This window comes from Paraburkholderia sp. CI2 (assembly GCF_014201055.1).
Lineage (GTDB): Bacteria > Pseudomonadota > Gammaproteobacteria > Burkholderiales > Burkholderiaceae > Paraburkholderia > Paraburkholderia tuberum.
In genome coordinates, this window is sequence record NZ_JACHDL010000018.1 from 115,344 (window position 1) to 162,174 (window position 46,831).

Annotated in this window: 44 protein-coding genes, 2 tRNA genes and 1 pseudogene (1 of these 47 running past the window's edge); 20 read left to right on the plus strand and 27 right to left on the minus strand. The window is 64.1% G+C overall.

The window, feature by feature from the left end; translation table 11 throughout:
- From HDG32_RS23540 to HDG32_RS23560, 5 genes are all read left to right on the plus strand, one after another.
- Window positions 1-426, plus strand: the 3' end of a protein-coding gene (locus HDG32_RS23540; RefSeq protein WP_184071098.1) for a 3-hydroxyacyl-CoA dehydrogenase NAD-binding domain-containing protein. The gene continues 1,695 nt to the left of window position 1, outside the view; 426 of the gene's 2,121 nt are visible here — the last part of the coding sequence; its start codon lies beyond the left edge, outside the window; its stop codon occupies window positions 424-426.
- 30 nt (window positions 427-456) lie between these two features.
- Window positions 457-1,665 (plus strand): acyl-CoA dehydrogenase family protein, encoded by a 1,209-nt coding sequence (locus HDG32_RS23545; protein WP_184071099.1) that lies wholly within the window; start codon window positions 457-459, stop codon window positions 1,663-1,665.
- A 12-nt stretch (window positions 1,666-1,677) separates the two neighbouring features.
- Entirely contained in the window at window positions 1,678-2,829 is a 1,152-nt protein-coding gene (locus HDG32_RS23550; protein ID WP_184071101.1) for an acyl-CoA dehydrogenase family protein, read from the plus strand.
- Between the two features lie 101 nt (window positions 2,830-2,930).
- Window positions 2,931-3,407 (plus strand): glycoside hydrolase family protein, encoded by a 477-nt coding sequence (locus HDG32_RS23555; protein WP_260336570.1) that lies wholly within the window; start codon window positions 2,931-2,933, stop codon window positions 3,405-3,407.
- Window positions 3,408-3,478: 71 nt separating this feature from the next.
- Window positions 3,479-3,820: a DUF1311 domain-containing protein gene (locus HDG32_RS23560; RefSeq protein ID WP_260336571.1), complete on the plus strand. Its 342-nt coding sequence runs from the start codon at window positions 3,479-3,481 to the stop codon at window positions 3,818-3,820.
- 96 nt (window positions 3,821-3,916) lie between these two features.
- Here HDG32_RS23560 and HDG32_RS23565 read toward each other — a convergent pair.
- From HDG32_RS23565 to HDG32_RS23635, 15 genes are all read right to left on the minus strand, one after another.
- Window positions 3,917-3,993, minus strand: a tRNA-Pro gene (locus tag HDG32_RS23565).
- Window positions 3,994-4,069: 76 nt separating this feature from the next.
- Entirely contained in the window at window positions 4,070-4,486 is a 417-nt protein-coding gene (locus HDG32_RS23570) for a MerR family transcriptional regulator (protein WP_184071104.1), read from the minus strand.
- Window positions 4,487-4,525: 39 nt separating this feature from the next.
- Complete coding sequence (locus HDG32_RS23575; protein ID WP_090800976.1) at window positions 4,526-4,942, minus strand: integration host factor subunit alpha; 417 nt, start codon at window positions 4,940-4,942, stop codon at window positions 4,526-4,528.
- A gap of 69 nt (window positions 4,943-5,011) precedes the next feature.
- Window positions 5,012-7,447: a phenylalanine--tRNA ligase subunit beta gene (pheT, locus tag HDG32_RS23580; RefSeq protein WP_184071106.1), complete on the minus strand. Its 2,436-nt coding sequence runs from the start codon at window positions 7,445-7,447 to the stop codon at window positions 5,012-5,014.
- A gap of 160 nt (window positions 7,448-7,607) precedes the next feature.
- Complete coding sequence (gene pheS / locus HDG32_RS23585) at window positions 7,608-8,621, minus strand: phenylalanine--tRNA ligase subunit alpha (RefSeq protein WP_008918800.1); 1,014 nt, start codon at window positions 8,619-8,621, stop codon at window positions 7,608-7,610.
- Window positions 8,622-8,779: 158 nt separating this feature from the next.
- Window positions 8,780-9,139: a 50S ribosomal protein L20 gene (rplT, locus tag HDG32_RS23590; RefSeq protein ID WP_006052502.1), complete on the minus strand. Its 360-nt coding sequence runs from the start codon at window positions 9,137-9,139 to the stop codon at window positions 8,780-8,782.
- 29 nt (window positions 9,140-9,168) lie between these two features.
- Window positions 9,169-9,366 carry a 50S ribosomal protein L35 gene (gene rpmI, locus HDG32_RS23595; RefSeq protein WP_006052501.1) on the minus strand — a complete coding sequence of 66 codons (198 nt, stop codon included), beginning with the start codon at window positions 9,364-9,366 and terminating at the stop codon, window positions 9,169-9,171.
- Window positions 9,367-9,624: 258 nt separating this feature from the next.
- Window positions 9,625-10,149, minus strand: coding sequence for a translation initiation factor IF-3 (gene infC, locus HDG32_RS23600; RefSeq protein WP_075643713.1), 525 nt, complete (start codon window positions 10,147-10,149; stop codon window positions 9,625-9,627).
- 49 nt (window positions 10,150-10,198) lie between these two features.
- Window positions 10,199-12,106: a threonine--tRNA ligase gene (thrS, locus tag HDG32_RS23605; protein ID WP_184071108.1), complete on the minus strand. Its 1,908-nt coding sequence runs from the start codon at window positions 12,104-12,106 to the stop codon at window positions 10,199-10,201.
- A 254-nt stretch (window positions 12,107-12,360) separates the two neighbouring features.
- Window positions 12,361-12,437 (minus strand) — tRNA-Val (locus HDG32_RS23610).
- Window positions 12,438-12,542: 105 nt separating this feature from the next.
- Window positions 12,543-14,786, minus strand: a complete 2,244-nt coding sequence (locus HDG32_RS23615; RefSeq protein ID WP_184071110.1) for a bifunctional (p)ppGpp synthetase/guanosine-3',5'-bis(diphosphate) 3'-pyrophosphohydrolase — start codon at window positions 14,784-14,786, stop codon at window positions 12,543-12,545.
- Window positions 14,787-14,855: 69 nt separating this feature from the next.
- Entirely contained in the window at window positions 14,856-15,209 is a 354-nt protein-coding gene (locus HDG32_RS23620; RefSeq protein ID WP_184071112.1) for a RidA family protein, read from the minus strand.
- Between the two features lie 97 nt (window positions 15,210-15,306).
- Entirely contained in the window at window positions 15,307-16,203 is an 897-nt protein-coding gene (locus HDG32_RS23625) for an alpha/beta fold hydrolase (protein ID WP_184071114.1), read from the minus strand.
- 227 nt (window positions 16,204-16,430) lie between these two features.
- Window positions 16,431-17,072, minus strand: coding sequence for a CoA transferase subunit B (locus HDG32_RS23630; protein WP_184021841.1), 642 nt, complete (start codon window positions 17,070-17,072; stop codon window positions 16,431-16,433).
- Between the two features lie 2 nt (window positions 17,073-17,074).
- The gene (locus HDG32_RS23635; protein WP_090800989.1) at window positions 17,075-17,779 is read right to left on the minus strand and encodes a CoA transferase subunit A; all 705 of its coding nucleotides are present in this window, start codon (window positions 17,777-17,779) and stop codon (window positions 17,075-17,077) included.
- A gap of 218 nt (window positions 17,780-17,997) precedes the next feature.
- Here HDG32_RS23635 and HDG32_RS23640 point away from each other — a divergent pair, with 218 nt between their 5' ends.
- The gene (locus HDG32_RS23640; RefSeq protein WP_018421157.1) at window positions 17,998-18,543 is read left to right on the plus strand and encodes a LuxR C-terminal-related transcriptional regulator; all 546 of its coding nucleotides are present in this window, start codon (window positions 17,998-18,000) and stop codon (window positions 18,541-18,543) included.
- A gap of 44 nt (window positions 18,544-18,587) precedes the next feature.
- Here the strand turns inward: HDG32_RS23640 and HDG32_RS23645 are convergent, their stop codons facing one another.
- A complete protein-coding gene (locus HDG32_RS23645) occupies window positions 18,588-19,019 on the minus strand; it encodes a thioesterase family protein (RefSeq protein ID WP_090800991.1) in 432 nt (143 codons plus the stop codon).
- Between the two features lie 56 nt (window positions 19,020-19,075).
- Window positions 19,076-19,852, minus strand: coding sequence for an SDR family oxidoreductase (locus tag HDG32_RS23650; protein WP_018421159.1), 777 nt, complete (start codon window positions 19,850-19,852; stop codon window positions 19,076-19,078).
- Window positions 19,853-20,038: 186 nt separating this feature from the next.
- Between HDG32_RS23650 and HDG32_RS23655 the strand changes: the two genes are divergently transcribed.
- Window positions 20,039-21,712: an electron transfer flavoprotein-ubiquinone oxidoreductase gene (locus tag HDG32_RS23655; RefSeq protein ID WP_184071116.1), complete on the plus strand. Its 1,674-nt coding sequence runs from the start codon at window positions 20,039-20,041 to the stop codon at window positions 21,710-21,712.
- 173 nt (window positions 21,713-21,885) lie between these two features.
- Here HDG32_RS23655 and aroC read toward each other — a convergent pair whose 3' ends face one another.
- The 3 genes from aroC to HDG32_RS23670 form a co-directional block, all read right to left on the minus strand.
- Window positions 21,886-22,986, minus strand: coding sequence for a chorismate synthase (gene aroC, locus HDG32_RS23660; protein ID WP_184063673.1), 1,101 nt, complete (start codon window positions 22,984-22,986; stop codon window positions 21,886-21,888).
- Window positions 22,987-23,149: 163 nt separating this feature from the next.
- Complete coding sequence (locus tag HDG32_RS23665) at window positions 23,150-25,087, minus strand: MFS transporter (RefSeq protein WP_184071119.1); 1,938 nt, start codon at window positions 25,085-25,087, stop codon at window positions 23,150-23,152.
- Window positions 25,088-25,289: 202 nt separating this feature from the next.
- The gene (locus HDG32_RS23670) at window positions 25,290-25,757 is read right to left on the minus strand and encodes a CBS domain-containing protein (RefSeq protein ID WP_018421164.1); all 468 of its coding nucleotides are present in this window, start codon (window positions 25,755-25,757) and stop codon (window positions 25,290-25,292) included.
- Window positions 25,758-26,029: 272 nt separating this feature from the next.
- Between HDG32_RS23670 and HDG32_RS23675 the strand changes: the two genes are divergently transcribed.
- The 3 genes from HDG32_RS23675 to HDG32_RS23685 all read left to right on the plus strand — a co-directional run bounded on the left by HDG32_RS23675 (window position 26,030) and on the right by HDG32_RS23685 (window position 28,795).
- A complete protein-coding gene (locus HDG32_RS23675) occupies window positions 26,030-27,424 on the plus strand; it encodes an O-acetylhomoserine aminocarboxypropyltransferase (protein WP_184071121.1) in 1,395 nt (464 codons plus the stop codon).
- Window positions 27,421-28,254, plus strand: a complete 834-nt coding sequence (locus tag HDG32_RS23680; RefSeq protein WP_184071123.1) for an alpha/beta fold hydrolase — start codon at window positions 27,421-27,423, stop codon at window positions 28,252-28,254. Before HDG32_RS23675 ends, HDG32_RS23680 begins: the two co-directional genes overlap by 4 nt.
- Window positions 28,255-28,474: 220 nt before the next feature.
- Window positions 28,475-28,795, plus strand: a complete 321-nt coding sequence (locus HDG32_RS23685) for an Mpo1-like protein (RefSeq protein WP_184006183.1) — start codon at window positions 28,475-28,477, stop codon at window positions 28,793-28,795.
- Window positions 28,796-28,829: 34 nt separating this feature from the next.
- Here the strand turns inward: HDG32_RS23685 and HDG32_RS23690 are convergent, their stop codons facing one another.
- A complete protein-coding gene (locus HDG32_RS23690; protein WP_260336572.1) occupies window positions 28,830-30,143 on the minus strand; it encodes a YihY family inner membrane protein in 1,314 nt (437 codons plus the stop codon).
- Between the two features lie 142 nt (window positions 30,144-30,285).
- Here HDG32_RS23690 and wrbA point away from each other — a divergent pair, with 142 nt between their 5' ends.
- From wrbA to HDG32_RS23710, 4 genes are read left to right on the plus strand one after another with little or no spacing between them, the layout of a single operon-like run.
- Entirely contained in the window at window positions 30,286-30,888 is a 603-nt protein-coding gene (gene wrbA, locus HDG32_RS23695) for an NAD(P)H:quinone oxidoreductase (protein ID WP_090801006.1), read from the plus strand.
- Between the two features lie 10 nt (window positions 30,889-30,898).
- Window positions 30,899-31,468: a DUF2069 domain-containing protein gene (locus HDG32_RS23700; protein ID WP_184071125.1), complete on the plus strand. Its 570-nt coding sequence runs from the start codon at window positions 30,899-30,901 to the stop codon at window positions 31,466-31,468.
- 32 nt (window positions 31,469-31,500) lie between these two features.
- Window positions 31,501-32,919, plus strand: a complete 1,419-nt coding sequence (locus HDG32_RS23705) for an FAD-binding oxidoreductase (RefSeq protein WP_184071127.1) — start codon at window positions 31,501-31,503, stop codon at window positions 32,917-32,919.
- A 52-nt stretch (window positions 32,920-32,971) separates the two neighbouring features.
- The gene (locus HDG32_RS23710) at window positions 32,972-33,778 is read left to right on the plus strand and encodes a metallophosphoesterase (protein ID WP_184071129.1); all 807 of its coding nucleotides are present in this window, start codon (window positions 32,972-32,974) and stop codon (window positions 33,776-33,778) included.
- Between the two features lie 44 nt (window positions 33,779-33,822).
- On the opposite strand, the gene HDG32_RS23715 is transcribed toward HDG32_RS23710, so the two are convergent.
- On the minus strand, window positions 33,823-33,975 hold the full coding sequence (locus tag HDG32_RS23715; protein WP_167544144.1) for a hypothetical protein: 153 nt from the start codon (window positions 33,973-33,975) through the stop codon (window positions 33,823-33,825).
- Window positions 33,976-34,200: 225 nt separating this feature from the next.
- Window positions 34,201-35,139 carry a LysR family transcriptional regulator gene (locus HDG32_RS23720; RefSeq protein WP_184071131.1) on the minus strand — a complete coding sequence of 313 codons (939 nt, stop codon included), beginning with the start codon at window positions 35,137-35,139 and terminating at the stop codon, window positions 34,201-34,203.
- 155 nt (window positions 35,140-35,294) lie between these two features.
- On the opposite strand from HDG32_RS23720, the gene HDG32_RS23725 reads away from it, so the two are divergent.
- The 4 genes from HDG32_RS23725 to HDG32_RS23740 are packed head-to-tail and all read left to right on the plus strand — an operon-like array spanning window position 35,295 to window position 40,239.
- Entirely contained in the window at window positions 35,295-36,914 is a 1,620-nt protein-coding gene (locus HDG32_RS23725; RefSeq protein WP_184071133.1) for an efflux transporter outer membrane subunit, read from the plus strand.
- 8 nt (window positions 36,915-36,922) lie between these two features.
- Window positions 36,923-39,142, plus strand: a complete 2,220-nt coding sequence (locus tag HDG32_RS23730) for an FUSC family protein (protein ID WP_184071135.1) — start codon at window positions 36,923-36,925, stop codon at window positions 39,140-39,142.
- Window positions 39,132-39,332 carry a DUF1656 domain-containing protein gene (locus HDG32_RS23735; protein ID WP_018421177.1) on the plus strand — a complete coding sequence of 67 codons (201 nt, stop codon included), beginning with the start codon at window positions 39,132-39,134 and terminating at the stop codon, window positions 39,330-39,332. The genes HDG32_RS23730 and HDG32_RS23735 overlap by 11 nt, the downstream gene beginning before the upstream one ends.
- Before the next feature lie 13 nt (window positions 39,333-39,345).
- Complete coding sequence (locus tag HDG32_RS23740) at window positions 39,346-40,239, plus strand: HlyD family secretion protein (protein ID WP_184063625.1); 894 nt, start codon at window positions 39,346-39,348, stop codon at window positions 40,237-40,239.
- 261 nt (window positions 40,240-40,500) lie between these two features.
- Here HDG32_RS23740 and HDG32_RS23745 read toward each other — a convergent pair whose 3' ends face one another.
- The 3 genes from HDG32_RS23745 to HDG32_RS36635 are packed head-to-tail and all read right to left on the minus strand — an operon-like array spanning window position 40,501 to window position 42,651.
- Window positions 40,501-41,319, minus strand: coding sequence for an ankyrin repeat domain-containing protein (locus tag HDG32_RS23745; RefSeq protein ID WP_184063622.1), 819 nt, complete (start codon window positions 41,317-41,319; stop codon window positions 40,501-40,503).
- 14 nt (window positions 41,320-41,333) lie between these two features.
- Window positions 41,334-42,071 (minus strand): hypothetical protein, encoded by a 738-nt coding sequence (locus HDG32_RS36630; protein ID WP_260336573.1) that lies wholly within the window; start codon window positions 42,069-42,071, stop codon window positions 41,334-41,336.
- Window positions 42,034-42,651, minus strand: a complete 618-nt coding sequence (locus tag HDG32_RS36635; protein WP_260336574.1) for a hypothetical protein — start codon at window positions 42,649-42,651, stop codon at window positions 42,034-42,036. The genes HDG32_RS36630 and HDG32_RS36635 overlap by 38 nt, the downstream gene beginning before the upstream one ends.
- Before the next feature lie 115 nt (window positions 42,652-42,766).
- Here HDG32_RS36635 and HDG32_RS23755 point away from each other — a divergent pair.
- A pseudogene (locus tag HDG32_RS23755) lies at window positions 42,767-43,168 on the plus strand (HlyD family efflux transporter periplasmic adaptor subunit); the annotation flags it as partial.
- Between the two features lie 15 nt (window positions 43,169-43,183).
- Here the strand turns inward: HDG32_RS23755 and HDG32_RS23760 are convergent.
- Window positions 43,184-44,785: a methyl-accepting chemotaxis protein gene (locus HDG32_RS23760; RefSeq protein ID WP_184071156.1), complete on the minus strand. Its 1,602-nt coding sequence runs from the start codon at window positions 44,783-44,785 to the stop codon at window positions 43,184-43,186.
- Window positions 44,786-45,268: 483 nt separating this feature from the next.
- On the opposite strand from HDG32_RS23760, the gene HDG32_RS23765 reads away from it, so the two are divergent.
- The gene (locus tag HDG32_RS23765) at window positions 45,269-46,534 is read left to right on the plus strand and encodes an MFS transporter (RefSeq protein ID WP_184071138.1); all 1,266 of its coding nucleotides are present in this window, start codon (window positions 45,269-45,271) and stop codon (window positions 46,532-46,534) included.
- Window positions 46,535-46,831 lie beyond the last annotated feature (297 nt).

Genomic DNA, 46,831 nt, shown 5'->3' on the forward strand with positions numbered 1-46,831 from the left:
GGCCACAAGACCGGCCGCGGATTCTATCTGTACCCCGAAGGGTCGCGCGGCGGCATGCCCGATCCCGAAGTCGAGGCGATCATCGACGCCGAGCGTGCGCGCGCAGGCATCACGCCGCGCAGCTTCACCGACGAGCAGATCATGCGCCGCTATCTGGCCGCGATGATCAACGAAGGCGCGAACGTCGTCCACGAAAGTATCGCGCTGCGCCCGCTCGACGTCGACGTGACCCTGCTGTACGGCTACGGCTTTCCGCGCTACCGCGGCGGTCCGATGAAATACGCGGATAGCGTCGGCCTGCCGACGATTCTCGCCGACATCCGCGAGTTCGCGAAGGAAGACCCGCTGTTCTGGCGGCCGTCGCCGCTGCTCGTCGATCTGGTCGAGCGCGGCGCGGATTTCGCGAGCCTGAACACGACAGCCTGAACCACCACGAACACTAACGGAACGACTGCGATGGATCTGAACTTCACCTCCGACGAAGAAGCGTTTCGTACCAGCGTGCTGGCGTTTCTGCGCGACAAGCTCCCGCGACGTCTCGCCGGCAAGGTGCACGGCGGGCGGCGTCTGACGCGCGACGACATGGCCGAGTGGCACGCGATTCTGAACGCGCAAGGCTGGCTCGCGAATCACTGGCCGAAAGAGTACGGCGGCCCGGGTTGGAGCGCAGTGCAGAAATTCATCTTCGAAAACGAATGCGCACTCGCCGGCGCGCCACGCGTCGTGCCGTTCGGCGTCAACATGCTCGGGCCGGTGCTGATCAAGTACGGCAGCGAGGCGCAGAAGCGTCACTGGCTGCCGCGCATTCTCGATGGTTCCGACTGGTGGTGCCAGGGCTATTCGGAGCCGGGCGCGGGCTCCGATCTCGCGTCGGTCAAGACGACGGCAGTGCGCGGCAAGGACGCGCAGGGCGAGCACTACCTCGTCAATGGCCAGAAGACGTGGACCACACTCGGTCATTACGCGAACATGATCTTCTGCCTCGTGCGCACCGCGACCGACGTGCGCAAACAGGAAGGCATCAGCTTTCTGCTGATCGACATGAACACGCCGGGCGTCGAAGTCCGGCCGATCATCACGCTCGACGGCGAGCACGAGGTCAATGAAGTGTTCTTCACCGACGTGCGCGTGCCGGTCGGAAATCTCGTCGGCGAAGAAAACAAGGGCTGGACCTACGCGAAATATCTGCTTACGTACGAGCGCACCAATATCGCCGGCGTCGGCTTTTCCGTCGCCGCCTTCAACCGTCTGCGCAAGATCGCCGCGACACAGCTGCGCAACGGCCGGCCGCTCGCCGAGGATCCGGCGTTCGCGGCACGCATGGCGCGCGTCGAGATCGATCTCGAGAACATGAAGACGACCAATCTTCGGGTGATCGCGGCCGTGGCGGGCGGCGGCGTGCCCGGTGCCGAGAGTTCGATGCTGAAGATTCGCGGCACCGAGATCCGTCAGGAGATCTCGTCGCTGACGCGGCGCGCGATGGGCGCTTATGCGCAGCCATTCGTCGAGCAAGCGCTGCACGAAGGCTTCGACGGCGTGCCGGTCGGCCCCGACGAAGCCGCGAGTGCCGCGTCGCAGTACTTCAATAATCGCAAGCTGTCGATCTTCGGCGGCTCGAACGAAATCCAGAAGAACATCATTTCCAAAATGATCCTCGGACTGTAAGAGGCGCACGTCATGAATTTCCAGCACACCGAAGACCGCCGCATGCTGGCGGATACGCTGAATCGGTTTATCAGCGAGCAGTACGGCTTCGCGACGCGCGATGAAATCGCACGCTCGACGCAAGGCTTCAGCACCGAATTGTGGGCACGCTTCGCGGAACTTGGCGTGATCGGCGCACTGTTCGACGAAGCGAGCGGCGGTTTCGGCGGCGGCGGGTTCGATATTTCCGTGGTGTTCGAGAGCATCGGCCGCGGGCTCGTCGTCGAACCGTTTCTCGATACGCTGGTCGTCGGCCGGGCGATCGCTCGCAGCGGCGACGACGTGCAGAATGCGGCGCTGGGTTCGTTGATCGACGGCTCGCGGATCGTTGCGCTCGCGCATGGTGAACCGGACAGTCATTACGAGCTTGCCCGGGTCGCGACGACGCGCGCGCGCCGCAGTGTAAATGGCAACAGCGGCGTGTGGACGTTGCACGGCGCAAAGGCCGTCGTTCAGCACGGCGAGCATGCTCAGGTGTTCCTCGTCTCGGCACGCACCAGCGGCGAGGACGATGCCGAAGCCGGCATCACGCTGTTTCTGGTGCCGAGGGACGCGGCGGGTGTGAGCGTGCGCGGCTACCGCAAGATCGACGGAGGGCGCGCGGCCGAAGTGACGTTCGACGACGTCACGCTCCGCGACGACACCGTGCTCGGCTCAGTGGATCACGGCTTTGCGACGCTCGAATATGCGGTGAGTTGCGGCGTGCTCGCGCTGTGCGCGGAAGCGGTCGGCGCAATGGACGTCGCGAAAGACTACACGCTCGACTATCTGCGCACGCGCAAGCAGTTCGGCGTGCCGATCGGCAGCTTCCAGGCGTTGCAGCATCGCATGGCCGATTTGCTGCTCGAAATCGAGCAGGCGCGCTCGGCGGTGATCAACGCGGCGGCGGCGCTCGACGGCGAACGAAACGCGCGCGAGCGCGCGGTGTCGGCGGCGAAGTACAGCATCGGCCGGATCGGCACGCGAGTCGCGGAGGAATGCATCCAGTTGCACGGCGGGATCGGTATGACGTGGGAACTGCCGCTCGCGCATTACGCGAAGCGGCTCGTGATGATCGATCATCAGCTTGGGGATGAGGATCATCATCTGGAGCGGTTTGTGGCGTTGGGGGCTCAAGGGCGGTGATTCGTGTGCGCTTGCGAATGCGAACGCGTGCCGGTGACAAGTCTGCCAGATTGCACTCGCCTATTCTTGAGGAGCTGAGCCTGCCAAACGAATCAAAAAAGTTGACCGATGCCGGACGGACTGCATTGCGGATGCACGAGGGCGCTGTCCTTCGCTACGACAACGACGTAGCGAACAATTGCACCTTCGGGATAGGCACGCCTGCGTACTTTGGCCGATGCATCAATGACGAAATGCGGCGGCCGGTGACCTTGGCAGATGTCAACGCTCAACTCGCAACAAGGGTTCGTGCCGCGGAAGGTTCGGTCAAAAGCCGAGTTACGGATCATGAGCTAACGCAGCGGCGGTTCGACGCTCTCGTGAGCTATACCTATAACACGGGCGCAACCGGCGCCCGACAGGCGTTAGCTGTAGCAAATCGTGGGCAGAACGATGAAGTCGCAATCGAAATGGCACGCAACGTCTATGTACATCCTCGCGATGCCCACGGGCGACGGCTACCGGCAGTGCGAGTGCCAGGCCTGGTAAATCGCTGCCGCGAAGAAGCGGCGCCGTTCCTGATGCAGGGCCGGCAATGAGACGGCTGTGTGTCGCGCTTGCGCTTGTTAGCAGTTCGGCACTGGCCGCCGCATCCAATCCAGCCGACGTCATGGCAACCCGCAGTGGACTGCCCGCCAGTGAGGTCGACGCGGCCCTGTCGCATTGCGACGCGAATCAGATGAGCATGAATCTGTGCGCGTGGCGCGAGCAGATCGTCGCGGAGCAGAAGCTGGAGCAGGTCGTCGAGGGCAAGGCCGCGGTGTCGGCGAGTTGCAAAGCGGCGATCGAGAAGAGGCTCACCGCGTGGAAAACGCGCCGTGACGCCAATTGCAAAAAATCGGCTTCGCGAGAATGGGGCGGCGGGTCGATGCTGCCCACGGCGGTCGCGATGTGCAAGACAGCCGAAACCGAGCGCATGAGCAAAGCAATCGAGGCTTCGGGATGCAGATGAGCGTGGGCGAAGCGTTGACAGCGGGAAACGCTGCGCCCGCGCGACGGGCAAGAAAAAAGGACTTACGGCTTTCACCGTAAGTCCTTTTGATCTTTTTGGTCGGGGCGAGAGGATTTGAACCTCCGACCACCTGCACCCCATGCAGGTACGCTACCAGGCTGCGCTACGCCCCGAACAGAAGAAAAATTATAACAGACACTTCATTCGATTAGAACCGCTCGACACGAACAAAGCGAACAAGTCCATGAACTAGTGGCCCAGCAGATCGATTACGTTCTGCAGTTCCTTGCGTAACTTCTCGACATCGATCGCAACCGTTGCCGCCGATGCCTGCACCTGACCCGCGACTCCGGCGGTAGCCTCACCCTCTTCGACCACCGCATCCGGCCCACCGCCGCCATGCGAATCGAGCCGGTTGCGCGCCCCGTTGATCGTAAAACCCTGCTCGTACAGCAACTCTCGAATCCGCCGGATCAGCAGCACCTCGTGATGCTGATAATACCGACGATTGCCGCGCCGCTTGACCGGCCTCAACTGGGTGAACTCCTGCTCCCAGTAACGCAGCACGTGAGGCTTTACCCCACAAAGTTCGCTGACCTCACCAATCGTGAAGTACCGCTTCGCCGGAATCGGAGGCAAGACGACTTTTTCGATCGTCGCTGTCATCGTCAGTTAGCCGTGATGGGTTGCCCGAAAGCGCGCCAGTCAATCAGCGCGCGAGAAGCTCGCTTCGGCGCCGTTTTCGACGAGCGCCTTCAGTTTTTGACTTGCATGAAACGTCACCACGCGACGTGCCGCAATCGGAATCGCCTCGCCCGTCTTCGGATTTCTGCCGGGACGCTGCGGCTTGTCGCGCAACTGGAAGTTGCCGAAGCCCGACAGCTTCACGCTGTCGCCGCTCTCGAGCGCATCGCGGATCACCTCGAAGAAAGCCTCGACCATGTCCTTCGCTTCCCGCTTGTTGAGCCCGACATTGTCGAACAGCAACTCGGCAAGTTCCGCCTTGGTGAGTGTCGGCGTTTCATTGGAAACGACGGCGGATGATGTCGGAATATCTCGAATCATGGCGCTGCGTTGCGCCGTAAGAAGGGCTTCGAAATCACTCGAGTTCATTTCATTCATATCTATCAAATGGCGCGCCAAGCGTAAAACAATGGATGCGGAAACAGCCGTGCAATTGTTAAATGCGGGTTATCCGCGCAACCGTGCGCCATATACTCGAGCTAGACGTTCCACCAGAGTTTGAATAGCCAGATCGACCGTTTCATCCTGAAGGGTTCCGCCAGTATCTTGCAAGGTCACCCGGAACGCAAGGCTTTTCTCGTGCGCGGCCAGACCACCGGAAGTGTTTGATTTTGGACGAAATTCGTCGAAAAGTGCAACCTTCTGGACAGCCTTGCAGGCCGGTTCGGACTGGGCCTTCTGAAGCTCGTCGAGCAGCGCCTGAACCTCGATTTTCTGATCGACGACCACTGCGATATCACGTCGTACCGGCGGGAATTTTGAAACTTCCGACGGAATCGGCAATACCCGTTGCATTAATGCTTCCGCTTCGATTTCAAACAGAATCGGCGCATGCGGCAAATCATATTTTTGCATCCAGCGCGGATGCAATTCGCCAATCCAGCCCACTGCGCGACCATTCAATTCGATCCGCGCGCTGCGTCCCGGATGCAGCGCCGGATGCTCGGCCTGTACGAACCGCGCGACCGCCGGTGCGACCAGCGCTTCGAGGTCGCCCTTCACGTCGAAGAAGTCGACGGCACGCGTCGGTGCGCCCCACTGCTCGTCGAGCGCGGGCCCATAGGCGAGCGCGCCGATCATCTTCGGCTGCGCGAAACCTTCGACGGTCAGCTCGCCGGCCTTGATCGACGGATCGTGCAGGAATACACGACCTGCTTCAAACACGCGCACGCGGTCCGCCGCGCGACGGTTCAGATTCGTGCGCAACACATGAATCAGGCTGCCGAACAACGTCGTGCGCATCACCGACAGCTGGCTCGCGATCGGGTTGATCAGACGCACGGGGTTGCTGTTGCCTGCGAAGTCCCGCTCCCACTCGACGTCGACGAAGCTGAAGTTCACCGTTTCCGCGTAGTCGCGCGCGGCGAGCGCATGACGGATCGCGTGGATGGAGCGTTGCGTCTCGTTGGTCGCGCGCATTTCGCTGGTCGCGACCGGCGGGCGCGCCGGAATCTTTTCGAAGCCGTGGATACGCGCGACCTCTTCGATCAGGTCCTCTTCGATTTCGATATCGAAGCGGTACGACGGCGGCATCACCGAGAACGTATCGCCGTCACGCTCGAACGAGAGGCCGAGGCGCGTGAAGATCTGCGCGATTTCATCGACACCGATCGCGACGCCGATGATGCGGTTCGCGCGCGAAACGCGCATCTTCACGGGCGCGCGCTTCGGCACGTTGACGATCTGATCGTCGACCGGACCCGCTTCGCCGCCGCAGATGTCGAGGATCAGCTGCGTGATGCGCTCGATATGATCGACGGTCGTCGCGTAGTCGACGCCGCGCTCGAAGCGATGGCCTGCATCGGTCGAAAAGTTGTACTTGCGCGAGCGACCACGAATGCTGTCGGGCCACCAGAACGCGGCCTCGAGATAGATGTTGGTGGTGTCGAGCGTGACCGCGGTGCTGTCGCCGCCCATGATGCCCGCGAGGCTTTCGATATGCTGCTCGTCGGCGATCACACCGACCGTTTCGTCGAGCTCGACCGTGTTCCCGTTCAGCAGCTTCAGCGTTTCGCCCTTGCGGCCCCAGCGTACGTCCATGCCGCCGTGGATCTTGTCGAGATCGAACACGTGCGACGGACGCCCCAGCTCGAGCATCACATAGTTCGAGATGTCGACGAGCGCGGAAATGCTGCGCTGGCCGGAGCGCTCGAGACGCTCGACCATCCATTGCGGCGACTTCGCGCGCGCATTGACGCCGCGGATCACGCGGCCCGAGAAACGGCCGCACAGATCGGGCGCGGAGATTTTCACGGGCAGCGTTTCGTTGAGCGCGACCGGAGCCGGCTTGATTTCGAGCGGACGCAGCGGCGCTCCGGTAATCGCCGACGTTTCTCGCGCGACGCCGAATACCGACAGACAGTCGGCCTTGTTCGGCGTCAGCTTGATTTCAAAAACGGTGTCGTCGAGATTGAGCGTGTCGCGGATGTCCTGGCCGATCGGCGTGTCTTCCGGCAGGATCATCAGACCGCTGTGATCTTCGGAGAGCTTCAGCTCGCGCGCCGAGCACAGCATGCCCTGGCTTTCCACGCCGCGCAGCTTCGACAGCTTGATCGCGAACGGTGCGCCGCCCTCTTCGGCCGGCGGCAGTTGCGCGCCGACCAGCGCGACCGGCACCTTGATGCCGGGCGCAACATTCGGCGCGCCGCACACGATGTTGAGCGTCGCACCGGTGCCAGCGTCGACCTGACACACGTTGAGCTTGTCCGCATCCGGGTGCTTGACGACTTCCAGCACCTGGCCGACGACGATCTTCGAGGTCGGCGGCGCGGCCGTCCGCAGGTCTTCGACTTCGAGACCCGCCATCGTCAACGCGTGCGACAGCTCGTCGGTGGTCAGTTGCGGATCGACAAAAGTTCTGAGCCAGGATTCCGGAAATTGCATGGTTCTGTGTACGTTGTGATCAGGTTAGGTCCACGTCCGGCAGATGCTTCGTAAAGCCCGGTGATCTTGCGCCGGTTCAGCGAGCTCTGCCGGGGACGCTCGCGGCGCGCACCAGGTGCGCTGCCGCGATTTATGTTTCGTCGCGCTCGCGCGCGCCGGGTCACGCGAATTGACGCAGGAAACGCAGGTCGTTTTCGAAAAACAGGCGCAGGTCCTGCACGCCGTAACGCAGCATCGTGAGACGCTCGAGGCCACTGCCGAAAGCGAAGCCGATGTAGCGCTCCGGGTCGAGACCCATGTTGCGGATCACAGTCGGATGCACCTGGCCGGAGCCCGAAATTTCGAGCCACTTGCCCGCGTTCTTGCCCGTTTCGAACTGCATGTCGATCTCGGCCGACGGTTCGGTGAACGGGAAATACGACGGACGGAAGCGCACGAGAATGTCGTCGCGCTCGAAGAATTTCTTCAGGAAGTCGGTATAGACTCCCTTCAGGTCCGCGAAGCTGATGTTCTCGTCAATCCACAGGCCTTCGACCTGGTTGAACATCGGCGAATGCGTCGCGTCGCTATCCACGCGATACGTGCGGCCCGGCACGATCACCTTGATCGGCGGCGTGTTGGTGCGCGCGTAGCGCACCTGCATCGGGCTCGTATGCGTGCGCAGCAGCAGCGGGCGGCCGTCGGCATCCTTGCCGTCGACGTAGAAGGTGTCCTGCATCGAACGCGCCGGATGGTTTTCCGGGCTGTTCAGCGAGGTGAAGTTGTACCAGTCGGTTTCGATCTCGGGGCCGTCGGCCACGTCGAATCCGATCGTACGGAAAATCTGTTCGACGCGCTCCCAAGTGCGCATCACCGGGTGCAGGCTACCCGCATTGGCGCCGCGGCCCGGCAGCGTGACGTCGATCGCTTCAGCAGCGAGACGCTGGTTCAGAAGTGCGTCGGCGAGCGCCTGACGACGTGCCGTCAGCGCGGCCTCGACCTGTTGCTTGACGAGGTTGATCCGTGCGCCTTCGGTCTTGCGCGTTTCGGGATCGAGTTTGCCAAGGCCCTTCAACAGCTCGGTCAGCGCACCCGCCTTACCGAGAAAGCGCGCTTTCTCGTTCTCGAGGGTGGTGACGTCGGGGGCTTCTGCGAAGGCTTTTTGCGCGTCGGCGACAATCTGGTCCAGATCCATTGATCCCATCATTTCAACGTCAGTGTTCTATCGAAACAAAACTGGTTCTACCAACAAAAACGGGGCTCGGTGAGGAGCCCCGTTTTTGTTGCAGCGTCACCGAGACTACCGGATGTTCGCTGCAACGAACCACGCAGTTTTAATTGCCAGAAGCGCAATCAGGCTGCAACGGCGGCTTTCACCTGCTGAACGATCGCAGCAAAAGCAGCCTTGTCGAACACAGCCATGTCGGCCAGCACCTTACGGTCCAGTTCGATCGACGCCTTCTTCAGGCCGTTGATGAACACGCTGTACGTCATGTCGTGCTGACGCACCGCCGCGTTGATACGCGTGATCCACAGTGCGCGGAACACACGCTTCTTGTTGCGGCGGTCGCGGTAGGCGTATTGGCCTGCGCGCATGACCGCCTGCTTGGCGATGCGATAGACGTTATTGCGACGGCCGCGGTAACCCTTGGCCAGCTTGATGATCTTCTTGTGACGGGCCCGTGCGGTAACCCCACGTTTTACTCGAGGCATGTTTCGCTCCTATGAGTGTCGGTTAAGGGTTAAGCGAACGGCAGCATTGCGCGAACGGAGTTCAGATCGGAATCATGAACTGCCGTGGAGCCGCGCAGATGGCGTTTGTTCTTGGTGGTCTTCTTGGTAAGAATGTGACGCTTGAAGGCCTGACCGCGCTTGACGGTACCGCCCGGACGCACCACGAAGCGCTTTGCAGCGCTCTTCTTGGTCTTCATCTTCGGCATGACAACTCCATTATTAGATGGACATGGGTGTGCGGTCGGCCAGATGGCCATTTCCCGCCCTTCGAAACCCATTCCACTTGGTATGCAGACCGCCGATACCGCCAGCGGCCGCTTTTCGGGAACCACTGCGCACTTGCATGCGCGACGTTCCGAAACCTTCCGACACCAAGCCGGACACCCAGCACAGCATCAAACAACCTTGCGCCGCCGGAGCGCGCGCCACATGGCACGCCGTCGCTCCGGCCAACTGCTTCGCGCTTACTTCTTTTTCTTCGGAGCGAGCACCATGATCATCTGGCGCCCTTCCATTTTCGGCATCTGCTCGACCTGACCGACTTCGTCGAGGTCGGTGCGCAGGCGTTCGAGCATGCGCATGCCGATTTCCTGGTGAGCCATTTCGCGCCCACGGAAACGCAACGTGATTTTCGTCTTGTCGCCGTCTTCGAGGAAGCGGACGAGGTTGCGCAGCTTGACGTTGTAATCACCGTCGTCGGTACCTGGGCGGAATTTGACTTCCTTGACCTGGATGACCTTCTGCTTGAGCTTGGCCTCGTGTTGCTTCTTCGCTTCCTGGTACTTGAACTTGCCGTAGTCCATCAAGCGGCAAACTGGCGGAACCGCTTGCGGAGCGATTTCGACCAGATCTACGTCCTGCTGTTCCGACATGCGGAACGCATCAGCGAGTTTCACGATGCCGAGCGGTTCGTTCTCGACGCCGACCAGTCGCACCTCGGGTGCTGTAATTTCACCGTTGATGCGGTGCGCAGACTTATCAGTAGCGATGTTACGTTTCCTCTAAAAATTAAAAAAAACGAGCCGGGTACCAAGTGGCTCAGTTGAACGACTGCACGTCCTGGCGCAGACGCTCAATGAAGGCGTCAACAGGCATTACACCCATATCGACACCACCACGGGCACGCACGGCTACCGTTTGCGCTTCACGCTCCTTGTCGCCGACCACCAACAGGTAGGGGACCTTTTCCAGCGTGTGCTCGCGTATTTTATAGCTAATCTTCTCGTTGCGCAAATCGGCCTCGACTCTAACCCCTTGTTTTTGCAACGATTGGGCTAGCGCCTGCGCGTATTCGGCCTGACTTTCCGCAATATTCATCACAACGACCTGCATCGGCGCGAGCCAAGCTGGCATTGCACCAGCATGGTGCTCGATCAGAATCCCGAGGAAACGCTCCATCGATCCGACGATCGCCCGGTGCAGCATGATCGGGCGACGGCGACTGTTGTCTTCGGCAACGTATTCGGCACCCAGCCGCTCCGGCAACACCATGTCGAGCTGCAGCGTACCGCACTGCCACGAGCGGCCGAGCGCGTCCTTGATGTGATACTCGACCTTCGGGCCGTAGAATGCACCCTCGCCGGGCAACTCTTCCCACGTGACGCCGCAGGCCGTCAGCGCCTCGCGCAGTCCCTGCTCCGCGCGATCCCAAGTTTCGTCGGTGCCGGCGCGCGCATCCGGGCGCAGTGACAGCTTGATCTCGACGTTATCAAAGCCGAAGTCGCGGTAGACGCTCATTGCCAGCGTGTTGAACGCGATCGATTCGCTGATGAACTGATCTTCGGTACAGAAAATATGCGCGTCGTCCTGCACGAAGCCGCGCACACGCATCAGTCCATGCAGCGCGCCCGACGATTCGTTGCGATGGCACGAACCGAACTCCGCGTAACGCAGCGGCAGATCGCGATACGAGCGCAGACCGTGATTGAACACCTGCACGTGACCGGGGCAGTTCATCGGCTTGATCGCGTAGTCGCGCTTTTCCGATTCCGTCGTGAACATGTTTTCACGATAGTTCTGCCAGTGGCCCGACGCTTCCCACAGCGAGCGGTCCATGATCAATGGCGTCTTGATTTCCAGGTAGCCGGCGTCGTTCACGCGACGGCGCATGTACTGCTCGACTTGCTGCCACAGCGTCCAGCCGCGCGGATGCCAGAACACCATGCCCGGCGACTCGTCCTGCATGTGGAACAGGTCGAGCTGCTTACCAAGCTTGCGATGGTCGCGCTTCTCGGCTTCTTCGAGCATGTGGAGATACGCTTCCTGGTCTTCCTTCTTCGTCCAGGCCGTGCCGTAAATGCGCTGCAGTTGCTCGTTCTTCGAGTCGCCACGCCAGTACGCGCCCGCGACTTTCATCAGCTTGAAGACCTTCAGCTTGCCGGTGGACGGCACGTGGGGGCCGCGGCACAGGTCCGTGAAGGCGCCATGCGAGTACAGTTTGATTTCGTCGCTAGCGGGGATCGATTCGATGATCTCGGCCTTGTACTTTTCACCGATGCTCTTGAAGTACTCGACCGCTTCGTCGCGGGACACCACGCGACGCGACACCGGCTCGTCCCTCTTCGAGAGTTCCTGCATGCGCTTTTCGATCTTTTCGAGATCTTCCGGCGTGAAAGGACGGTTATAGGAGAAGTCGTAATAGAAACCGTTGTCGATGACCGGGCCGATCGTGACCTGCGCTTCCGGGTACAGATCCTTCACCGCGTACGCGAGCAGGTGCGCCGTCGAGTGGCGGATGATATCGAGACCGTCTGCGTCTTTCTCCGTGACGATGGCGAGCGCCACGTCGTGATCGATCAGCATGGACGTATCGACCAGCTCCCCGTCGATCTTGCCGCCGAGCGCGGCTTTCGCGAGACCGGGGCCGATCGAGGCGGCCACTTCGGCGACGGTCACCGGATGCTCGTACTGTCGAACAGAACCGTCAGGCAAACGTATCGAAACCATTGCGTTCTCCGTGGTGCCGACCGGCGGCGGCACATACAACCAGGGTCAAAAAGATAAAAAAAATGCGGCCCCGCTTTCGAGGGGCCGCATTCACATTTTATGCAAACTTCACTGGCGAAAGTGGTCCTCGACTAGCGTCGTTCCGAAGTGGTTTCGGTCAACGTTCGCGGTGTCATAACCGTATTCGCCTTTTTGCGCTCAAAGCGCTTACTGCAGTTTGCGAAACCCCAGCGAGGCCGGAATTTCATTTTCGTTGGTAGGCTCGATTGGACTCGAACCAACGACCCCCACCATGTCAAGGTGGTGCTCTAACCAGCTGAGCTACGAGCCTGAAGAAACGAGATTATATGGGGTATAGCGCAGCTTGGCAAGTACTTTTATGCGGCGACTTTAATCCGTCGCGCCACTAGCGGGGCTTTTTCCAACCGCCCGCGCCTCAGTTCTTGCGCGTCGCGCGCACGACACCCGTGATCTCGCCCAGCAGCGTGCACGCGCGCTGAATCTGCGCGGAGCTCGACACCTCGACGGTAAATTGCATGAACGCGGCATTGCGGCGCGATTGCGTCTTTACGCCGATCACGTTCATCTTTTCCCGCGCGAATACTTCGGAGATATCGCGCAGCAGACCTTGCCGGTCCGTCGCCTCGATGCTGAGGTCGACCGGGTAGACGGAATGGCCGCGGCCGCTCATCACGTCCGCCGACCACGCCGTCTGAAGCACGCGCTCCGGCGCGCGCTCCGCCATCCGGCGGAACGTCGCGCAATCGCTGCGATGAACCGACATGCCCTTGCCTCGCGTAACGAATCCGCAGATGTCGTCGGGCGGCGCCGGCCGGCAGCAGCGCGCGAGCTGGGTGAGCAACGCATCGACGCCGACCACCAGCACCCCCGTGGATGCGCCGCGCGCGACGCTCGCGCCGCTGCTGCGTTTCTCGAACTTCTCCGGCGCATCGACCTCGGGCTCGGGCGGCGGCGCATCCTGCAACGCCTGCTCGACGAGCCTCAGACTGAACTCCTCCTTGCCGACCACGGAGAACAGGTCGTCGGTGGTCTTGAAACCGAGCCGCGCGGCCAGTTGATCGAGATTGACCGAGGTCTTGCCTTCGCGCTGCAGGGTTTTTTCAACCATCGCGCGACCGTTCGCGATGTGCTCCTGTAACTCCACCGCGTTGAACCATGCGCGCACCTTCTGCCGCGCGCGCGGGCTTTGCAGATAGCCAAGTTGCGGATTAAGCCAGTCGCGCGACGGACCGCCCTCCTTCACCGCCACGATCTCGACCGTCTGGCCGTTCTGCAGCGGCGTGTTGAGCGGCACCATCGCGCCGTCGACGCGCGCGCCGCGGCAACGATGCCCAAGCTCGCTGTGCAGGTGAAACGCGAAGTCGATCGGCGTCGCGCCGTGCGGCAACGGAATCACGCGCGCCTGCGGCGTCAGCACGTAGATGTGATCGTCGTCGAGCGTGGCCTGGCGCAACTGCTCCCACGGCTGTGCCGAGCCCGCTTCGCCATGCTCGCCCTCGGAGACTTCGTCCTTCCACGCGAGCAGCTGTCGCAGCCAGGCGATCTTCTCGTCGTATTTCTCGCTCGCGGTGAACGTGCCGCCATAGCCGCGCGCACCCGCTTCCTTGTAGCGCCAGTGCGCGGCCACGCCGTATTCGGCGAAGCGATGCATTTCCTGCGTGCGGATCTGCACTTCGAACGCGCGGCCGTCGTCGCCGATCACGACGGTGTGCAGCGACTTGTAGCCGTTCGGCTTCGGCCGGGAGATGTAATCGTCGAACTCCTTCGGCACCGGCTGCCACAGGTTGTGCACGATGCCGAGCACGGTGTAGCAGTCCTTGATGTCCGGCACGATCACGCGAAACGCGCGCACGTCGTACAACTCGGCGAAGTCCAGCTCCTTGCCGCGCATCTTGCGCCAGATGCTGTAGATATGCTTCGGCCGACCGCTCACTTCCGCGCGGATATGCGCGGCGGCCAGCTCCTGCTGCAGGCGTTCGATCGCCTGCGCGACATAGCTCTCGCGCTCGACGCGCTTCTCGTCGAGCAGTTTCGCGATGCGCTTGTAGGTGTCCGGCTCCTCGAAACGGAACGCGAGGTCCTCGAGCTCCCACTTCAATTGCCAGATACCGAGGCGGTTCGCGAGCGGCGCGTAGATATCGAGCGTTTCGCGTGCGACGTCGGGCGACGGCGTGAGCTTCGCGGCCGCGTAGTAACGCAGCGTTTGCAGCCGCGACGCGAGGCGGATCAGCACGACGCGAATGTCCTGCGCGAACGCGAGCAGCATTTTGCGCAGCGCCTCGACCTGCACGCGGCGCGCAGCCTGCGCGTCACGCCCGGCCTCGGGCATCGCGTTTTGCGCCGCGCGCAAACTGACCGTGCCGAGCCGCAGCAGCTTGCGTACGTCGCCGACCAGTTGGGCGACTTCTTCGCCGAAGTCGTCGGCGATCACGCGCTCCGGATCGCGCAGATGCGGTGTCAGCGCAAACAGCGCAGCGGCCAGCACCGCCGGCGGATCGACGTTGAGCTTGCGCATGATCGACGCGGTGCCCGCCGCGTGATCCGCGAGCAATTCGCCCGACGACAGCCGCGCCTCGCCCGCATGTTCGCGCACGAACGCCATCGCTTCGTCGAAGGAACGATGGGGATGAGGCGCGCTCGGAGCGGTATCGGTGTTCATGGTGCGACGGCCCGCCGGGCCAGACGATTCAACGGAAAATCAACCACGGTGCTGCCGGACGGACGCGACTCAGTTGCGCTGCGCCGCGATCACGACGATTTCGACGAGGCACTTCGGATTCGCAAGCTTTGCCTCGACGGTCGCGCGCGGCGGCGTGTCGCCCTGCGCGACCCACTCGTCCCACACGGCGTTCATGCCGGCGAAATGCGCCATGTCCGAGAGATAGATCTGCACCGACAGCAACAGCGACTTGTCGCTGTTCGCTTCGGCGAGCAGACGGTCGATGTGGCCGAGCACTTCGCGCGTCTGGCCGGCGATGTCCTGATCGTCGTCTTCGGCGATCTGACCCGCGAGGTACACGGTGCCGTTGTGCACGGCCATTTCCGAGAGACGCTTGCCGACGTGATAACGAATGACTGCCATGAAAAGTCCTGAGCTGAGGGGTTAATCGAACTACGTCCCACACGACACTGCCGATGAAATCGTCATGCGGAACTCAATATTATGACGCGTTCGCGGCCTAACCGATGAAGAACGCCCTCGCGAGCGCGATCTGGTCCGCCGCCAGGAACGCCGGCGCATGCCCGACGCCGGCGATCTCCACGCTCGATGCGGCACGCGCGGTCGACACCATCTTCGCGACCGTTTCACGCGACAGCAAATCCGACTGCTCGCCGCGCACCACCAGCACCGGCCCCTGGAACGACGCGAGCGAATGCCACAGCGCCGCCTCGCCGAGCTTCGCCGCTTCCTCGGTGACCGCCGCGAACGGCTGCGCGATGCGCGGGTCATAGCGCAGCACCCATGCGCCGTCCTCTTCGCGCAGCAACGGCGTATTGATTTCGCGCCATTCGTCCGGAGTCAGCGGTCCGAAGCTCTGCGCGAGCTGCGCGGCATAGTCAACGCCCTGCTGCAGCGTTTCGAAGCGTGCGGGCTTGCCAAGGTAATCGCCGATGCGCTTGACCGCGACCGGCTCCAGATGCGGCCCGACGTCGTTCAGCAGCAGCTTGCGGATTGGCGTGTCCGGCAGGCCGGCGAGCCCCATGCCGATCAGGCCGCCCATCGAGGTGCCGAACCAGTCGACGGTGTCGACGTCGAGCCGCGCGATCAGTGTGACCATGTCGGCGACGTACTGCGGCACCGCGTATAAGTTGGGGTTCGCGAGCCACGACGACAAGCCCCGGCCAACCACGTCCGGGCACACCACGCGATAGGTGTCCGCGAAGTTGGCGGCGAGGCGGTCGAAATCGCGCCCCGATCGCGTGAGTCCGTGCACGCACAGCGACACTCGGGGATTGTCCGGGTCGCCCCACTCGGTATAGGCGACGCGATGCAGGCCGGCAGCGCTCGCGCACCGCACGTAACGTTGACGCGGCGCGGGCCGCCCGGTGGTGGAAGCGGAATTCGTTGCGGTCATCTGGTGTCCTTGCAAAGACGCTGCGGATTGGGCTGCAAACGATTGTAAACCGCTTCGTCGCGCGGCAAGCATCGGCCAGAAGGCTTAGGAAGGTCGATCCAACCGTCCGGCGCATCCGCCGCCGTGCGCCAAAAACAGAACGGGCGAGACTCACGTCTCGCCCGTCCGGAACACACCGTTGCCGCAGCGCGGTCGCGCCGACGCGCGCAGCGGCGTTTCAACCCGCGTCAGCTCACCGCGCTCACATCGAGCGGCGCGCCGGTTTTCGCCTTGATTTCGTCGACGCTCACACCCGGCGCGAGTTCGGTCACTTTCAAGCCGTTTTCGGTCACTTCGATCACGCCGAGATCGGTGATGATCTCGTCGACCACACCCACGCCGGTCAGCGGTAGCGTGCATTCTTCGAGGATCTTGTGCTGGTCGCCCTTCGCGACATGCTCCATCAGCACGACCACGCGCTTGACGCCCGCGACCAGGTCCATCGCGCCGCCCATGCCCTTGATCATCTTGCCCGGGATCATCCAGTTCGCGAGATCGCCCTTCCTGCTGATCTGCATCGCACCGAGAATCGCGAGATTGATGTGGCCGCCGCGAATCATCGCGAACGAATCCGCCGAAGAGAAAATCGACGAACCGGGCAGCGTCGTCACCGTTTGCTTGCCGGCGTTGATCAGGTCGGCGTCGACTTCGTCTTCGGTCGGCGACGGGCCGATACCGAGCAGACCGTTCTCCGACTGCAGCCACACTTCGACGCCCGCCGGCACGTGGTTCGCGACCAGCGTCGGCAAGCCGATGCCGAGGTTCACGTAAAAGCCGTCCTGCAGTTCCTTCGCCGCGCGCGCGGCCATTTCGTCACGAGTCCATGCCATGATCAGTCTCCTTTCGCGCGGACGACGCGTTGTTCGATGCGTTTTTCCGGATGCGCATTCAGCACGATGCGCTGCACGAAGATGCCGGGCGTATGGATCGCGTCCGGATCGAGCTCGCCCACTTCGACGATCTCTTCGACTTCCGCGACGGTGATGCGGCCCGCCATCGCGCACATCGGATTGAAATTGCGCGCGGTGCGGCGATAGATCAGGTTGCCGGCCTTGTCGGCCTTCCACGCCTTGACGAGCGCGACATCGGCGGTCAGCGAATGTTCGAGCACGTAGTGGTTCTCGCCGAACTGGCGGGTTTCCTTGCCCTCGGCGATCTGCGTGCCGTAGCCGGTGTTCGTGAAAAACGCCGGGATGCCCGAGCCGCCCGCGCGCAGCTTCTCGGCGAGCGTGCCTTGCGGCGTGAATTCGAGCTCGAGTTCGCCGGCCAGATACTGGCGCTCGAACTCCTTGTTTTCGCCGACGTACGACGAGATCATTTTCTTGATCTGACGCGTCTCGAGCAGCAGGCCGAGGCCGAAACCGTCGACGCCCGCGTTGTTGCTGATGCAGGTGATGCCCTGCACCTTCGAATCGCGCAGCGCAGCGATCAGCGCCTCAGGAATGCCGCACAACCCGAAGCCGCCGACGGCGAACGTCTGCCCGTCCTTGACGATGTCCTTCAGCGCCTCGGCGGCGCCTGGATAGACCTTGTTCATCTGTATGTCCCTTCCTTTATGGAAACCCGAAACGTGTGCGCAGGCCGCCGGATCATTGCGGCTGATATCACAACGGGTGAACTTCACGTCGCCTCACGATACCGCTACGTCATTCTAGTCGTCCGCGGCTTGAGCCGCGTTGTCATCCGCCCGAAAGAGTACGCTGGGCCCGCCATGCGGCACAATACGCAAAAATACATAAGTACTTGCCGCCCCCCATGCCCGCCCTGGATTACCGCACTGCGTTTCACCTCGCGCCGATCGGACTCGTGCTGTCCCGCGAGCGGACCATCGAAGACTGCAACGACGAGCTAGCGTCGATATTCGGCTACGCGCGCGACGCGCTGATCGGTCAGTCGTTCCAGGTGTTGTATCCATCGGCGGATGAGTTCGAGCGGATCGGCGCGCGCATTCCGCCGATCATGACCGCGCAAGGCAGCTACGCGGACGACCGGATCATGAAGCGCGCGAACGGCGAGCTGTTCTGGTGTCACGTGACGGGCCGCGCGCAGCAGCGCACCGACCCGCACGCGGCGGGTGTCTGGACCTTCGAGGATTTGAGCGCAACCCGGCGGGTCGCGGTGGAACTGACGCCACGCGAGCGCGAAATCGCCGCGCAACTGGTGACGGGCAAGACCAGCAAGCAGATCGGCCGCGTGCTCGACATCAGCCCGCGCACGGTCGACGTCTACCGCGCGCGGCTCATGCGCAAATACGATACGGGCAATGCGACCGAGCTGTTGCAGCGGCTGCTCGGGGATTGAGAGAGGGCGTTTGAAGCGCGCGACAGCGCTGTCAAGCCGCGCGCTCAGGCCGCCTTGACGAGCGCCGCGCTCTCGATGGCCGCGCGCAGTACGTCAGGCACCGGCACCGACTTGCCCGCCGCGTAGTCGATCCACACGCATCGTGCGGCGCCTCGCGCATAGAGCGTATCCGGCTCATCGGCGCGCAGGAGCTCGAAAGCCGTATCGAAGCTGCTGCGCCCCGGTGTCGCCACCGACATCCGGCCGATCACGTCGCCCGGATAGTGCAGCTGCTTCAGAAACTCCATCGACGCATTGACGATCACCGGCCCCTGCCCGTGCGCGCGCTGGCCGACAAAGTCCATGTGCTCGAACCAGGAAATCCGCACCTGCTCCATGTAGCGGAAATAAACCGTGTTGTTGACGTGACCGAAGGCGTCCATGTCGCCCCAGCGGATCGGCATCGTCATTTCGAAAACTGCGTGAAAATCGCTCATTCTGTACTTCCGTTCTTCCTTTTTCTGCCTGACTTTTGAAACTTTGGACGACCCGCTCACGCGAGTCCGAAGCCGTCGTCGGCGACGATCACCGAGCCGTTGATGAACTGCGATTCATCCGCCGCTAGCAGCAGGAGCAGCCCGTCGAGATCCTCCGGCTTGCCGACCCGATGACGCGGCAGCATCGCCACGAGTTTCTGGCCCTGATCGGTCGACCAGTGGTGATGGTTGATCTCGGTGTCGATATACCCGGGGCAGATCGCGTTCACATTGATGCCGTGCTTGCCCCACTCGAGCGCCATCGCCTTCGTCATGTGGACGACCGCGGCCTTGCTCATCGAATACAGGCCGATTTGCGGCAGCACGCGCAAGCCCGCCATCGACGCGATGTTGATGATCCGGTACGACGGCTTCTGCGCGTTGTTGCCGCGCATGATCATGCGCTTGGCGACTTCCTGCGCCACGAAAAACGCGCCGCGCGTATTCGTGTCGAACACGTATTCGAAGTCCGCCGGCGTGACCTCGGACAGCTTCTGCGTGGTCGACACGCCCGAGTTGTTGACGAGGATATCGATGGTGCCGGCCTCGGTCTCCGCATGCGCGACCGCCGACTTGATGCTCTGATAGTCGGTCACGTCGAGCGACACGACGTGCGCGGCGCCGCCGGACGCCTCGATTTCCGCGCGCAGTTCCTTGAGCCGCTCGGTACGTCGGCTCGCCAGCACGACCTTCGCGCCCGCCTGCGACAGCACCTGCGCGAAGCGCTTGCCCAGCCCGCTCGAGGCGCCCGTAATCAGCGCGACCTTGCCTTCCAGATTGATCGAACGGCCCATTGTCTTTCCTTGTTCGGTTGTGGTGACAACTGCGGTTGACGGGTTCGGTAGGACCCGACTAAGGGTCTATACCGTATCATGAAATAGTACGGTCGTGCTAATCTGTGGCTTTCGGGTTGCGGCGCGGGAATCGATCGCCCACAATACGAACCCGAAAAAAGCATTCTAACGGTAAGAGGAGCATCAATGACCCCCGCAAGTCTCATTGAGCAGTACGGTCCGCGCGAGTCGATGGAGTATGACGTCGTCATCGTCGGCGGCGGCCCTGCGGGCCTGTCGGCGGCCATTCGCCTGAAGCAGCGCGCCGCCGAACGAGGCGCTGACATTGGCGTGTGCGTACTCGAAAAAGGCTCAGAGATCGGGGCCCATATTCTGTCGGGCGCGGTGATGGACCCGCGCGCGCTGACCGAGCTGATCCCGGACTGGAAGGAAAAGGGCGCGCCGCTGACGGTCGACGTGACCGAAGACCGCTTCCTGTTCCTGTCGGAGACGGGCGCGAAGAGCGTGCCGACCTGGGCGCTGCCGGACAATTTCAAGAACCACGGCAACTACGTGATCAGCCTCGCGAACGTGACGCGCTGGCTGGGTCAGCAGGCCGAGGCGCTCGGCGTCGAGATATTCCCGGGCTTTCCGGCGGCCGAAGTGCTGTACAACGACGACGGCTCGGTCAAGGGCGTCGCGACCGGCAACCTCGGCATCGGCAAGGACGGCGAACCGACCGAAAACTTCCAGCTCGGCATGGAGCTGCACGCGAAGTACACGCTGTTCTGCGAAGGCGCGCGCGGCCACCTCGGCCGCCAACTGAACGAGAAGTTCAAGCTGCGCGACGGCGTCGATCCGCAGGTGTACGGCATCGGTATCAAGGAGCTGTGGGAGATCGATCCCGCGAAGCACAAGCCGGGTCTGGTCATGCACACGGCCGGCTGGCCGCTCGAAAACGACACCTACGGCGGCTCGTTCCTCTACCACATGGACAACAACCAGGTCGTGGTCGGCTTCGTGGTCGGCCTCGGCTATTCGAATCCGTATCTGTCGCCGTTCGAGGAATTCCAGCGCTACAAGACGCATCCGGCGATCCGCGCGATTCTCGAAGGCGGCAAGCGCGTGTCCTACGGCGCGCGCGCGATCACCGCGGGCGGCCTGATGTCGTTGCCGAAGCTGGTGTTCCCGGGCGGTGCGCTGGTCGGCGACGACGCGGGCTTCCTGAACGCGTCGCGCATCAAGGGTTCGCACGCCGCGATCAAGACCGGCATGCTCGCCGCCGATGCCGCGTTCGACGCCGTCCAGGCCGGCCGTCAATCGGACGAACTGAGCGCCTACCCGGAAGCGTTCAAGACGTCGTGGCTCTACACCGAGCTGTATCGCGCGCGTAACTTCAAGCAGTGGATGAGCAAGGGTCTCTACCTTGGCACGCTGATGGTCGGTCTCGAGCAGAAGCTGCTCGGCGGCAACGTGCCGTGGACGCTGCACCACCAGCATTCCGATCATGAAATGCTGAAGCCGGCTTCGCAGTGCAAACCGATCACGTATCCGAAGCCGGACGGCAAGCTGACGTTCGACCGGCTGTCCTCGGTGTTCATCTCGAACACGAATCACGAGGAAAATCAGCCGGCGCACCTGACGCTGAAGGATCCGACCGTGCCGGTCAACGTGAACTGGCAGACCTACGCGGGACCGGAGGCGCGTTATTGCCCCGCTGCAGTGTACGAGTTCGTGAAGAACGACGATGGCAGCGAGCGGCTCGTCATCAATGCGCAGAACTGCGTGCACTGCAAGACCTGCGATATCAAGGACCCGACGCAGAATATCGTGTGGGTCACGCCGGAAGGCGGTGGCGGTCCGAACTATCCGAATATGTGATTGATGTGCCGCCTGCCTGTGCGGCGCTGCGCGATAACCGGCAGCCTCGCGCAGGCAAATTCCGATAGCGCGCTCGCGCTTTCGTCTGCGCGCATTCTTGCGCGTTTCGTTGGTCCCCTTCCCTATTTTTTTATGGCGGCTCGTTCGCCGCCAATCGCGGGACCGCGTCAGGGTTACGGCGCGCTCGCCGCGATCTTCGGCGTGCTCACGGCCACATCGCCGCATTGCGCGCGATGGCGCAGCGCGTGATCGATCAGCACGAGCGCAAGCATCGACTCGGCGATCGGCGTCGCACGAATGCCGACGCACGGGTCGTGCCGCCCGAAGGTCTCGACGATCGCGGGGTTCCCCGCCTTGTCGATCGAACGGCGCGGCGTGCGAATGCTCGACGTCGGCTTGATCGCGATCGACACCGTGATGTCCTGCCCCGTCGAAATACCGCCGAGCACGCCGCCCGCGTGATTGCCGACGAAACCTTCCGGCGTCAGCTCGTCGCCATGCACCGAGCCGCGTTGCGCGACGCTCGCGAAGCCCGCGCCGATCTCGACGCCCTTCACCGCGTTGATGCCCATCATCGCGTGCGCGATGTCGGCGTCGAGGCGGTCGAACAGCGGCTCGCCGAGGCCGACCGGCACACCGGAGGCAACCACGTTGATGCGCGCGCCGATCGAATCACCGTCCTTGCGCAGCGCGTCCATATACGCCTCGAGCTGCGGAACGATCTCCGCATTCGGCACGAAAAACGGGTTTTCGCGCACCTGCGCCCAATCGACGAACGGCACGTCGATCTCGCCGAGCGCGGCCATATAGCCGCGAATTTCGGTGCCGAACTTCTCGCGCAGCCACTTCTTCGCGACCGCGCCCGCCGCGACCGCCGGCGCCGTCAGCCGTGCCGACGAGCGCCCGCCACCGCGGTAGTCGCGAATGCCGTACTTTTGCCAGTACGTGTAGTCGGCGTGGCCGGGGCGGAACGTTTCCGCGATGTTGCCGTAGTCCTTGCTGCGCTGGTCGGTATTGCGGATCAGCAGCGCAATTGGCGCGCCGGTGGTTTGACCTTCGAACACGCCCGAGAGGATCTCGACCTTGTCTTCTTCCTGGCGCTGCGTCACGTGGCGCGACGTGCCCGGCTTGCGGCGATCGAGTTCGAACTGGATGTCGGCTTCGTTGAGCGCCATGCCCGGCGGGCAGCCGTCGATCACGCAGCCGATAGCGGGGCCGTGCGATTCGCCGAAGGTCGTGACAGTGAAAAGCGTACCGAGCGTGTTGCCGGACATGAGCGTCGTCCAAAGAAATACGGGGAGAACGCTATTATGCCAGCCCGCTCGTCTCGAAGCCGGGCCTGGCGACGGCGATGGCCGATCGGCCGGAGCGCACTCGGCCGAAAGCGGGTGATGGTGGGCGAGGCCGCCATCTCGGCGTCCGCGCACCGGCCCACGGTTACTTGCAGGCGCCGCGCAGCTCGGTCACGATCCGCTGCAGCGTCTCCGGCGTCGCGAGCGCCGGGTCGATCGGCTCGCCGACGGCGAGGCTCAGCCGGCTCATCACACCTTTGCTGATCGGCCGCGGCCAGGTTGCGTCCACCGCGCGCGAAAACACGCTGCCCCACAGCCCGCGCAGCGCCATCGGAATGACGGGCGCCGGCGTCCGCCTGACGATCTCGGCGACGCCGTGGCGAAACGGATTCAGTTCGCCGGTACGCGTCAGCTTCCCTTCGGGAAAGATGCAGACGAGTTCGCCGTCCGCGAGCGCCTGCGCGCACAGGTCGTACGCACGCCCGAGCAGCGCCGCGTCCTGATGCGCGGACGCGATCGGAATCGCCTTCGCGTGCCGGAACAGCCAGCCGACGAACGGCGAGCGGAAGATCTGGTGGTCCATCACGAAGCGGATTGGCCGCGGGCTTTCGGCCATGATGACGATCGCATCGACGAAACTGACGTGGTTGCACACGAGCACCGCCGCGCCCTGCTCCGGCATCCGCTCCGCGTGCACGAGCCGGATCCGGTAGAACGTATGCACGAGCAGCCACGCGATGAAGCGCAGCAGGAACTCGGGCACGACCGAATAGATGTAGCCCGCGACGACCACATTCAGAAGCGCGGTGACGAGGAAGATCGCCGGAATACTGAAGCCCGCGGCGGTCAGGCCCATCGCCATCAGCGCCGACACGATCATGAACAGCGAGTTGAGGATGTTGTTCGCGGCGATGATGCGCGCGCGATGGCTCGGCTGGCTACGACTCTGGATCAGCGCATACAGCGGCACGCTGTAAAAGCCGCCGAACATCGCGAGCAGGAACAGATCGGCGAGTACGCGCCAATGCGCTAGCCGCGCGAGAAATTCGCCAACGCTGAGCAGATGCCCCGCCGGCGGCAGCGCGTGGCTCGCGAAAAAAAGATCGATCGCGAACACGCTCATGCCGATCGAGCCGAGCGGCACGAGGCCGACTTCGATCCGCCGCTTCGAGAGCCGTTCGCACAACAGCGAGCCGATGCCGATGCCGATCGAAAACGTGGCGAGCAGCACGGTCACGACGTCGGGATCGGCGGACAGCACGTCCTTCGCGAAGTTGAAGAACGACGCGAGGAACGTCGCGCCGACGAACCACAGCCACGAAATGCCGAGCAGACCAAGAAACACCGTGCGGTTTTCGTGCGCGAGCTTCAGATTGCGCCACGTTTCGCTGACCGGGTTCCAGTTGATGCGCAACCCGGGCTGCGGCGCGGGCGTAGCCGGCACGAAGCCCGACACGGCGCGCCCGATCAGCGCGATCGCAATACACGCGCAAGCGAGCACCACCGCGCCATGCTCGGCGAACCCCGCGCCCGCGCCGCCGACGATCGTGCCGATCAGGATCGCGACGAAGGTGCCCATCTCGACCATGCCATTGCCGCCGACCAGCTCCGCCTGCGACAGATGCTGCGGCAGATACGAGTACTTGACCGGTCCGAATACCGTCGAATGCACGCCCATCAGGAACGTGCACAGGTACAGCAACGGCGCGCTGTGCAGCCAGAACCCCGCGCCGCCGACCAGCATCACCGCGATCTCGAAAGTCTTGACGAGGCGCGTGAGCAACGCCTTGTCGTACTTGTCCGCGATCTGGCCGGAAGTGGCCGAAAACAGCACGAAAGGCAGAATGAAAATCGCGGAGATCAGGAACGCCGCGGTTTTCGGGTCGACGCCCGAAAACCGCGCCGCCTGATACGTGACGAGCGACGTGAAGCCGATCTTGAACACGTTGTCGTTCATCGCGCCGAGAAACTGTGTCCAGAAGAACGGCGCGAAGCGGCGCTGGCCGAGCAGGCGGAACTGGGATTCGTGCGCTTGGTGCGCGCGAGCGGCGCGGCGGGCGGCGGGCAACGGACGATCGTTCATGAAGTCAGGAGAACGGCGCGGAAAAATGGCGATGACGCGGGCGGCACGGCCGGCAAGCGGATCGCCGCGACTCGCGCACGCGGCTCCCGCAATCCGTCCGCACCAGCTCCAGACACAAAAAAAGCGCCCGCTTGCGCGCGCGCCCTGTCGGCGGATTCGCGCTCGCGGCGACGGCCGGAGCGCGACCTTCGAGCCACGCGCATCAACGCGCCGGCTGCTGGTCCTGTCCTTCCTGCTCTTCCGGCCAGTCGCGGATATAGGCCTTCAGCATGCGGTTCTCGAACCCCTGCTCCTCGACCACCGCCTTCGCGACGTCGTAAAACGAGATGACGCCCATCAGCGTGCGGCTTTCCATGACGGGCAGATAGCGCACGTGATGCTCGAGCATCATGCGGCGCACTTCGTTGACGTCGGTTTCGGGCGTGCAGGTGAGCGGATGGTCGTCCATCACCTTGCGGATCGTCGAGGTGCCGACGCTGCCGCCGTTCTCGCTCAAGGTCAGAATGATTTCGCGAAACGTCAGCATGCCGACGAGGTCGCCGTACTCCATCACGACGAGCGAGCCGATGTCGTGCTCGGCCATGGTATTGACGGCGTCATGCAGCGTGGTATCCGGCGTGACCGTAAAAAGGGTATTGCCCTTGACTTTAAGAATGTCGCTGACTCGCATGATCTATCTCCTGATACCGCTAATCTTGCAGTGCATGAAATGTTTTTTCGATCCTATCGGAAAGGCCCATAAAAGGAAAGCGGCCCGCCGGCCAAGGCGCGGCGGGCTTCGGAGACTCGAATTCGTCTGACTTCCAGATTGCGAGCATGCCCCGCTCCCGGCACGAGCCGCAGGAACCCGCGGGAAAACCGCGCTTGAAGCGGCGCGCGCCAATGGTAGGATGGCCGCCCACCCCGATCTTTCGCGAGGCCGTTCGCGGCCCGCCGCCCACGATGTCCGCCAACCGTTTCGATACGCTTGCGCTGCACGCCGGCGCAGCCCCCGACCCTGCCACCGGCGCGCGCGCGACGCCGATCTACCAGACCACGTCGTTTTCGTTCCGCGACTCGGATCATGCCGCCGCGCTGTTCAACATGGAGCGCGCCGGCCACGTCTACTCGCGCATCTCGAATCCGACCGTCGCCGTGTTCGAGGAGCGCGTCGCCGCGCTCGAAAACGGCGCCGGCGCGATCGGCACCGCGAGCGGCCAGGCCGCGCTGCATCTGGCGATCGCGACGCTGATGGGCGCGGGTTCGCACATCGTCGCGTCGAGCGCGCTGTACGGCGGCTCGCACAATCTGCTGCATTACACGCTGCGACGCTTCGGTATCGAGACGACCTTCGTCAAGCCCGGCGACCTCGACGCGTGGCGCGCCGCGCTGCGCCCCAACACGCGCCTGCTATTCGGCGAAACGCTCGGCAATCCGGGCCTCGACGTGCTCGACATCGCCGCACTCGCACAGATCGCGCACGCGCACCGCCTGCCGTTGCTGGTCGACTCGACCTTCACGACGCCCTACCTGCTGCGCCCCTTCGAGCACGGCGCCGACCTCGTCTACCACTCGGCGACCAAGTTTCTCGGCGGCCACGGCACGACGATCGGCGGGGTGCTGGTCGACGGCGGCACGTTCGACTTCGAGGCTTCCGGCCGCTTTCCCGAATTCACCGAGCCGTACGACGGTTTCCACGGCATGGTATTCGCCGAGGAAAGCACCGTCGCGCCGTTCCTGCTGCGCGCGCGTCGGGAAGGCTTGCGCGACTTCGGCGCGTGCCTGCATCCGCAGGCCGCGTGGCAGCTGCTGCAAGGCATCGAGACACTGCCGTTGCGCATGGAGCGTCACGTCGTCAACACACGGCGCGTGGTCGAGTTTCTCGCCGGTCATGCGGCGGTCGAATCGGTCGCCTATCCCGAGTTGCCGACGCATCCCGACCACGCGCTCGCCAGGCGGCTGCTACCGCGCGGCGCGGGCGCCGTGTTCAGCTTCAACCTGCGCGGCGACCGCGCGGCCGGGCGCGCCTTCATCGAAGCGCTCACGCTCTTCTCGCACCTCGCGAACGTCGGCGACGCGCGCTCGCTGGTGATTCACCCGGCATCGACGACGCACTTCCGCATGGATGCCGCCGCGCTCGCCGCGGCCGGTATCACCGAAGGCACGATCCGTCTGTCGATCGGGCTCGAAGATCCGGATGACCTGATCGACGATCTCAAGCGCGCGCTGAAGGCCGCGCAAAAAACCGCGCAACCGGCGAGCGGCGGTCGTACCGCAACGCCGGGCAGCGCCTCACAACAGACCGCCACTGCCGCGCCCGCCGCCACGAGCACCCCCGCCCGCCCGGAGTCCGCATGATCGTCACCGTTCAAGGCAAAGCGGCCTACGCCTACACCGGCGGCAAACCCTTCGACGCGAGTCTGCCAAGCGCCGTGTTCATCCACGGTGCCGAGCACGATCACAGCGTGTGGGCGCTGCAAAGCCGCTACTTCGCGCATCACGGCTTCGGCGTGCTCGCGGTCGATCTGCCGGGCCACCGACGCAGCGCCGGCCCCGCGCTCGCCAGCATCGCCGCGCTGGCCGACTGGCTCGCTGCGCTGCTCGACGCCGTGGGCGTCACGCGTGCGTTCGTCGCCGGTCACAGCATGGGCTCGCTGATCGCGCTCGACTTCGCCGGCCGCTATCAGCAGCGCGCAACGCATCTTGCGCTGCTCGCCACCGCGCTGCCGATGACGGTCTCCGACGCGCTGCTCGACGCTGCGCTCAATCGCGAGCCCGAGGCAATCGGCATGGTCAACCAGTGGTCGCATTCGACGCTCGCCGCGAAGCCCTCGTGCCCCGGCCCCGGTTTCTGGCTGCACGGCATGAACCAGCGGCTGATGGAGCACGTGTCCGCCAGCGGCGAGCCGCATCTGTTCCACACCGACTTCACCGCCTGCCATACCTATGCGGACGGCCACGCTCGTGCGGCGCAGGTGCGTTGCGCCACGCGCCTGATCGTTGGCCGGCGCGATGCGATGACGCCGCCGCGCGCGGCGAAAGCGCTTGCCGATGCGCTCGCGCAGGCGGGCACGCCGGTCGACACCGTCACGCTCGATGCGGGCCACGCGTTGATGACCGAGCAACCCGACGCGACGCTCGATGCGCTGTACGGCTTCGCTTCGCGGCCGCCGCACGAAGCGGGCTGAAGGGGCGCGCGATGGCCGCTCGCCGCGCGCCTCGGTGCTCCGCGGGCGGCCGTCGGGAATGCCGTTGCGAATCGCCACCGAATCACTACCGAATCACTACCGAACGACCACGATACCCACGCCGAACCCGCCGCGCCATCTGCCGAATGGCCAGGTTGCGCCAGGCAGGCGATCGCCGGAGAATGATTGAAGCTGTCTTTCTCAGCCTCCGGAGGCCGTCATGGCTCATACAGCACATACCGATCACTTCGCGAACTTCGCGGAGTTTTATCCGTACTACCTGAGCGAGCATCGCAATCTCGTGTCGCGGCGGCTGCATTTCGTCGGCTCGCTCGGCGTCATTGGCTGCCTCGCGATGGCGCTCGCCACCGGCGACTGGCTATGGTTGCCGGCGGCCGTGGTGTGCGGCTACGGCTTTGCGTGGGTCGGCCATTTCTTCTTCGAAAAGAACCGGCCTGCCACCTTCCGTCATCCGTTTTACAGCCTGATGGGTGACTGGGTGATGTTCAAGGACATCTGCGTGGGGAAGATCTCGTTGTAGTTTTATCGGGGCGGCTCGAAGTCTGGCCGCCCTATCACGCTGCCTGGTGCGGCATCGAAGCCGCCGCGCGCTCGCCGTCGCCGGGTCGCGCCGCCCGTGCCGCTGCGCGCGAGGCGAGCAACGCGGCGAGCGTCACCTTCAGCTGGTCGTTGTCAAGCGCGGCGAGCAGCATGCCGCCGTCCACGCGTGTGGAGTCGAGTTCGAGCTGATACGTAAGCTCCGCGCGGTCGATCACGAACAGGTCGTACAGCCGCTGCACGGTCACCTGCGCCGGGTTCGCGAGGAGCACGAAGTGCGGGCCGGTATGATCCTCCTCCAGCCGCGCGATCCACTCGATCTCCTCGAGACGCTGCAACAGCATCAGCGTCGTATCCTTGTCGCGGCGAAGCATCCGGGCAAGCTCGGGCATCGTGTAGCCGCGTCTGCCGCCCTCACGCGCCTCGCACAGCCGCGCGAGCAATTCGAGCGAATCGAACAGATTGCTGCCATAGAACACGGGGCGGTGAAACTGACCGATGCGAATCGCCGGCAACGCCGATGCGATCATCGCGCCGGTCAGCGTGATGAACCAGCACAGGTACATCCACACCAGGAACAGCGGCACCGCGGCGAACGCGCCGTACACCGCCGTATAGGTCGGAATACGGCGCACGTAGTAGCCGAAGCCGCGCTTGGCGAGCTCGAACGCGAGCGCGGCGATCACGCCGCCGATCACCGCGTCGCGCCATTCGACACGGCAGTTCGGCAGATAAACGTAAAGGATCGTGAACGCGAGCATCGTGAACGGCAGCGAGGCGCTCGCGAGCGCCCATGCGATCAGCGGTGTGATGCGCTGCGCGGCGCTAAACGACATCGATTGCGTGAACACATACGACGAGATGGACAGGCTCACGCCGATCAGGATCGGACCGAGCGTGATGATCGCCCAGTACACGAGAATGCGCTGCGCGACGGGCCGCGCCTTGCGCACGCGCCAGATCACATTGAACGCGGACTCGACGGTCATCATCGTCATCACCGCGGTGACGAACAGGATGATCATGCCGATCGTGGTCAGCCCTTTGGCCTTCGATGCGAACTGGTTCAGATACTTGAAGATCTGATCGTTCAGTTGCGCAGGCATCAGGTGGTCGGCAAGAAAAAACTGCAGCGACGCCTGGAACGAGCTGAAGATCGGAAACGCGGTGAACAACGCAAACGCGACGGTGGCGAGCGGCACGAGCGCGAGCATCGTCGTGAACGTCAGGCTGCCCGCGACCTGCGGAATCCGGTCCTCGCCGATGCGTTGCGCCGCGAATTGCGCGAGCCGTTTGAGCGTGTCGAGATCGAAACGCATCCTAACCAACAAACCTGCCTCCTTGCTTGCTGAACCGTCAGACCGGGACTGCGGGAACTCCGCGCGGCATTTGGCCGAAGCGCCTGGCCGAACGGCTATGAGCGGCCTGTGCAACTGACCGAACCCCTATAATACCCGTTCAATGATGAGGCCTATGAAAGACATTCTCGTGCTTTATTACAGCCGTCACGGCGCCACCCGCGAGCTCGCGCTGGCGATCGCGCACGGCGTCGACAGCGTCCCCGGCATGCAGGCGCGCGTGCGCACCGTGCCGGCGGTTTCCACGGTTTGCGAGGCGAGCGAGCCGGACATTCCCACCGAAGGACCACCGTACGTCGAGCTGCGCGACCTCGAAGAATGCGCGGGCCTCGCGCTCGGTTCGCCGACCCGCTTCGGCAACATGGCGGCCGCGCTCAAATACTTTCTCGACGGCACCACGCCGCAGTGGCTATCCGGTGCACTGTCGGGCAAGCCGGCCTGCGTGTTCACGTCGACCGGCAGCCTGCACGGCGGCCAGGAATCCACGCTGCTGTCGATGATGCTGCCGCTGCTCCATCACGGCATGCTGATCGTCGGCATTCCATACACCGAGAGCGCGCTGTCCACCACGCAGACCGGCGGCACGCCGTACGGCGCGTCGCATTACGCGCGCGCGGGCACGACCGGCCATGGCATCTCCGCCGACGAACGGACGCTGGCGATTGCGCTTGGTGCGCGCGTTGGGCGCACGGCGGCGTCGATGTCCGAAAGGCCGTGAGCGTAAAGCCGTGAACGAACCGGATCCGCAACCCACCGAACGCGACGACGCCCGTCGTGACGCGGGTGGCGCTGAACTCGCGGCCACGAACTCCGGGGGCCACGCGAACGGGGCGCCCGCAAGCCTCGCGGCCAACGCGTCGGCATCTACAACCGTCGTGCCCGTGCAACCCAAAGCTGCCGCCGCGCTCGTCGCCGCTTTCACACTGGTCTCGATGATCGTGCTTGCCGTCGCATGGGAATGGTGGCTCGCGCCGTTGCGCTCTGGCGGCTCGCTGCTCGTGCTGAAAGCGTTGCCGCTACTCTCCGCGTTGCCGGGCGTGTGGCGACGTCGGCTTTACACGATGCAATGGGCGTCGATGCTGATCCTGCTGTATTTCGCCGAAGGCGTCGTGCGTGGCTGGAGCGATCATGGCTTGAGCGCGCGGCTCGGCTGGCTTCAGGCGGCGCTCGCCATGATCTTCTTCACCTGCGCACTCGCGTATGTCGGACCGTTCAAGCGCGCGGCGAAACGAGCCGCGAAGCAGGCTGCAAATCAGGCTGCAAAGCAAGCCGCCAGCGAACCGATCCCGCCCGCCTGAGGCCCAAGCCCCAACACCGTCAACCGATCCACATGACCCACACCGCTTTTCTCGCCGCCTGCCGCGACGCCATCGGCGCGACTTACGTACTGACCGATCCGTACGACACCGCTCCCTTTCTGACCGACTGGCGCCGCCGCTACACCGGCGCGGCCTGCGCGGTGCTGTGCCCGGCCACGTCCGCGGAAGCCGCCGCGCTCGTCAGGCTCGCGGTCGAACATTGCGTCGCGCTGGTGCCGCAGGGCGGCAATACCGGCCTCGCGGGCGGCGCGACACCCGACGCGAGCGGCGCGCAGGCGGTCATCAGCCTGCGCCGCCTGAATCGCGTGCGCGACATCGATCCGCACAACAACACGATCACGGTCGAAGCCGGCGTGATCCTCGCCGACGTGCAGAAGCACGCCGAAGCGGCCGGGCGTCTGTTTGCGCTGAGCCTCGCCGCCGAAGGCAGCTGCACGATCGGCGGCAATCTGTCGACCAACGCGGGCGGCACCGGCGTGCTGCGCTATGGCAACACGCGCGAGCTATGCCTCGGCCTCGAAGTGGTGACACCGCAAGGCGAACTGTGGGACGGCCTGCGCGGGCTGCGCAAGGACAACACCGGCTACGATCTGCGCGACCTGTTCATCGGCGCGGAAGGTACGCTGGGCCTGATCACCGCGGCGGTGCTCAAGCTGCATCCGCAGCCGGCCGCGCGCGTCACCGCGCTCGCCGCGCTCGCGTCGCCGCATGCGGCGCTCGATTTTCTCGCGCTCACGCAACGCGTCGCCGGGCCGCTCCTGACCGGCTTCGAACTGATGTCGGATTTCTGCCTGCGCCTCGTCGGCCGGCATTTCGAGCAGATGCGTTATCCGTTCGCCGAACCACATGCGCAGGTCGTGCTGCTCGAACTGTCGGACAGCGAAAGCGAAGTGCACGCGCGCACGCTGTTCGAGGGGCTGATGGAAACCGCGCTCGAACAAGGTCTCGTGGAAGACGCCGTGGTGGCGGAAAACCTCGCGCAGTCTCGCGCGTTCTGGAATCTGCGCGAGCACATTCCGCTCGCGCAGGCCGAGGAGGGCCTGAACATCAAGCACGACATCGCGGTGCCGATTTCACGCATCGGCCACTTCATCGAAGCGACCGATGCGGCAATCGCGCAAGCCGCGCCGGGCGCGCGCATGGTCACGTTCGGCCATCTCGGCGACGGCAATCTGCACTACAACGTGCAGGCGCCCGAGGGCGTCGATGCGAAGGCGTTTCTGCGGCAGTACCAGAGCCCGATCAACCGGATCGTCTACGACAGCGTCGATGCGCATCGCGGCAGCATCAGCGCGGAACACGGACTCGGCCAGTTGAAGATCGACGAAGCCGCCCGCTACAAGCAGGACGTCGAGGTGCGGATGATGCGCGCGATCAAGCAGGCGCTCGATCCGCTGAACCTGATGAATCCGGGCAAGGTGCTACGCTAATATCTGAAGCCTGCGCGATCCGGCGCGCAGGCGTTTTGCAGGAGTCGCGTCCGTGAAGATTCGCGTGCTGTCCGATCTGCATCTGGAAAACGACGAGCCTGAACTGATCCCGCATGCGCAGGCGGATCTCGTGGTGCTGGCGGGCGACATCCACAATCATGCGGCCGGCCCGCGCTGGGCCGCGCAGGCGTTCGACGACGCCGTGCCGGTCGTCTACGTGCCGGGCAATCACGAGTACTACGACGGTGAATTCGGCGCGCTGGAGAGCGCGATGCTCGACGCGGCCGCGCAGGTCGACAACGTGCATGTGCTGAACAACGCCGCGCTGGTCGACAGCCAGGGCCGCTGGCGCGTGCTCGGCACGACGTTGTGGACCGACTTCGCGCTGTACGGCGCGACGCCGGATGCAATCGAGGAATCGATCGTCGCCGCGCGCCGGGTCATGCTCGACTATCGCGGGCTGATCCAGATGAACTGGCCGCACGACCCGCGCGACGCCGCGCGCGACTTCACGCCCGACGATTCGCTCGCGCTGCACCGGCATGCGCGCGCGTGGCTCGAAAGCGAGCTTGCCAAACCGTTCGCCGGCCAAACGATCGTGGTCACGCATCACGCGCCGCATCGGCTGAGCCTGGCCGGGCGTTTTGCCGAAGACCGCGTGTCGGCGGGCTTCGTCAACCATCTGCCCGAGCTCGTGCGCGCGCCTGTCGCATTGTGGATTCATGGCCACACGCATACGTCGTTCGACTACGTGGTGGACGGCACGCGCGTCGTGTGCAATCCGCGCGGCTATTTCGACCGGCGCACGCGCCAGTGGGAAAATCCGCTGTTTGCGTGGGACAAGGTCGTCGAGATCTAGCGGGTGCTAGCGGGCCCTCTTGCGTCAGATCAACCCGCCGCCGCTCACCGCTCGCGCCGCGGCGCATCCTGTGACTCGACCTCGACCGGCACGAGCTGCGGCTGCTGTTCGCGCATGCGGCGCAGCAGATCGCGCGACGCGGCGACGCCGATCAGTCCAAACATGACGGCCAAGCCGATCATCAGGTGCGTATCCATGAATGTGTCGTCCTTCAGTGGTTGCGAGGCGCCGAACGGCGGCGAATCCAGCGCGTCCGGCCGGAGCGGCGACGCGTGAACGACACGTTAACAAATCGACTGCGCGGCAGAAGTAAAGAAATGTTGCGGCGCGGCGCGTGTGTAACAGGCTGTCACGCCGCGTGCCCACTCCGCGTGCCGCACTCCGCGTGCCGCTCGAACGTCAATGCGTGACGAGCAGACCGTTCAGGTCCGCGCGAACTGCCGCAACTCCTCCTGATCCGCCGCCAGCGTCGAAGGCAACTCGTCGCGCAGGAATTCGACCCACGTGCGGATCTTCGCATCGAGATACTGCCGCGACGGATACAGCGCATACAGATTCATCTGCTGCGACGTGTACCCGGGCATCAGCCACACCAGTTCGCCGCTGCGCAAACGGCTGATCGCCGAGTAGATCGGAATCAGCGCTACGCCCATGCCCTGGGCGACGGCCACGACCATCGCCTCGGCCACGTTCACCTGAAACGTCGCCGCGCCGAGCGAGACGACTTCCTCGCCGTGCGGGCCGTCGAAGGTCCATTTGTCCGGCGGATTCACCGGCGTCACCATCTGCAGGCAGGTGTGCTGCGCGAGGTCCGCGGGCCTTTGCGGCACGCCGCGCCGTTCGAGGTACGCCGGCGACGCGCACGCAATGCTGAACGCGCTGCCAAGGCGCTGCGACACGAGCCCGGAATCCGGCAGGCCGGTCGCGAGCGTCAGCGACACGTCGAAGCCTTCGTCGAGCAGATCGGGCATGCGCTGCGCGAGCGTCAGTTCGATATGCACGTCCGGGTAGCGCTGCTGGTAGCGGCCCACGGCCGGCACCACGTAGTGCTGGCCGAAGCTCGTCATCGCGTGCACCTTCAGCTTGCCGGACGGACGCGCGTGCGCGTCGCTCGCCTCGGCCTCCGCCTGATCCACGTACGCGAGAATCTGCTCGCAGCGCTGCAGATAGCGCTCGCCAGCTTCGGTCAGCGCGATGCGGCGCGTGGTCCGGTTCAAAAGCCGTGTGCGCAGATGCGCTTCCAGATCCGAAACCGCGCGCGACGCGTAGGCCGTCGTCGTATTCAGATGCTGCGCGGCGCCCGTGAAGCTGCCCGCTTCGACGACGCGGACGAAAACGCGCATGTTTTGAAGCGTGTCCATACCTATCCTCAGAAATCGGCAGCGATTGTTACACGATCAGCAATGGCGATTGTCTCATGTCTGGTAAAAATGCCTTGCATCTTTACCGGTTATTCCGCAATCGATCAAAAAATATAATTGCGCACAAGCTTCTATAGTCAAATTTGGAGGAAATCGTGCAGTCTCCGGTACCCAAAGGGATCGCCGCACCCGCGGTTCTTACGATCCTATTAACAATCGCCGGATGCGCAAGTACCGGAGGCGTCGCGCCGCAAACGCACACGATCAATCCTGCGTCGCTCGATGCGGGCAACGCAATCCGCGCCGCCAACGCCGACGCGCAGTGGCCCGCCGCCGACTGGTGGCGCGCCTATGACGATCCGCAGCTGGACCGGTGGATCGCGGACGCGCAAGCCGGCAATCCCAGTCTCGCGCTCGCCCAGGCGCGCGTGCGTGAGGCGGCGTCGATGGCCGGCGTCGCGCGCGCGGCGCTCGCGCCGCAAGTCAACGGCAGCCTGTCGATCCAGCGCCAGCAGTGGGCCGACAACGTGTTCTACGGTCCGGGGCCGCTCGCCGGCGAGCAGTCGTGGAACAACACCGGCACGCTCGGCCTCGCGTATCACCTCGATTTCTGGGGCAAGGACAAGAACGCCGCCGAGCGCGCGCTCGACCTCGCGCACGCCAGCGCCGCCGACGCGCGCGCCGCGCAGCTCGAACTGCAGGCGAACGTCGTGCGCACCTATATCGAGATGTCGCTGAACTACGCGTTGCTCGACATCGCGAAGGCCACGCTGCAGCAACAGCAGCAGATCGTCGACCTCGCGAACCGGCGCCTGAAGGGCGGCATCGGCACGCAGCTCGAAGTGAGCCAGGCCGAGACACCGATGCCCGAGTACGAGCGCCAGATCGACGCGATCGAGGAGAGGATCGCGCTCGGCCGCAATCAGTTGGCCGCGCTCGCGGGCAAGGGTCCGGGCGCCGGCGACGCGATCCAGCGCCCGGCGCTGTCGCTCGCCGCGCCCGCTGGTCTGCCGGCCGCGCTGCCCGCGGATCTGATCGGCCACCGGCCGGACGTGGTCGCGGCACGCTGGACGGTCGCCGCGCAGGCGCGCGGCATCGACGTCGCCAAGGCCGGGTTCTATCCGGACATCAACCTGCTCGCCTCGATCGGCGGCTATGCGGCGATGGGGCCGCTGTTCCAGTTCCTGAAGAGTCCGTCGCATAGCTGGAGCGTGGGTCCCGCGCTGACGCTGCCGATCTTCGACGGCGGCCGGCTGCGCTCGCAGCTCGGCGCGGCGTCGGCGGGCTACGACGAGGCCATCGAGCGCTACAACCAGTCGATCGTGGGCGCGCTGAAGGACATCTCCGACCAGGTGATCCGCATCCGTTCGCTGACCACCCAGGCCGACGACGCCGACCGCTCGGTCGCCGCCGCGCGCAGGAACTACGAGCTGTCGCGCGAAGGCTACCGGCGCGGCTTGAGCGACTATCTGAACGTGCTGGTCGCGCAAAACCAGTTGCTGCGCGCGCAGGAAGGCGTCGCCAAAGTGCAGGCCGAGCGGCTCGGCGCGCATGCGTCGTTGATGACGGCGCTCGGCGGCGGTCTCGACGATCCGGCCAACGGTCCGCGGGATAACGAAACGTTGCCGGCGCATGGCAAGGGCAGCGGCGAGAGCAAGAGCGGCGCGGCGAGTAGCGACACGGCAACAGCGGATGCCAACGTCAACGCCAGGACCAACGCAGCCATCACCGCCACCACCGCCTCGCGCGCCCCGAACGCGCCCGCGTCCGAGTAAGGAAGGCCATGTCCTCCTCGCCCTCCCCGTCGAGCGCGCGCCCCGCCTCGTTCGCCGCGCTCTACGAAGCCGCCGCCCACTGGGCGCGCACCGACGGCCTCGTATGGATCTATCTGTTCAAGTCGCTCGCCGCGTGTTTCCTCGCGCTCGGCATCGCGATGAAGCTCGATCTGCCGCAGCCGCGCACCGCGATGACCACCGTGTTCATCGTGATGCAGCCGCAAAGCGGCGCAGTGTTCGCGAAGAGCTTCTATCGGATCTGCGGCACGCTGGTCGGTCTCGTCGTGATGCTCGCGCTGATCGGACTGTTCGCGCAGCAGCCGGAGCTGTTCCTCGTCACGACCGCGATCTGGGTCGGCATCTGTACCGCCGGCGCCGCGCGCAATCGCAACTTCCGTTCGTACGGCTTCGTGCTGGCGGGCTACACGGCCGCGCTGATCGGCATCCCCGCTTCGCAGCATCCGGACGGCGCGTTCCTGAGCGCGCTCACGCGGGTCGCGGAAGTGGTGATCGGCATCATCTGCGCGGGCGCGGTCAGCGGCCTCGTGTTTCCGCAGTTCGCCGGCCTGCAGATGCGCGGCACCGTGCGTGCGCGCTTCTCGGCGTTCGTCGAGTACGTGTCGGCGTCGCTTGCCGGGCGCAACGACCGCGCCCAGATCGAGGCGACCAATGCGCGCTTCGTCGCCGACATCGTCGGCTTCGAGGCCGCCCGCAGCATCGCCGTGTTCGAAGGCCCCGATTCGCGGATGCGCGGCGGGCGCCTCGCGCGTCTGAACAGCGAGTTCATGACCGCGTCGACGCGCTTTCACGCGCTGCATCAGCTAATGAACCGTCTGCGCGACAGCGGCACGCACGGCGCGGCGATCGCGATCGCCGCGCTCGAACCGTACTTCAAGGAGATCGCGCCGTTGCTCGCGAAGTCGGGCGAGCCGGTGCTGAGCGCGGCCGACGCCGCGCACGCCGCGGCCCAGCTCGACACCTACAGAAGCGAGTTGCCCAAACGCGTGCGCGCGACGCGCGACGAGCTCGAAACGCACCCCGACGCGCCGTTGCTCGATTTCGACACGGGCGCCGAGCTGCTGTACCGCTTCATCGACGACCTGCATGCGTACGCGGCGACCTATGCGTCGCTCGCCGTCGACAAGCACGCGCGCGAACGCTGGATCGAGCGCTACGAGCCGAAAACCAACGCGATCGCGGCCGGCGTCGCGGGCCTGCGCGCGGCCATCGTGATGATGGTGCTCGGGGCGTTCTGGATCGCCACCGCGTGGCCGAGCGGCTCGACGTTGACGCTGGTCGCAGCGGCCGTGTGCGCGCTCGCGTCGGCGTCGCCGGATCCGAAGCGCACCGCGTTCAAGATGGCCGGCGGCACGGTGCTCGCGACGCTGATGGGCATGATCGCGGTGTTCGGCGTGTATCCGCACATCGACGGCTTCGTGATGCTGTGCGTCGCGCTCACGCCGTTCCTGCTGCTCGGCGTGTTGATGACCACGCGTCCGACGCTCGCTGGCTATGGCGTCGGCTACTGCATCTTCTTCTGCTTCCTCGCCGGCCCCGACAACGTGATTCACTACGACCCGAGCGCGTTCATGAACGACGCGCTCGCGCTGGTGCTGTCGATGCTGGTGTCGTCGATCGCGTTCGCGGTGCTGCTGCCGCCGTCGACGCCGTGGCTGCGCAACCGCCTGCTCGTCGACCTGCGCCGCCAGGTGGTGCTGGCCGGCCGCGCGGGTCTGGCACGCGTGCGCTCGCGCTTCGAAAGCGGCGCACGCGATCTGATGTTCCAGATCAACGCGCTGTCGCAGAACGAGCCCGAAACGAAGCGCGACACGCTGCGCTGGCTGTTTTCGGTGTTGGAGGTCGGCAACGCGGTGATCGACCTGCGCCGCGAAATCGCGACGCTGCCCAACGAGCCGCGCTACCACCAAGCGGCACCGTGGCGCGTCGCGCTGCGCGCGCTGCGCGATGCGCTCGCGGCGCTGTTCGAGCGGCCGCGGCAGCAGCACTTCGCGCGCGCGCTCGCGGCGACCGCCGATGCGATCGCGCAACTGCAGCAGCTGATGGCCGGCTTCACGCCATCGCGTGAAGAACGCCATCAGCTGTTGCGCATCCTTAGTCAACTGCATTTCATCCGTACCGCGCTGCTCGATCCGCAGTCGCCGCTTGCCTCGGCGATCGGCGCGCGCGCGGACGCATCAGAAGAAAAAGGAGTTCCTCATGCCGCGTGATATCGCCGTGCTCGATGCCTATGTGCCGGCCATTGTGCTGCTGTTCATCGCGGGCGCCGCGCTGACCTGGCTCGTCGATCGCGTGATCGCCTATACGGGTCTCTATCGCGTGGTGTGGCACCCCTCCCTGTTCCGGGCCAGCTTGCTCGTGTCCGTGTGCGGCCTTCTCGGCCTCGCCGTTTATCGTTGATCAGAGTCGAAACATGACCATCCGAAATCTTGTGGGCTTCATCGCGACAGCCGTCATTTTCATCGTCGCGATCGTGATTGGCCGCGTGCTGTGGGTCCATTACATGGACGAACCGTGGACCCGCGACGGCCGCGTGCGCGCCGAGATCGTCAACGTCGCGCCGGACGTGTCGGGCGCGATCGTCGATCTGCCGGTCAAGGACAACCAGTTCGTGAAGAAGGGCGACCTGCTGATGCAGATCGATCCGTCGCATTACCAGATCGCGGTCGAGCAGGCGCAGGCCGCCGTTGCCGCGCGCAAGGCCGAATTGCAGATGAAGCGCGACGATGCGCAACGGCGTGCCGACATGGATTCGCAGGTGGTGTCGAAGGAAAGCCGCGAAAACGCGACGCATACCGCGTCCGCCGCCGATGCCGCCTATCAGCAGGCACTCGCCGCGCTCGACGCCGCGAAGCTGAACCTCGAGCGCACGCGCGTGGTGTCGCCGGTCGACGGCTACGTGACGAACCTGTCCGTGTTCCGCGGCGACTATGCGAGCGCGGGCGCGGCGAAGCTCGCGATCGTCGACAGTCACTCGTTCTGGGTGTATGGCTACTTCGAGGAAACCAAGCTGCCGCACGTGCGCGTCGGCGATCAGGCCGAAGTGCGGCTGATGAGCGGCGGCACGCTGCAAGGCCACGTGGAGAGCATCTCGCGCGGCATCTACGACCGCGACAATCCGCAAAGCCACGAACTGCTCGCGGACGTGAATCCGACCTTCAACTGGGTGCGCCTCGCGCAGCGCGTGCCGGTGCGCGTGCGGATCGACTCGGTGCCGCCCGACGTGATGCTGGCGGCGGGCACGACCTGCACGGTGGTGGTGCGGCCGGGGACGGGCTCCGGCTCCTCGTCGGCCAACGCGAGCTGACGCCCGCGCCGCCTTTTATAGCCTGAACTGCCCCACCATCGACTTCAGCCCGCGCGCCTGATCGTCGAGCGAGCGGGCCGCGGCGGTGGCCTCCTCCACCAGCGCGGCGTTCTGCTGCGTGCCCGGAGCCTATCCGCCTTTTCGTGTGCGAGTCGGTTTAAAAAATCCTACCCCCTCGCCAGCGTGAAGCGCTCGCCAAACAGGATGACAAACTGGTTCATCGCGGACTTCCAGTCGAAGGTTGCCCTTTCGGTCTCTGTGTCAAGGCAGCGGATGCTTGCTGTCATCGAGCCGTCGCGGAGGATTGGCTCCCCAACGTGCTTTTATCTGTTCCGGAGTCTCCGGAGGCCATTTCACGCCCATCTTGATGATGCGGTCCCGAATCTCGATTAGCTTTTTGTAGGTCGGGGAATTGGGCGCGAAGGTATTAATGTCATCCCATATCCCTAGTGGGAATGACTCGCCATTAATGTTGTAGGTGTTGGGGTTTGCCCCATGGTCCAGCAAGTAGTCAATTTGATCTAGCGCGCGATTTGCCAGCGCTTGATACAGCACTGAATTACGTAACGAATCGCGCCGGTTCACATCCGCGCCACGTTCCACCAGCAGCCTGAGCGAACCAGATGTCGACTCTCTTGCAACAAAGAAAATGATGGGTCTGCGGCCCTCGATCATGGTGTTGGGGTCAACCCCACCGTCCAGCATCGCGCGCAGGAATTCCGGATGGGAGCTGTTGAGCATGACCCCGAGGGGGCTGCCATAATCCGGTACTTCCTGCAAGGAATCGGCCCCGGCCCTCACCACCTCCGACGCAACCGCAAGCCGGTGCGGGTCGCGCTGCAACGCCTCCTGAAAGGCAAAAAACAGCATCGTCATGTTCTTGCGCCCAGGCGTCTTCAGGTCTGTCTTCGGGGCCAGTCGCCGGACCTGCTCCATATCACCTCGCTCGATGGCCTGCGCCAGTTCGAGTTGCGGGTCGCTAAAAAAATCGGTGGCGGGAAATTTTTTCATTGCATGAACCACAGGGGATAGCGCCAGTAACAGCACCGGCACGATAAGAATTCGGCTGAGTGTTTTCATCGCTTTCAGCCCCGTTATGACAGTGTTTCAAGTACGGAGATGTCCTCCGCCTTCTGCTGCTCGATGCCGTCTATTGCCTGCCAGATGAAGTGCCGCGACACCGGCGAGCCGCTGCCGGGCAGGGGATAGGCAGTACCGGCTGCACCGGGCAGGGGCGTCCACGTCTGTGCCACGGTCAGAATGTCGCCCTTCACACGGTACGCATTGATGTTCGATGGCGTGACCTGGCCGCCGTAATGTTGGACCGTCTTCGGGTGCAGGCCCGCTGCATTGAAGCTCCAGCAGTCCTTGCCGCTGGCGACGGATGCAGCCGAACACAGGCCACCGCCTAGCGAATGTCCGGCAATATCAATTGGCGCCTGTGTCCGGCGCATCTTCCATCCAATATCTACGGCTCGCTCATAGTAAGGCGATTTCATATCCACGCTTTGGCTGACGTTGTTCGACCAGTCGGCCAGGCTCGTCATTTCCGTTCCCTTGAAGGCGAGCGTGGGCTTCATATCGTTGCCGAAGACACGAGGATCGGGTTCGTATAGCTGCGCCCGGAAATTTGAACCTTCTATTTTCAGATCAAGAGGGTCAAGTCGATATTGATCAAGAAATTCCATATCCCCGCTGCGGTTCGCCCACCCTTCGGGCACCGGCCTGGACGGCTCGTAGACATGATCGGAGAGTCTGGCCTTCTCCACCGCGACATTGTTGCGGGCGAGCCGCTCAGCCGCTGTCCGCACGCGCCCTGACATGGGCTGCATTGCCCGCCGCAATCAGCGCCTTGCGCGTCTGCCACCGCTGCGCCTTGGTCAGTGCCTGTGGTATCTCGATGCGCGGCGGTGTCGCCCGGGCTGCGCGCGCAGCGTCCAGCCGGGTTTGCCAGGTGGCCGGATCATACTGGACGGACAAAATGGGTTCGCCGTCCGGGTGACTACCTGTCCTCGCTACGGGATTCATTAACGGCGTGCTGCTGTACGGTGACGGAAACAGGCCATTACGCGGACCTTTAACGGCAAGCAGTTTGCCCCGGCGCACCTCTTCGAGCAGAGCAACGATGACCCGCCAGCCATCGGAGTCAGGATTCCGGTCCCGTACATCATGAAAAAACAGCCAGTGACTGTCGATGAGATTCTTGACCAGTTTCCGGTCCTCCTCCCACTTTCCGCGATTCAGTGTGGCGATAGCAAAAAATTCGCGGGTCTCCGCCCTGGCTCTCTGAAGGTCTGCGGCCTTGCCGAGGCACGCTTTATAGTGCCATTCGTCGCAGATGACGTACCAGGTACCCGGTGGCCGCTGGCAGAACAGCTCCAGGGAGTGCATCTCAAATACGGACAGGGACATAGGTGTGTCGATGGTCTATCTGAAGTCGCTGCCAGGATTGACAGCAGTCAGATGATTACCGTGCGACAGGCAGTCCGTACATGGGCGACGGCCCAAAATCTCCACAGCTTCGATGAACCTGTCCGTGTTCCGCGGCGACTATGCGAGCGCGGGCGCGGCGAAGCTCGCGATCGTCGACAGTCACTCGTTCTGGGTGTATGGCTACTTCGAGGAAACCAAGCTGCCGCACGTGCGCGTCGGCGATCAGGCCGAAGTGCGGCTGATGAGCGGCGGCACGCTGCAAGGTCACGTGGAGAGCATCTCGCGCGGCATCTACGACCGCGACAATCCGCAAAGCCACGAACTGCTCGCGGACGTGAATCCGACCTTCAACTGGGTGCGCCTCGCGCAGCGCGTGCCGGTGCGCGTGCGGATCGACTCGGTGCCGCCCGACGTGATGCTGGCGGCGGGCACGACCTGCACGGTGGTGGTGCGGCCGGGGACGGGCTCCGGCTCCTCGTCGGCCAACGCGAGCTGACGCCCGCGCCGCCTTTTATAGCCTGAACTGCCCCACCATCGCCTTCAGCCCGCGTGCCTGATCGTCGAGCGAGCGGGCCGCGGCGGTTGCCTCCTCCACCAGCGCGGCGTTCTGCTGCGTGCCCGAGTCCATCTGCGTGACCGCGAGACTGATCGCCTCGATACCGGCGCTCTGCTCGGACGACGCCGCCGAAATCTCGCCCATGATGTCGGTCACGCGCTTCACGGCCTTGACGACTTCGTCCATCGTCTGACCGGCGTCAGCGGCGAGCGTCGAGCCGTTGCCGACGCGCTCGACCGAAGCCTGGATCAAGCCCTTGATCTCCTTGGCGGCCGCCGCGCTACGCTGCGCGAGATTGCGCACTTCCGCCGCGACGACCGAAAAGCCGCGCCCCTCCTCGCCCGCGCGCGCCGCCTCGACGGCCGCGTTCAACGCGAGGATGTTGGTCTGAAACGCGATCCCCTCGATCACGCCGATGATGTCGCCGATGCTGCGCGCGCTGTCGTTGATGTCGTTCATCGTCGCCACCACGCGGCTCACGACCGCGCCGCCCTGCTCGGCGATCGCCGACGCGTTGTTCGCGAGCGTGCTCGCCTGCTTTGCGTTGTCGGCGTTCTGACGCACCGTCGAGGTCAGCTGCTCCATGCTGCTCGCGGTGCGCTCGAGCGCGAGCGCCTGCTGCTCGGTACGCTGCGACAGATCGAGATTGCCCATCGAAATCTGCGCGGACGCGGTCGCGATCGCATCGGCGCTCGACGCGATGTCGGCAACCGTCGTCGCGAGTCCGCTTTGCATGTCGGACAGCGCGAACAGCATGCTCGCACGGTCCTTGCCGCCGAGCGCGATGCGGTTCGACAGATCGCCCGCGGCGATGCGGCGCGCGATCTCCTTCGCGTACGCGGGCTCGCCGCCGAGCTGCGCGGTGAGCCGCCGCACGACCCACGCGGCGATGCCGAACGCGAGCACGATCAGTGCGAACGTCATCACCGCGATCATCACGAACGACGAGTGATAGATGAAACCGGACGCGTCGATCGTCGCCTTCGCGGCGGTGCCGCGCTGCGCGACGAGTTCGTCGACGAGCTTTTCGAGCTTGCCGGTTTCGACGAGCAGCGACACGTCCTGCGTGCCGACCTGCCAGTTCATCTGCGACAGATCGAGCGGCTGCGCTTTCACGAGCGTGACGAAGTCGCGCAGGTGACCGCTCCATGCCGCGACCGCCGCGGTGAACGCCTTCTGCGCACCGACCGCCTTCGCGTCCGACTTATCGACGTACTGCTGGAGCGTGCCCATCTGCTCGTTGAGACCTGCGAGGCCGCGCTCGATGTCGGCCCCGAGTTCGTCGCGCTCCTTCGCGGTGGTCGCGGTGAGCAGCATCTTTTGCGCGCGGCTCGCGCGCAGCATGTGGCCGCGCGCTTCCTCGGCGGCGCGGCTCGCGACGTGGCCCTGGTCGTAGATCGATTGCGCGGACGCGTTCAGCCGGCCGATCTGCAGCAGCGAAAACACGCCGATCAGCAGCGTGCCGGCGAGCAGAATCGCAAACGCGATCCGCAGCGTCGCCTTGACCGACAGGCCGTTGAACTTCGTTGCCGCTGCGCTGTGTGCCACTGCTTTCATCATCCCCGTCCCCACATGTCGACGCGCCGGACGGTCGGTTCCGGCATCACCACTTATCTCTCCGGGTCTACGGCAGCGCGCCCCGCGATCTTGAATTTCGCTTGTGCAGGCCGGGGCGGGTCGTGCGCCGCTTGCCGTTCCCGGTTCCATGTTCGACGCGCTGCTTCGTGAGCCGCGCAAATCGCGAGCGCTTTATACCGTGGCCAAAAACTCGCCAAAAAAAGTTTCTTCAGGCAAAGAGCTGACAATTCGTCCTTTCACCGCCGAATGAAAAGTCATCCGCCCCCTTGTCCGATTCGCGACAAAACTTGTCCTTACAATTCGCTTCGGCCACATTAAACTTCGGCTAAATATTCAAAACGCCGGTTGCCGCGACGAAACGCCGCAGTGCTTCGCGGAACGCGCCTACGAGGCGTGCTGCCCGCACCGGTTTTCGGTGCCGATCTTTCATTCCACCGTTTTCCCGATCTTTTTTTCTAGCGTATGGAAACGAGCCTCGATAAAAGCGCCCTTGCCGGCGCATCCGCCACGGGGGCGAGCGCGTCCCCGGCCGCCGCTGCGCCGGCGGCCGCCAAGGTCCAGCGCACGGTGTATTCCGTGCTCGGTGCGATCAGCTTTTCGCACCTGCTCAACGACATGATCCAGTCGCTGATCCTCGCCATCTACCCGATGTTCAAGGACAACTTCTCGTTGTCGTTCGGGCAGATCGGTCTGATCACGCTGACCTACCAGATCACCGCGTCGCTGCTGCAGCCGCTCGTCGGCAGCTATACCGACAAACATCCGAAGCCGTACTCGCTGCCGGTCGGCATGGGCTTCACGCTGACCGGGCTGCTGCTGATGTCGGTCGCGCCGAACTTCGGCGTGCTGCTGGTCGCCGCGGCGCTGGTCGGCTGCGGATCGTCGGTGTTCCATCCGGAGTCGTCGCGAGTCGCGCGGATGGCCTCGGGTGGCCGTCACGGGCTCGCGCAGTCGTTGTTCCAGGTCGGCGGCAATGCGGGTTCGTCGCTCGGGCCGCTGCTCGCCGCGCTGATCGTGATTCCGCACGGGCAACGCAGCATCGCGTGGTTCTCGGCGGCGGCGCTCGTCGCGATCGTCGTGCTCACGCAGATCGGCCGCTGGTACAAGCGTCATCCGTCGGTCAGGAAGGCGCGCGGCCAGGGCGCGCACGTGACGCTGCCGCGTAACAAGATCATCCTGGCGATGAGCGTGCTGGTGTTGCTGGTGTTCTCCAAGTACTTCTATCTCGCCAGCATCAATAGCTATTTCACGTTCTATCTGATCGACAGGTTCCATCTGTCGGTGCAGGCCGCGCAGATCCATCTGTTCGTGTTCCTCGCGGCGGTCGCGGCGGGTACGGTGATCGGCGGGCCGATCGGCGACAGGATCGGGCGCAAGTACGTGATCTGGGTGTCGATTCTTGGCGTCGCGCCTTTTACGCTGCTGTTGCCGTATGCGAATCTGTTCTGGACTGGTGTGCTGACGGTTGTTATTGGGGTGGTGCTCGCCTCGGCGTTCTCGGCGATTCTTGTTTATGCGCAGGAGTTGATTCCTGGGAAGGTTGGGATGGTGGCTGGGTTGTTCTTTGGTTTTGCCTTTGGGCTTGGCGGCGTGGGCGCCGCCGTGCTTGGGGAACTCGCTGACGCTACCAGTATTGCGTTTGTTTATAAGGTTTGTTCGTTTTTGCCGTTGATTGGGGTGCTCACTGTTTTGTTGCCGGATGTTGAGGGGAAGCGGGTTAAAGGGTGAGGGTGAGCGCGTGCCGCGGGGTTGGGGCTTTTTCCTTATCGTGTGGTGTTGGCCTTTCCTTGCTTTGTTATCGGTCTATTAGCGTTGCCCCTGTGCGGGGCGGGCTTTTTTCGTTGTTCTGGCTTTGTTGGCCTTTCCTTGTTGTCTTGTCGGTCTATTAGCGTTGCCCCTGTGCGGGGCGGCACCTACTTTCTTTGCTGCTGCAAAGAAAGTAGGCAAAGAAGACAGCTCAAACCGCAAGCTCATAAGCGGGTCCCCTGGCTTGGAAGGGGTAGTGGTGCATCTGGAATCCGTGCC

Coding starts and splice junctions, on each gene's coding strand:
- HDG32_RS23545 (WP_184071099.1), top strand. CDS start 457: ATGGATCTGAACTTCACCTCCGACGAAGAAGCGTTTCGTACCAGCGTG.
- HDG32_RS23550 (WP_184071101.1), top strand. CDS start 1,678: ATGAATTTCCAGCACACCGAAGACCGCCGCATGCTGGCGGATACGCTG.
- HDG32_RS23560 (WP_260336571.1), top strand. CDS start 3,479: ATGGCAACCCGCAGTGGACTGCCCGCCAGTGAGGTCGACGCGGCCCTG.
- HDG32_RS23570 (WP_184071104.1), bottom strand. CDS start 4,486: ATGACAGCGACGATCGAAAAAGTCGTCTTGCCTCCGATTCCGGCGAAG.
- HDG32_RS23575 (WP_090800976.1), bottom strand. CDS start 4,942: ATGAATGAAATGAACTCGAGTGATTTCGAAGCCCTTCTTACGGCGCAA.
- pheT (WP_184071106.1), bottom strand. CDS start 7,447: ATGCAATTTCCGGAATCCTGGCTCAGAACTTTTGTCGATCCGCAACTG.
- pheS (WP_008918800.1), bottom strand. CDS start 8,621: ATGGATCTGGACCAGATTGTCGCCGACGCGCAAAAAGCCTTCGCAGAA.
- rplT (WP_006052502.1), bottom strand. CDS start 9,139: ATGCCTCGAGTAAAACGTGGGGTTACCGCACGGGCCCGTCACAAGAAG.
- rpmI (WP_006052501.1), bottom strand. CDS start 9,366: ATGCCGAAGATGAAGACCAAGAAGAGCGCTGCAAAGCGCTTCGTGGTG.
- thrS (WP_184071108.1), bottom strand. CDS start 12,106: ATGGTTTCGATACGTTTGCCTGACGGTTCTGTTCGACAGTACGAGCAT.
- HDG32_RS23615 (WP_184071110.1), bottom strand. CDS start 14,786: ATGAACACCGATACCGCTCCGAGCGCGCCTCATCCCCATCGTTCCTTC.
- HDG32_RS23620 (WP_184071112.1), bottom strand. CDS start 15,209: ATGGCAGTCATTCGTTATCACGTCGGCAAGCGTCTCTCGGAAATGGCC.
- HDG32_RS23625 (WP_184071114.1), bottom strand. CDS start 16,203: ATGACCGCAACGAATTCCGCTTCCACCACCGGGCGGCCCGCGCCGCGT.
- HDG32_RS23630 (WP_184021841.1), bottom strand. CDS start 17,072: ATGGCATGGACTCGTGACGAAATGGCCGCGCGCGCGGCGAAGGAACTG.
- HDG32_RS23635 (WP_090800989.1), bottom strand. CDS start 17,779: ATGAACAAGGTCTATCCAGGCGCCGCCGAGGCGCTGAAGGACATCGTC.
- HDG32_RS23640 (WP_018421157.1), top strand. CDS start 17,998: ATGCCCGCCCTGGATTACCGCACTGCGTTTCACCTCGCGCCGATCGGA.
- HDG32_RS23645 (WP_090800991.1), bottom strand. CDS start 19,019: ATGAGCGATTTTCACGCAGTTTTCGAAATGACGATGCCGATCCGCTGG.
- HDG32_RS23650 (WP_018421159.1), bottom strand. CDS start 19,852: ATGGGCCGTTCGATCAATCTGGAAGGCAAGGTCGCGCTGATTACGGGC.
- HDG32_RS23655 (WP_184071116.1), top strand. CDS start 20,039: ATGACCCCCGCAAGTCTCATTGAGCAGTACGGTCCGCGCGAGTCGATG.
- aroC (WP_184063673.1), bottom strand. CDS start 22,986: ATGTCCGGCAACACGCTCGGTACGCTTTTCACTGTCACGACCTTCGGC.
- HDG32_RS23665 (WP_184071119.1), bottom strand. CDS start 25,087: ATGAACGATCGTCCGTTGCCCGCCGCCCGCCGCGCCGCTCGCGCGCAC.
- HDG32_RS23670 (WP_018421164.1), bottom strand. CDS start 25,757: ATGCGAGTCAGCGACATTCTTAAAGTCAAGGGCAATACCCTTTTTACG.
- HDG32_RS23675 (WP_184071121.1), top strand. CDS start 26,030: ATGTCCGCCAACCGTTTCGATACGCTTGCGCTGCACGCCGGCGCAGCC.
- HDG32_RS23680 (WP_184071123.1), top strand. CDS start 27,421: ATGATCGTCACCGTTCAAGGCAAAGCGGCCTACGCCTACACCGGCGGC.
- HDG32_RS23685 (WP_184006183.1), top strand. CDS start 28,475: ATGGCTCATACAGCACATACCGATCACTTCGCGAACTTCGCGGAGTTT.
- wrbA (WP_090801006.1), top strand. CDS start 30,286: ATGAAAGACATTCTCGTGCTTTATTACAGCCGTCACGGCGCCACCCGC.
- HDG32_RS23705 (WP_184071127.1), top strand. CDS start 31,501: ATGACCCACACCGCTTTTCTCGCCGCCTGCCGCGACGCCATCGGCGCG.
- HDG32_RS23715 (WP_167544144.1), bottom strand. CDS start 33,975: ATGGATACGCACCTGATGATCGGCTTGGCCGTCATGTTTGGACTGATC.
- HDG32_RS23720 (WP_184071131.1), bottom strand. CDS start 35,139: ATGGACACGCTTCAAAACATGCGCGTTTTCGTCCGCGTCGTCGAAGCG.
- HDG32_RS23730 (WP_184071135.1), top strand. CDS start 36,923: ATGTCCTCCTCGCCCTCCCCGTCGAGCGCGCGCCCCGCCTCGTTCGCC.
- HDG32_RS23735 (WP_018421177.1), top strand. CDS start 39,132: ATGCCGCGTGATATCGCCGTGCTCGATGCCTATGTGCCGGCCATTGTG.
- HDG32_RS23740 (WP_184063625.1), top strand. CDS start 39,346: ATGACCATCCGAAATCTTGTGGGCTTCATCGCGACAGCCGTCATTTTC.
- HDG32_RS23745 (WP_184063622.1), bottom strand. CDS start 41,319: ATGAAAACACTCAGCCGAATTCTTATCGTGCCGGTGCTGTTACTGGCG.
- HDG32_RS36630 (WP_260336573.1), bottom strand. CDS start 42,071: ATGCAGCCCATGTCAGGGCGCGTGCGGACAGCGGCTGAGCGGCTCGCC.
- HDG32_RS36635 (WP_260336574.1), bottom strand. CDS start 42,651: ATGTCCCTGTCCGTATTTGAGATGCACTCCCTGGAGCTGTTCTGCCAG.
- HDG32_RS23760 (WP_184071156.1), bottom strand. CDS start 44,785: ATGAAAGCAGTGGCACACAGCGCAGCGGCAACGAAGTTCAACGGCCTG.
- HDG32_RS23765 (WP_184071138.1), top strand. CDS start 45,269: ATGGAAACGAGCCTCGATAAAAGCGCCCTTGCCGGCGCATCCGCCACG.